This window comes from Dendrosporobacter sp. 1207_IL3150 (genome assembly GCF_036763085.1).
Taxonomy (GTDB): Bacteria; Bacillota; Negativicutes; order DSM-1736; family Dendrosporobacteraceae; genus JBAIYU01.
Map to the genome: position 1 here is coordinate 519,043 of NZ_JBAIYU010000010.1, position 57,671 is coordinate 576,713.

At 42.1% G+C, this 57,671-nt stretch carries 58 protein-coding genes and 4 riboswitches (2 of these 62 only partly in view); of the genes, 3 read left to right on the top strand and 55 right to left on the bottom strand.

Annotated elements, in window-relative coordinates; genetic code table 11:
* The 17 genes from V6C17_RS05925 to V6C17_RS06005 form a co-directional block, all read right to left on the bottom strand.
* Positions 1 to 290, bottom strand: partial view of a bifunctional diguanylate cyclase/phosphohydrolase gene (locus tag V6C17_RS05925; protein WP_333521627.1) — the 5' end (the start) only. It extends 1,324 nt beyond the left edge of the window; the window shows 290 of its 1,614 coding nt (coding positions 1-290); the start codon lies at positions 288 to 290; the stop codon falls past the left edge of the window.
* A 32-nt stretch (positions 291 to 322) separates the two neighbouring features.
* The gene (locus V6C17_RS05930; protein ID WP_333521628.1) at positions 323 to 2,158 is read right to left on the bottom strand and encodes a SpoIIE family protein phosphatase; all 1,836 of its coding nucleotides are present in this window, start codon (positions 2,156 to 2,158) and stop codon (positions 323 to 325) included.
* 25 nt (positions 2,159 to 2,183) lie between these two features.
* Positions 2,184 to 2,561, bottom strand: a complete 378-nt coding sequence (locus V6C17_RS05935; RefSeq protein WP_333521629.1) for a DUF1987 domain-containing protein — start codon at positions 2,559 to 2,561, stop codon at positions 2,184 to 2,186.
* A gap of 13 nt (positions 2,562 to 2,574) precedes the next feature.
* Positions 2,575 to 3,123, bottom strand: a complete 549-nt coding sequence (locus V6C17_RS05940) for a SiaB family protein kinase (protein WP_333521630.1) — start codon at positions 3,121 to 3,123, stop codon at positions 2,575 to 2,577.
* Positions 3,124 to 3,234: 111 nt separating this feature from the next.
* Positions 3,235 to 3,864 (bottom strand): HD-GYP domain-containing protein, encoded by a 630-nt coding sequence (locus V6C17_RS05945; RefSeq protein WP_333521631.1) that lies wholly within the window; start codon positions 3,862 to 3,864, stop codon positions 3,235 to 3,237.
* Entirely contained in the window at positions 3,840 to 4,943 is a 1,104-nt protein-coding gene (locus tag V6C17_RS05950) for a GGDEF domain-containing protein (RefSeq protein WP_333521632.1), read from the bottom strand. Before V6C17_RS05950 ends, V6C17_RS05945 begins: the two co-directional genes overlap by 25 nt.
* A gap of 33 nt (positions 4,944 to 4,976) precedes the next feature.
* On the bottom strand, positions 4,977 to 5,135 hold the full coding sequence (locus tag V6C17_RS05955; protein ID WP_333521633.1) for a hypothetical protein: 159 nt from the start codon (positions 5,133 to 5,135) through the stop codon (positions 4,977 to 4,979).
* Between the two features lie 17 nt (positions 5,136 to 5,152).
* Positions 5,153 to 7,507 carry a ferrous iron transport protein B gene (feoB, locus tag V6C17_RS05960; protein ID WP_333521634.1) on the bottom strand — a complete coding sequence of 785 codons (2,355 nt, stop codon included), beginning with the start codon at positions 7,505 to 7,507 and terminating at the stop codon, positions 5,153 to 5,155.
* A 41-nt stretch (positions 7,508 to 7,548) separates the two neighbouring features.
* Positions 7,549 to 7,779: a FeoA family protein gene (locus V6C17_RS05965; RefSeq protein ID WP_333521635.1), complete on the bottom strand. Its 231-nt coding sequence runs from the start codon at positions 7,777 to 7,779 to the stop codon at positions 7,549 to 7,551.
* A 386-nt stretch (positions 7,780 to 8,165) separates the two neighbouring features.
* A complete protein-coding gene (locus V6C17_RS05970) occupies positions 8,166 to 8,639 on the bottom strand; it encodes a deoxycytidylate deaminase (RefSeq protein WP_333521636.1) in 474 nt (157 codons plus the stop codon).
* A gap of 121 nt (positions 8,640 to 8,760) precedes the next feature.
* Positions 8,761 to 9,501, bottom strand: coding sequence for an ABC transporter permease (locus tag V6C17_RS05975; protein WP_333521637.1), 741 nt, complete (start codon positions 9,499 to 9,501; stop codon positions 8,761 to 8,763).
* Entirely contained in the window at positions 9,501 to 10,340 is an 840-nt protein-coding gene (locus tag V6C17_RS05980) for an ABC transporter ATP-binding protein (RefSeq protein ID WP_333521966.1), read from the bottom strand. The genes V6C17_RS05975 and V6C17_RS05980 overlap by 1 nt, the downstream gene beginning before the upstream one ends.
* Positions 10,341 to 10,359: 19 nt before the next feature.
* On the bottom strand, positions 10,360 to 11,151 hold the full coding sequence (locus V6C17_RS05985; protein ID WP_333521638.1) for an ABC transporter ATP-binding protein: 792 nt from the start codon (positions 11,149 to 11,151) through the stop codon (positions 10,360 to 10,362).
* Entirely contained in the window at positions 11,151 to 12,182 is a 1,032-nt protein-coding gene (locus V6C17_RS05990; protein WP_442891443.1) for a FecCD family ABC transporter permease, read from the bottom strand. Before V6C17_RS05990 ends, V6C17_RS05985 begins: the two co-directional genes overlap by 1 nt.
* Entirely contained in the window at positions 12,172 to 13,143 is a 972-nt protein-coding gene (locus V6C17_RS05995) for an ABC transporter substrate-binding protein (protein WP_333521639.1), read from the bottom strand. The genes V6C17_RS05990 and V6C17_RS05995 overlap by 11 nt, the downstream gene beginning before the upstream one ends.
* A 30-nt stretch (positions 13,144 to 13,173) precedes the next feature.
* Positions 13,174 to 13,872, bottom strand: a complete 699-nt coding sequence (gene cobI / locus V6C17_RS06000) for a precorrin-2 C(20)-methyltransferase (protein ID WP_333521640.1) — start codon at positions 13,870 to 13,872, stop codon at positions 13,174 to 13,176.
* 410 nt (positions 13,873 to 14,282) lie between these two features.
* Complete coding sequence (locus V6C17_RS06005; RefSeq protein WP_333521969.1) at positions 14,283 to 15,215, bottom strand: sirohydrochlorin cobaltochelatase; 933 nt, start codon at positions 15,213 to 15,215, stop codon at positions 14,283 to 14,285.
* A gap of 425 nt (positions 15,216 to 15,640) precedes the next feature.
* A riboswitch (cobalamin riboswitch) is annotated at positions 15,641 to 15,823 on the bottom strand.
* A 298-nt stretch (positions 15,824 to 16,121) separates the two neighbouring features.
* Here V6C17_RS06005 and V6C17_RS06010 point away from each other — a divergent pair.
* From V6C17_RS06010 to V6C17_RS06020, 3 genes are read left to right on the top strand one after another with little or no spacing between them, the layout of a single operon-like run.
* Entirely contained in the window at positions 16,122 to 16,373 is a 252-nt protein-coding gene (locus tag V6C17_RS06010; protein ID WP_333521641.1) for a FeoA family protein, read from the top strand.
* Between the two features lie 15 nt (positions 16,374 to 16,388).
* A complete protein-coding gene (locus V6C17_RS06015) occupies positions 16,389 to 17,162 on the top strand; it encodes a FeoB small GTPase domain-containing protein (protein WP_333521642.1) in 774 nt (257 codons plus the stop codon).
* Positions 17,159 to 18,562, top strand: coding sequence for a nucleoside recognition domain-containing protein (locus V6C17_RS06020; RefSeq protein WP_333521643.1), 1,404 nt, complete (start codon positions 17,159 to 17,161; stop codon positions 18,560 to 18,562). The genes V6C17_RS06015 and V6C17_RS06020 overlap by 4 nt, the downstream gene beginning before the upstream one ends.
* A 44-nt stretch (positions 18,563 to 18,606) precedes the next feature.
* Here the strand turns inward: V6C17_RS06020 and V6C17_RS06025 are convergent, their stop codons facing one another.
* The 38 genes from V6C17_RS06025 to V6C17_RS06210 form a co-directional block, all read right to left on the bottom strand.
* Complete coding sequence (locus V6C17_RS06025; RefSeq protein WP_333521644.1) at positions 18,607 to 19,044, bottom strand: metal-dependent transcriptional regulator; 438 nt, start codon at positions 19,042 to 19,044, stop codon at positions 18,607 to 18,609.
* 160 nt (positions 19,045 to 19,204) lie between these two features.
* A complete protein-coding gene (bchH, locus tag V6C17_RS06030) occupies positions 19,205 to 22,936 on the bottom strand; it encodes a magnesium chelatase subunit H (protein ID WP_333521645.1) in 3,732 nt (1,243 codons plus the stop codon).
* 196 nt (positions 22,937 to 23,132) lie between these two features.
* The gene (locus V6C17_RS06035) at positions 23,133 to 25,061 is read right to left on the bottom strand and encodes a TonB-dependent receptor plug domain-containing protein (protein ID WP_333521646.1); all 1,929 of its coding nucleotides are present in this window, start codon (positions 25,059 to 25,061) and stop codon (positions 23,133 to 23,135) included.
* Between the two features lie 372 nt (positions 25,062 to 25,433).
* Positions 25,434 to 25,612, bottom strand: a riboswitch (cobalamin riboswitch).
* Between the two features lie 84 nt (positions 25,613 to 25,696).
* On the bottom strand, positions 25,697 to 26,401 hold the full coding sequence (locus V6C17_RS06040; protein ID WP_333521647.1) for an energy transducer TonB: 705 nt from the start codon (positions 26,399 to 26,401) through the stop codon (positions 25,697 to 25,699).
* Positions 26,402 to 26,405: 4 nt separating this feature from the next.
* Positions 26,406 to 26,816 (bottom strand): ExbD/TolR family protein, encoded by a 411-nt coding sequence (locus tag V6C17_RS06045; RefSeq protein WP_333521648.1) that lies wholly within the window; start codon positions 26,814 to 26,816, stop codon positions 26,406 to 26,408.
* Entirely contained in the window at positions 26,803 to 27,450 is a 648-nt protein-coding gene (locus V6C17_RS06050; protein WP_333521649.1) for a MotA/TolQ/ExbB proton channel family protein, read from the bottom strand. Before V6C17_RS06050 ends, V6C17_RS06045 begins: the two co-directional genes overlap by 14 nt.
* A 17-nt stretch (positions 27,451 to 27,467) precedes the next feature.
* A complete protein-coding gene (locus V6C17_RS06055; RefSeq protein ID WP_333521970.1) occupies positions 27,468 to 29,339 on the bottom strand; it encodes a magnesium chelatase subunit D family protein in 1,872 nt (623 codons plus the stop codon).
* A gap of 21 nt (positions 29,340 to 29,360) precedes the next feature.
* On the bottom strand, positions 29,361 to 30,392 hold the full coding sequence (locus V6C17_RS06060) for an ATP-binding protein (RefSeq protein ID WP_333521650.1): 1,032 nt from the start codon (positions 30,390 to 30,392) through the stop codon (positions 29,361 to 29,363).
* Between the two features lie 95 nt (positions 30,393 to 30,487).
* The gene (locus V6C17_RS06065) at positions 30,488 to 31,726 is read right to left on the bottom strand and encodes an ABC transporter ATP-binding protein (protein WP_333521651.1); all 1,239 of its coding nucleotides are present in this window, start codon (positions 31,724 to 31,726) and stop codon (positions 30,488 to 30,490) included.
* A complete protein-coding gene (locus tag V6C17_RS06070; RefSeq protein ID WP_333521652.1) occupies positions 31,723 to 32,724 on the bottom strand; it encodes a FecCD family ABC transporter permease in 1,002 nt (333 codons plus the stop codon). Before V6C17_RS06070 ends, V6C17_RS06065 begins: the two co-directional genes overlap by 4 nt.
* Positions 32,725 to 32,781: 57 nt before the next feature.
* Positions 32,782 to 33,726 (bottom strand): ABC transporter substrate-binding protein, encoded by a 945-nt coding sequence (locus V6C17_RS06075; protein WP_333521653.1) that lies wholly within the window; start codon positions 33,724 to 33,726, stop codon positions 32,782 to 32,784.
* A gap of 1 nt (position 33,727) precedes the next feature.
* Entirely contained in the window at positions 33,728 to 34,696 is a 969-nt protein-coding gene (locus tag V6C17_RS06080) for a TIM barrel protein (RefSeq protein ID WP_333521654.1), read from the bottom strand.
* Positions 34,697 to 34,737: 41 nt separating this feature from the next.
* The gene (locus V6C17_RS06085; protein ID WP_333521655.1) at positions 34,738 to 36,633 is read right to left on the bottom strand and encodes a TonB-dependent receptor plug domain-containing protein; all 1,896 of its coding nucleotides are present in this window, start codon (positions 36,631 to 36,633) and stop codon (positions 34,738 to 34,740) included.
* A gap of 201 nt (positions 36,634 to 36,834) precedes the next feature.
* A riboswitch (cobalamin riboswitch) is annotated at positions 36,835 to 37,016 on the bottom strand.
* A gap of 16 nt (positions 37,017 to 37,032) precedes the next feature.
* A complete protein-coding gene (locus tag V6C17_RS06090; RefSeq protein ID WP_333521656.1) occupies positions 37,033 to 37,869 on the bottom strand; it encodes a sirohydrochlorin cobaltochelatase in 837 nt (278 codons plus the stop codon).
* 166 nt (positions 37,870 to 38,035) lie between these two features.
* Positions 38,036 to 38,220: riboswitch (cobalamin riboswitch) on the bottom strand.
* 69 nt (positions 38,221 to 38,289) lie between these two features.
* Positions 38,290 to 38,658 (bottom strand): DUF6262 family protein, encoded by a 369-nt coding sequence (locus V6C17_RS06095; RefSeq protein WP_333521657.1) that lies wholly within the window; start codon positions 38,656 to 38,658, stop codon positions 38,290 to 38,292.
* Positions 38,648 to 39,274 carry an ABC transporter ATP-binding protein gene (locus tag V6C17_RS06100; RefSeq protein ID WP_333521658.1) on the bottom strand — a complete coding sequence of 209 codons (627 nt, stop codon included), beginning with the start codon at positions 39,272 to 39,274 and terminating at the stop codon, positions 38,648 to 38,650. Before V6C17_RS06100 ends, V6C17_RS06095 begins: the two co-directional genes overlap by 11 nt.
* A 12-nt stretch (positions 39,275 to 39,286) precedes the next feature.
* Positions 39,287 to 40,213 carry an ABC transporter ATP-binding protein gene (locus V6C17_RS06105; protein WP_333521659.1) on the bottom strand — a complete coding sequence of 309 codons (927 nt, stop codon included), beginning with the start codon at positions 40,211 to 40,213 and terminating at the stop codon, positions 39,287 to 39,289.
* Between the two features lie 15 nt (positions 40,214 to 40,228).
* Positions 40,229 to 41,095 carry an ABC transporter permease gene (locus tag V6C17_RS06110; RefSeq protein WP_333521660.1) on the bottom strand — a complete coding sequence of 289 codons (867 nt, stop codon included), beginning with the start codon at positions 41,093 to 41,095 and terminating at the stop codon, positions 40,229 to 40,231.
* Complete coding sequence (locus V6C17_RS06115; protein WP_333521661.1) at positions 41,088 to 42,095, bottom strand: ABC transporter permease; 1,008 nt, start codon at positions 42,093 to 42,095, stop codon at positions 41,088 to 41,090. Before V6C17_RS06115 ends, V6C17_RS06110 begins: the two co-directional genes overlap by 8 nt.
* 79 nt (positions 42,096 to 42,174) lie before the next feature.
* On the bottom strand, positions 42,175 to 43,776 hold the full coding sequence (locus V6C17_RS06120; protein WP_333521662.1) for an ABC transporter substrate-binding protein: 1,602 nt from the start codon (positions 43,774 to 43,776) through the stop codon (positions 42,175 to 42,177).
* A 403-nt stretch (positions 43,777 to 44,179) separates the two neighbouring features.
* Positions 44,180 to 44,962, bottom strand: a complete 783-nt coding sequence (locus V6C17_RS06125; protein WP_333521663.1) for an SDR family NAD(P)-dependent oxidoreductase — start codon at positions 44,960 to 44,962, stop codon at positions 44,180 to 44,182.
* Between the two features lie 28 nt (positions 44,963 to 44,990).
* Positions 44,991 to 45,542, bottom strand: coding sequence for a cob(I)yrinic acid a,c-diamide adenosyltransferase (cobO, locus tag V6C17_RS06130; RefSeq protein ID WP_333521971.1), 552 nt, complete (start codon positions 45,540 to 45,542; stop codon positions 44,991 to 44,993).
* Between the two features lie 157 nt (positions 45,543 to 45,699).
* Positions 45,700 to 46,122, bottom strand: coding sequence for a flavodoxin (locus V6C17_RS06135; protein ID WP_333521664.1), 423 nt, complete (start codon positions 46,120 to 46,122; stop codon positions 45,700 to 45,702).
* A 214-nt stretch (positions 46,123 to 46,336) separates the two neighbouring features.
* Entirely contained in the window at positions 46,337 to 46,585 is a 249-nt protein-coding gene (locus V6C17_RS06140; RefSeq protein ID WP_333521665.1) for an STAS domain-containing protein, read from the bottom strand.
* A 15-nt stretch (positions 46,586 to 46,600) separates the two neighbouring features.
* On the bottom strand, positions 46,601 to 46,894 hold the full coding sequence (locus V6C17_RS06145) for a DUF2325 domain-containing protein (protein ID WP_333521666.1): 294 nt from the start codon (positions 46,892 to 46,894) through the stop codon (positions 46,601 to 46,603).
* Between the two features lie 204 nt (positions 46,895 to 47,098).
* Complete coding sequence (locus V6C17_RS06150) at positions 47,099 to 47,878, bottom strand: NAD-dependent deacylase (RefSeq protein WP_333521667.1); 780 nt, start codon at positions 47,876 to 47,878, stop codon at positions 47,099 to 47,101.
* Positions 47,879 to 48,404: 526 nt separating this feature from the next.
* Positions 48,405 to 49,040 (bottom strand): uracil phosphoribosyltransferase, encoded by a 636-nt coding sequence (upp, locus tag V6C17_RS06155; protein ID WP_333521668.1) that lies wholly within the window; start codon positions 49,038 to 49,040, stop codon positions 48,405 to 48,407.
* Between the two features lie 10 nt (positions 49,041 to 49,050).
* Entirely contained in the window at positions 49,051 to 50,286 is a 1,236-nt protein-coding gene (gene glyA / locus V6C17_RS06160) for a serine hydroxymethyltransferase (RefSeq protein ID WP_333521669.1), read from the bottom strand.
* Between the two features lie 36 nt (positions 50,287 to 50,322).
* Complete coding sequence (locus tag V6C17_RS06165) at positions 50,323 to 50,874, bottom strand: TIGR01440 family protein (protein ID WP_333521670.1); 552 nt, start codon at positions 50,872 to 50,874, stop codon at positions 50,323 to 50,325.
* 47 nt (positions 50,875 to 50,921) lie between these two features.
* Positions 50,922 to 51,359, bottom strand: a complete 438-nt coding sequence (rpiB, locus tag V6C17_RS06170; protein WP_333521671.1) for a ribose 5-phosphate isomerase B — start codon at positions 51,357 to 51,359, stop codon at positions 50,922 to 50,924.
* A gap of 210 nt (positions 51,360 to 51,569) precedes the next feature.
* Positions 51,570 to 52,040 carry a low molecular weight protein arginine phosphatase gene (locus V6C17_RS06175; protein ID WP_333521672.1) on the bottom strand — a complete coding sequence of 157 codons (471 nt, stop codon included), beginning with the start codon at positions 52,038 to 52,040 and terminating at the stop codon, positions 51,570 to 51,572.
* A gap of 180 nt (positions 52,041 to 52,220) precedes the next feature.
* A complete protein-coding gene (locus V6C17_RS06180) occupies positions 52,221 to 52,820 on the bottom strand; it encodes a manganese efflux pump MntP (RefSeq protein WP_333521673.1) in 600 nt (199 codons plus the stop codon).
* 56 nt (positions 52,821 to 52,876) lie between these two features.
* The gene (locus tag V6C17_RS06185) at positions 52,877 to 53,923 is read right to left on the bottom strand and encodes an L-threonylcarbamoyladenylate synthase (protein WP_333521674.1); all 1,047 of its coding nucleotides are present in this window, start codon (positions 53,921 to 53,923) and stop codon (positions 52,877 to 52,879) included.
* A 15-nt stretch (positions 53,924 to 53,938) separates the two neighbouring features.
* On the bottom strand, positions 53,939 to 54,805 hold the full coding sequence (prmC, locus tag V6C17_RS06190; protein WP_333521675.1) for a peptide chain release factor N(5)-glutamine methyltransferase: 867 nt from the start codon (positions 54,803 to 54,805) through the stop codon (positions 53,939 to 53,941).
* A gap of 1 nt (position 54,806) precedes the next feature.
* Positions 54,807 to 55,874 carry a peptide chain release factor 1 gene (gene prfA / locus V6C17_RS06195; protein WP_333521676.1) on the bottom strand — a complete coding sequence of 356 codons (1,068 nt, stop codon included), beginning with the start codon at positions 55,872 to 55,874 and terminating at the stop codon, positions 54,807 to 54,809.
* 44 nt (positions 55,875 to 55,918) lie between these two features.
* Positions 55,919 to 56,791, bottom strand: a complete 873-nt coding sequence (locus V6C17_RS06200) for a DUF1385 domain-containing protein (protein WP_333521677.1) — start codon at positions 56,789 to 56,791, stop codon at positions 55,919 to 55,921.
* 189 nt (positions 56,792 to 56,980) lie between these two features.
* On the bottom strand, positions 56,981 to 57,181 hold the full coding sequence (gene rpmE, locus V6C17_RS06205; protein ID WP_333521678.1) for a 50S ribosomal protein L31: 201 nt from the start codon (positions 57,179 to 57,181) through the stop codon (positions 56,981 to 56,983).
* Positions 57,182 to 57,308: 127 nt separating this feature from the next.
* On the bottom strand, positions 57,309 to 57,671 hold the end of the coding sequence (locus V6C17_RS06210) for a radical SAM protein (protein WP_333521679.1). 882 nt of this gene lie beyond the right edge of the window; only the last 363 of its 1,245 coding nucleotides appear in the window; the start codon falls outside the window, past its right edge — the gene reads right to left on this strand; the stop codon is at positions 57,309 to 57,311.

The following is a 57,671-nucleotide window of genomic DNA, read 5'->3' on the forward strand; positions in this document are numbered from 1 at the left end:
TCTTTATTGATAATTAAATCACTGCCAAAAGTTAAGAAACCTTGATTGGCATTGTTTAGTAGATTCTTCACCTCATATTCGCGCTGTTTTAGGCTTTTCCCCTGACTATCGCTAATCTTAAAGATTTTTCGAGTCAGCTTAAGCAGCTTATCGTATTCTTTTATAAGCTTGTTGTAGCTCGACAACAACTCGTTATCCTTGTACTTTGCATCTGCTACCTCAGCACGTGCGGATTCTAGAGTTTTTATTTCGCTTTCAAACAGCTCGCGTTCGAAATCTTTACTTATCATTTTATCTCTCCCGCAGCCCATAGAATTGGACTTCAGATTTTGAATCCAACAACCGTTATATCATCCCGCTGTGCTTCATCAGCCATATACTGCGTCAATGCCGTTTCAAACTCCGCTTTTTGCTTAGTAAGCGGCATATCCTTAATCTTAGCCATAACATCTCGTAATCTCTTTTTGCCGAGAGAGTAATCTTTTTCGCCGCCATTCTGATCTATATAGCCATCGGTCGTAAAGTATAGGGTTGTGTCGGGTGTAACTGTAATAGAATTGCTAGTAAACTCCCATTTTCCATCCGATCTTTGATAGCCGATGCTCCGACGGTCTCCTCTAAGTTCGTTTACTTCATTCTTAGTACTAATAAATAGTGATATTTTAGCACCAGAAAAAACTACACTACTGCCTTTAATATGGCAGATACCAATATCAAGGCCATCATCCGCACCATGTGAGTTGTCGCCCTGATACAGCGTTTGCTTTAGGCGAATATTTAGTTCTTTCAATATAAGCGCAGGATCATCATTACAGACTTCATCGTAAATTTGATTGAGTATTGATATCGACGTCATGGTCATAAGTGCTCCGGGAACTCCATGCCCAGTACAATCACCTACGGCAATAATAACTTCATCATTACGGCGACGCAACCAATAGAAATCGCCACCTACAATGTCGCGCGGCTTCCAGATAACAAAAGATTCTTTAAAGGCAGCTGTTAACTCTTGCGGTGCTGGCAACACTGACTCCTGAATCCGTTTTGCATAATTAATACTATCAATTATCTTAGTATTTTGTTCTGCAAGTTCACGCGTCCTGTCGGAAACCTTAGTCTCAAGTTCATTTGTTAATAATAGGGCGCGCTTATACGGATTAGCAATTTTATAAGATATTAAATAAAAAATTATGATTGCTAAAATTAACGCCACAGCTCCAGCAAATAGGGTGTTAGTCTTTATTGACTGCAGCACAGAAATACTTTCGCTGCGTGGTAGTTGAAAGACCAGTTTTAAATCAGTTGATCGCATCGACTTACAAGCGAGATCAAAAGTAAGCCCGCTTTCATCTTTATACTCAGTTACGTTAACCGGAGTACGCGAATTTTCAAGACTAAGAAGCATATTGTCCTTTACGGCTTCAGGGATAAAATCGGTAATATTCTTGCCATTATGATTAACATCTGCCGCCAGAAGAATTTTCCCGCTTCGGTCGATAAGCCATAAGTTGCTTTTCTCAATCCTTTTATATGATTGAAATTCATTAGCAACATCGTTTAAATCCAAACCTACCCCAGCAACTCCTACAGGGTTTGCAATTTCTCCCATAAGAACATCAACAAACACAAAGGTTTTTTTACGCTCATCGCTGTAGTCAAGGTTCACAAATACTTGCTTTTTGGATTCTAAGGCTTCAAAAAACCAGGCGTTTAAGGGATTATCTTCAGTCATGACGCCCATAGCCTTGCCGCTCTCACCCCAGTATTGATGTGTGACTGCACTTACGACGAAGGTATTGCTATAATCATATAGTTTAGCAATCTCTTGAAGTTTACTTCGAATGGGTTCACCTAAGGTATCGTCCTTTTCCCCACCCTTAACCCATGAAAGTATAAACGGATCTCTAGCCATTATTAATGAAGTTTCTTTGGCGCGCTCAATCCGGCTGTCAATCTTATCAGCAATTGAGTCAACTATATATACAAGATCACGGGACTTTAATTTTGCAACAATTGCATCCTGAGCAATAAAGTAGCTTATTCCGCCCATGAAAAATATTGTTAGGACAAACATTACGCAGGCAATGGCTATTACCTTAAACGTACTCTTATCATAGAGAACAGAATTTTTTTCATTGTCATTTTCAGGCCTAGGCATAAATTATCTCCTTTGCCTATCTTTCTTATTTTATTGGAATTATTTCAAATGGCAGAGAAACATCTTCTTGGAATTCTTCTGCACACTCTAGTTCGCTTTCGTTTTCCTCGTCGTAATACCAGTCGATTCTAATACGCTTGCCGTCACTATATGCCTCATCTAACTTGTCAAGAAGCATCATAATGCACTTTGAACTGCTAGTATTTATGTATGGCAGATTTAGTTTTACCAGTACTTCGGCATCAGTTTGGGCAAAGTATTCATCGATCCAGGCAAATATTGGCTCGTAGAACTTATAAGCATTCTCTGGATAACTTTGACCATTTAATTCTAGAATATTTCTCTCAGGATCTAAATTAACTTCTGGTGTTCCCTTGGTTTGCTCAATATATAATTTATTCATAGTACCTCCTGAATTAAACGACAACTTTTAGAGTGAAATAAGAATAAGAATCGTCGAGCTTAATAACGCTGTATTCTAGAGGCTGAGTAGCTTTGCGAGCCATATCAATCAAGCCTATTCCTGCACCTACAGCATCTGGTGCTACTTCTTGCCGGATCTTTTCTTTGTAAAGCTTTTTAAGGGCATCTTTATCTAGACCGCTGATACCAGCTATTCTTTCGGCTAGAAGGGCTACATCACCATTTTCAATAACATTACCGGAACAAATAAAATAGTATTCATCATTTTTGCCGATTGTAACTATGCCGGAGTTTGCGATAATTTCAGAGGATGGATAATTTTGTTTACTAACACAATAATTTTTTATATTCTGAGTCTGTTCAATAAAAATAGCAAAAACATTATGAATAGCATTTTTAGGCTTTTGGTCATTTTCCATGTAAATTCTTACTGCATTGCCAAGTTCTTCAATAATACCTTGAGAAAACCGCCCAGAAAAACTGATTAATACGCCATGCTCTCTCATTCCGCGTTGTAAATCTAACAGTTTATTCTTTAGCATTGTCTTACCTCCGATAATTGTCATATTTGATAATAATTCGGCGAATTACATAAATATCCTTTTACACTAGCTGTAAAACATATGTAAAAACCTCGGCATAAGCCGAGGCAGTTAGCCAAACATATATTCAAATTTATTATAATTCATTCTGTCTAAATACTTCTCTTTTTGCATTGCATCAATAAAGCAATCAACCACTTCTGGATCAAATTGACTGCCTCTGCAGCGCTTAATTTCATCAAGAGCTTCTTCTTGGGTAAAGCAAGGACGATAAATTCTTGGAGCGGTCATAGCATCGTATGAATCAGCAACAGCTACGATTCTTGCCCCAAATGGAATATCAAAACCTTTCAGCCCATCAGGATAACCCTTGCCATCATATCTTTCGTGATGATAACGAACAATATCAGAAATTACTTCAAAGGTCTTAACCTTATTTACGATATTAAATCCTATCACTGGATGCTGTTTAATGACGGCGAATTGTTCATCTGTGAGCCGACCAGGTTTATTTAGCACCTCATCAGGAATACCAATTTTTCCGATATCATGCAAATGAGCCCCTATATGGATAAGCTGCTTTTTTTCTTCAGTAAGCCCCAAGTTCTGTGCAATTAAAAGTGACAAATCAGCTACACGCTCAGAATGACCGCAAGTATATGAGCTTTTCGCATCTAAGGCTGCGGCTAATGCGTCTACTAACTGGTGTAAATCATCTAACAATAACGGGTGCGATAACAAAGCTCATTCCCTCCTCTTTCCTTGCAGCAATTTAATTTACAAATAGCCGCTGACTGCATGTCGTAGATGCTAATGGCATCACGTCCGCTATCTTTAGATTGATAAAGAGCCTGATCAGCAAAGTTGTAGAACGAATCCAGCGTAGGAAAAGGCGGACGAGCTAGACTGCACATTCCAATTGAAACTGTAAGCTTAATTAAATCTTGATTAGCGGAATAAAATAACGTAGCTGCAACTGAAGCTTGAATTTTTCCAGCTACACTTTTTGCGCCATTAGCGTCAGTGCCAGGCAAGAGTACGGCAAATTCTTCGCCACCAATGCGGGCTACCAAGTCTGTATTGCGAACAGTCTTGCGTATTATTGATGCCAGTTCCACAAGGACTTTATCGCCAGCTTGATGACCATAATGGTCATTTATTTTTTTGAAATGATCAATATCTAATATGAGCAATGAAAGTGGCTGGCTGTTGTGCGTTAGCCCACAAAACTCACGTTCCAACTCGTGAAAAAACCATCGTCTATTAGCAATTTGAGTAAGCGGATCTGTCATAGCCATAACTTGCATCCTTTGGCAAGCTTTTTCGAGCTCATCTGTCCTCTGCTGCAACGACATCTGGGTTTCGGTCAATTCATAATTTGCCTGCTCCAAAACTGCTTTTTGCTGTGATATCTCGTGACGCGAATGATTCAGCTCTGAAATGGTTTGCTGCAGCACTCTTTCCCTCATATATATCTGACGAGCCATCCAATTCATATCACGCATTAAAGAAACCATTTCATTTTCGCTGTCTTTATGATTTTGTTCATTAGGTACAGTCAGCTCAATTAGATATTCCCCATTTTTAACTTTAGTACAAAATAGTTTTATATTAGCCAACTGAGAGCCAATAAGCCAACGGGCTGTCAGCCACGGCGAAAGCAAACCTAGTAAAAGGGCGGCAGCTAGTGCTGCCGCCAAAACTTGATTAAAATATTTATCAGAGTGCATAAAGGTATCCATTGTCATTCCCAAAATCACAGTCAACGGAGCTAAAGCAATCCCTAAGTAAACTATCCTCAACTTTGTTTCTAATTTCATAAAGGCTTCCTCCCTGTGAACTAAAAACAATGTCTACTCTTTACGCTCCGGGAAGCACTCTTTCTTATCTTTCTGGCAGCATTCTCCAGAGGAGCAATTACAACCTTTATTGCCCCAAGCCTGTCGCCAAACTATCCAAGCTACATATCCTAAAGCCGTTAGTCCGACTGCGGCTAAAACAAACTTTTCCATGCTAGCCTCCTAATATTTTAGTACCCCAAAAAGGTACCGATTTGGTATATTGCAAACGCTACTACCCAAGCAAGTGTTGTGGTATACACTGTGCTAAACGCAGCCCATTTCCAGGAGTTAGTTTCACGTTTAATTACGGCAATTGCTGCTAGGCAAGGAGAATAGATAAGCACGAAGGCCATTAACGCATAAGCAACAAGCGGAGTAAAATGAGGATCTGCTAGTAAAGCTGATTTTAAATCACTGGAAGTTTCGTCAGCATCACCAATACTATAGATAGTACCAATGGTACTTACCAGCACTTCTTTGGCTGTAAAGCCGGCAAATAAACCAACGCCTATTTTCCAGTCAAAGCCTAGTGGTCTAATAGCTGGCTCAATGAAATGTCCGAACTGTCCAGCATAGCTGCCAGCAAGTTTCTCACTAGCTTGGTCTTGCTCAAGTGCTCCAATTTCATCCTCTTTTGCTGTTTCGAATCCAATATATTGTTGAGCAAAAGTATACAATTCTGGATTAGACGCTTCTATCTCTTGTAATTTAACTTCTTTTTCAGTATCTAAAGCAGCCAACATAGCTGTATCTTCGCCAGCTTCTTCAGAAGCAGTATTATATTCTTCTTCCACAGCCTGAATACTAGCAACCATAGAGGCTAAGATTTCATTGTCCTCAAGTTTTTCAAGGCTAAGCGGAGCCAAAATACTATTTTTAACATTCTCATCAAAAGTAGTTTCAACTTGTGCAGTCAACTGACCGAAGTCTTTGCTGTATTCAACTTCTGCCGGATAGTTAGTTAAAAACCATACTAGAATTGATACCGCAAGAATTATAGTACCTGCCTTACGCAGATATAACATACTGCGTTCCCACATATGCATCATAATACCGCGTGCCGTTGGCATGTGGTAAGGAGGCAGCTCCATAACAAAAGGCTCAGCCGCACCAGGGAAAAGTGTTTTGCGGAAAACAAAAGCCATTAGAATTGCTAAAGCTATACCGAGAACATAGATTGAAAATAGCACCGAACCAGCAGACTCAGCTGAGAAGAAAGCAGCAATAAGCAGTGTATATACAGGCAAACGAGCACTGCAGCTCATTAGCGGCGAAACAAGTATTGTTACCATTCGATCGTTTCGATTTTCTAACGTTCTTGCGCCCATTATTGCTGGAACGCTGCAGCCAAAACCAATCAAAAGCGGGATAAACGACTTGCCGTGCAGACCTACTGTTCTCATAATGCGGTCCATAACAAAAGCTGCTCTAGCCATATAACCAGAATCTTCAAGTATCGAAATACCTAAGAATAATAGCAAAATATTTGGTAAGAAGACAATTACACCGCCAACACCGCCGATAATACCATCTACAACTAGAGACCGCAGGTCGCCTTCAGCCATATGCTGACCGACCCACTCACCTAAGAGGGTTACGCCCTCTTCAAGCCACCCCTGTGGGTACGCGCCGACAGTAAACACCATATTGAACAATAGCCACATTAAACCAAAAAATATTGGTAGACCTAGCAAACGATTAGTAAGTATAGAATCAATCTTATCTGATGTGCTTTCACTGCCAAGTCCGGCATTTACAGCTTCACCATATACGTCAGCAACAAATCCATAACGAATGCTTGCAATCGCCAATTCAGGTTCTTCACCAAGCACTCCAGCTAGATTTCGACGCAGTCCTTCTACATGTGCCACTAAACTTTGGCACTCAGTGTTATCACTAAATGCATTAAGCACTTCTTTATCATTTTCTAAAAGTTTTACTGCAAGCCAACGTTTAGGATACTTCAGACTCTGCACTGACGATAGCGCGCTGACAAGCTCAGAAATAGCTGTTTCAATTTGCTCACCATAGTTAATATTGAATGTTTTCTTATCCTGAGCCTCACCCTGAGCTACTGCTGTTTGGAGTAAATCCTCCATGCCTTGTTTTTTGCTGCCTACTGTTCTAACTACTGGGCAGCCAAGTTTTTCACCTAGTAACTTGTCATTAATTTGAATGCCAGCTTTTTCAGCCATATCAGCCATATTGAGTGCCAATACTACTGGACGTTCTAATTCTAATAACTGAACCGCCAAGTATAAGTTGCGCTCTAAGTTAGCGGCATCAAGAATATTTACGATAATATCAGGCTTCTCATCAACAATAAAGTTTCTCGCTACCACTTCATCAAGTGAATACGCCGTCAAACTATATGTTCCCGGTAAATCCACCACCATCAAATTTTTACCTTGATAACGGCAAGATCCTTCGCGGCGTTCAACCGTAACCCCAGCATAGTTACCAACATGCTGCCTCGATCCAGTAATATTATTAAAGATTGTAGTTTTGCCTGAGTTTGGATTGCCCGCTAAAGCAACCGTCAAACTTGCTCCTCCCACATCAATCACCCTCTCATCTATTTATCTTAAGCCGGTTCGACTTCTATTAAATCAGCTTCTGATTTTCTTAGTGACATATTGAAACCTTTTAGCTTTACTTCAATTGGATCACCTAGTGGCGCATACTTCTTGACTTCGATACGCGTTCCCGCAATGACACCCATATCAACAATTCGTCTTGTAACAGCACCACCGCCGTTAACCTTCTTTACAATGCCAAATTCACCAGGCAGTAGTTGACTCAACGTTTTAGACACTATGTATCGCCTCCGCGTAATTGATAATTGTTTTCATTGATTGTATTATAAATGAGAATGCTTGTCAGTGTCAATATAAATATTGACATTTTTTACATCATTTTTTTAAAGAATCAGGGTTAATCACCCCTTGTAGTGACTGATAATTCTCATAATTCAACATAATGTATCGAAAACACTAGGCAATGACTGGCAATTGAGAATAAGCATAATTATTCTCAATATCAAAGTTAACAATAAACATTCTTTATCAAGATTTTTACAATGTTAAAACCGCCCTATCCGTCAGTCAAGTCTTACGCAATCAGCCAGATACCTCTCACAGTTCGTCTTGGAACAAGCAAATAAAAAACCGCGATAAAAAATCGCGGCAACATCTTTTCATATTATCTTTGGCAGGCTCCTCCAGCTAAAAGCTGGCTCGGATTACATGATATTAGTTTTCCATCCTTATCATAATATACTACTCGCTCAACCATTGCATTCCTTATCATCCTGCGGCATAAAAGGCACGGTTCACCAGAGGCTGCCGTTCCATCATCATTAAAGCCTGCAACATAGATTGTCGCACCCTTCATTTCAATCGGGTCGGCATTTATCATTGCGTTCTGCTCAGCGTGAACGGCGACGCAAAGTTCGTATCTTTCGCCCTTAGGTACGTGCAGTTCTTCGCGGCGGCAAGTTCCTTTATCACAACAGTTACTTTCACCTCGCGGGGCGCCATTATAGCCTGTGCTCAAAATAATATTATCTTTTGTAATGACAGCGCCATAACGACGCCTCAAGCAAGTTGATCTTTTTGATACTATCTCAGCAATCTCGAGAAAATATTCATCCCATGCTGGCCTTTTATCACTCAAAACAACATTCCCCTTTCCATGCTAGCGCTGCCAGAATGCCATCTCTTTGTATTTTGGTAGTGATTTAGTATATGTTATTTCGCTAAAATTGCTACAAAGAAATCACCTGTAAAATAATGCATTATTCGCGTATTTTTTTGACTTGCCAAATACCAATACTAAGGAAAACAAGCAAATAGCCAATCATGACGAATAGCGAAGTAATTGCTACACCGCTGTCCGCAGCGCTGCTCCTAAGTGCTTGACTAGCATGAGTTAACGGCAGCAGCTCGATAACAAAGCGAGCTGCGTCAGGCAGTTGTTTGGGAGTGAAAAAAGTAGCACACAGAAAGGACATCGGCAATAGTACATATGTATTAAAATTCCCCATATCCTCATGCGTATCAAGGCTCATAGCCGCAACTAGCGCTAAGGCAGCAAATATTCCGCAGTTTAAGATAAGGATGAGAATAAACCAGGCATTAACACTAAAATTAGCGCCAAAAATATAAGCCATTATAATAAGTACCGCTGAGGAAATAAGGCCTCGTAAAATCCCGGACAATACTTTGCCAATAACAAAGGAAGCCGCCCCGATAGGAGCAATCAAATATTCCTCTAAGGTTTTATGATAAATACGACTCATATTAAGAGGTGTGCCTACCGCATTAAAGCTGATCGTCATAGAGTTCAAAGCAACAATACCCGGTACAATAAAGTCTAGATAACTGCCCTGGCCTACCTGAATACTTTTCCCGAGACCCCAGCCGAATGCAACCAGATATAGCATTGGGGAAATCATTCTTGATAGAATGTAGCGGCTCAGTCGTCGTTTAAGTACTATCCAATCACGCCAAAATACCGTCCATATATCTACAACCACTAGCCTACCACCTTTCGTCCTGTCAACTCGACAAACACATCCTCTAAGTTTGAAAGACGAATAGTCGCGGTCGAGGTGAGTGTTGCTGCAAACTGGGCGGCCTCATTGCGATTAGCAAAAAACCGCGATTCGGTATTCTCACCATCAGACCATTCTACCACATATTCACCAAGTCCTTGGCAAAGTGCGGCAGGCGAATCTAAAGCAATCAGTTTACCCTTCTCCAAAATTGCTACTCGCTTGCAAAGATGCTGAGCTTCTTCAATATAATGAGTTGTTAATAATACAGTCAAACCTTCTTCGTTCATTCTGCGGATCAAATCCCAAAGCCGCCTTCTAACTTGTGGATCAAGACCAACTGTTGGTTCATCTAGGAATAACACCTGAGGACGATGAAGCAAAGCCCGGGCGATCATCAATCGACGCTTCATGCCACCGGAAAAAGTGTTTACTCGGTCGTTTTCTCTATCTGACAACTCTACATATTTTAAAAGCTCCGTAATTCTCCTGTTACGCTCGTCTTTAGGTATATGATGCAGCCGCCCGTGCAAATCTAAATTTTCCCGCGCAGTTAAATCACTGTCTAAATTAAAAAACTGCGGCACTACGCCGATAATAGCCTTAATCTTCTGCTCATCGACTGGAAGATTAAGTCCGGCAATTTTTATCTGCCCGGCTGTAGCCTTTGTAAGCATTGTAAGAATCCGGATAGTAGTTGTCTTTCCGGCACCATTCGGTCCGAGCAGGCCAAAAGTCTCACCTTTATTTATTTGTAAGTTAAGATGGTCTATAACCGTACGGTCATCAAATCTTTTTACTAAGCCATCAATAACAATCATTCTACTTCCCTCAGCCTTTTCATGTTTCATAATTTGCCAAGCCCTTTACCAAGAAGGTTGGACGACCATTCTCGGCTGGCAGAAATTCCGCTTCTACTCGAAAAACTTCTCGAAGCAGTTCTTTTGTAATTACCTGTGGCGGGCAGCCGGCTGCAAAAATCTCCCCTTCACGGACAACGGCTATATAATCAGCATATTGAGCCGCTTGGTTTATGTCATGCAGAACCATAACTACTGTAATGCCATTTTCACCATTTAATTTAGCAACAAGCTGCATAACTTCCAGCTGATGACATATATCCAAATAGGTTGTTGGCTCGTCCAGCATCAGCACTTGTGGCTGCTGAGCCAGTGACATGGCGATCCAAGCCCGCTGACGCTCACCTCCAGACAAGGTGCTTACCAGCCTGTCTGACATATCAAATACACCGGTCTGATGCAGCGCCCAATCTACAACTGCTTTATCCTCGTTTGACAAGCTTTTCCACCAACTCCGGTGGGGAAACCGACCGTGTTCAACCAGATCCCTTACTGTTAAGTCAGGCGGTGATTGCGGAGTTTGAGGAAGTACAGCAAGCCGGCTTGCTAATTCCTTCGCTGGTATCGAACTTAGATTATTACCGTCAAAATAACTTTCACCAGACTGCGGCTTTAAAACCCTAGACAATACTTTTAAAAGTGTGCTTTTACCCGAACCGTTAGGCCCGATAATAGCCGTTACTTTTCCAGCCGGAACGGCTATGCTTAAGTCTTTGATGATATGTTTATCGCCGATTGCTACATTTAATTTTTTGGCTTCTAAAATTGCCATCACAATTCCCTCCTTAGCAAAAAGAGGAAAAATGGAGCGCCGAAGAAGGCCATGATTATTCCTACTGGAAGTTCTACAGGCGCAAGCATGGTACGAGCTAGTGTATCACTGAAAGTTACTACACTAATCCCTAATAGCGCTGACGCCGGAAGTAAATAACGGTAATCTGAACCTATTAAGAGCCGCGCCGCATGGGGTACAACTAAACCGACAAACCCCAAAAGACCTGCTACACTAACTGCGCTTGCCGCCAACAAGGCAGCAACAGCGGTCATTAACAGACGGGTAACCTCAACATTGAGTCCCAGTCCGCGGGCCATATCATCACCAAGCTGCAGAACATTAAGCCTGGTTGATCCAAGGACTGCTAATAGACCGCCTAATACAGCATAGGGAAGAATAACATCTACATGAGGCCAGCTGCGGGCGGATAAACCTCCAACCATCCACATTAGTGCCCCATGCACGCGGTCGCTGTAAAAAATCATTAAAGCTGAAATTCCTGATCCTAAAAAGGCTGATACAGCTACACCAGCTAATATAATCCGGATAGGCCTGATCCCGCCTTTCCAGGCCAAAATATAGATAGCCACAGCTGCTGCCATAGCTCCTACGAAAGCTATAGGGGTTATTAGATATTCCATCTTTGGAAAAAGAATCATAACTGCAACCCCGGCTAAACCAGCTCCGGATGATATACCGATAATATGGGGATCGGCTAAGGGGTTACGCATAACGGCCTGCAGAATTGCTCCCGAAAGTGCCAAATTCATTCCAACCAAGGCCCCTACCAGAGTCCGCGGCAGACGAATATTCCATATGACCTGACTTTTAGCGTCACTTGGCTCAGCTAGTATGATACTTAATATTTGTTCTGGAGCAATATAAATTGCCCCTTTAACTAAACTGATAATTATCCCGCTTATTGCAAGTATCGCAAATAAAACTAAGATACTTAACCGCCAAACTATTCTTGAAACAGGAAAGTTAAAAAATTTAAATACTGAGTGCTCTGTCCTATTATCGGCCATTGGCAAATACCTCAGGGTAAGCAAGCTTGGCCATGTATTCTACAGCATCAGGATACTTTAAGCCCGGGTTAAGCAAGAAAAATTCCTGTGGGAGAAAATACACCTGCTGATTTTTAACTGCATCTAATGCTGACCAAGCTGGATTGCTTTCTACATCAGCCTTCATCCGCTTCTCAACCTCAGCACTTTGCCCCATAGTTACGATAAAAATTTTATCAGGATTGCTTTCCACCAATTTTTCCAGGCTGTAAGGGGTAGCATCCTGGTCACTCTCGAGCGCCTTGCTTCCAGCAGCAACGTTTTTAAGTTTAAGCATTTTTGCAACACTGCCGGCAATACTGTTTTCTAATTCTACCGTCACACTTTTGGCAGTCGCATGTAATATTACGACACTTTTTTCTTTCGCAGGTACCTTTGCCAGAATGGTGTTTATCTTAGCGTCAATCTCTTGCGAAGCTAGATTTCCTTTGCTTTCAGTACCAGCGATAACGCCAAAAAGTTTAACTTTATCGTTAATATCTTGATAGGTTTTCATCCGAACTAATATCACCGGTACTTTATTGCTTTCTAGAACAGGCAGCAGCTTATCGTGTATTCCCTGAAAAGCAATTACTAAGTCAGGCTGCAATGCAACTACCTTTTCAATGTTAATATTATACACATAACCTACTTCGGCTGCGTCTAGGGCAGCTGCCGGAAGCTCGCTAGTTTTAGAGCTAGGACGGCCAACGGCCTTTCCGTCGACAGCATATAAAAGTTCAAGAAAGGACGTTGATAAAACAACTATCCTTTCAGGTTTTTTTTCTAGTGATACTGTACGCCCGGCATCATCGGTTACTGTGAGAAATGACTTTTGGTCATTCTTTGCTGCCGGAGCTTCTGTCCGCCCACAGCCGGTCAGAATTACAACTATGAGTGTCAGACATACTGCAAGCAGCTGTTTTATCTTTTTAACTTGCATCCCACCGCCACCTCACTTCTTCCCGCAATGTTAACTCCGGCGTGATAAAATTGTTGATAAATAGTTGATTTTTTTATCATCAGTGCAGCTTAACTCACGAACCACTTCCTCGTCTGGCAGACCGCAGCGGCTGATCATTACAGCCTTATCTGCAAGATTATGACGGTTAAGCTTTTCGACTATTTCATTGTAGTTTTTATAAACTTTCATTAATACTACGTTATCAGACATATTTAAAGCCTGCTCTAATTTTTCCTCTTCGATTGTAGCAGGAATAATGCTCAAAATATTATTACCTTCCACAAGCGGATAGCCAAGCTTACTGCCAATTGCACAGAATGCAGTAACTCCAGGAATTGTTTCAATTGGGTATCCTGAGTGTTCCAGCAGCCTAAATACATAGATATAGGTACTATAAAACATTGGGTCGCCTAGTGTTAAAAAAACTACTTTTTTGCCTTCTTCTAATAATTCAAGGATGCTGCTTTTATTGCTTTCCCAAGCTTCTGTTAAAATCTCGGTATCTGAAACCATCGGGAAAACCTGGGTCATAATCTCGACATCTGGCTTCAAATAAGGGCTGGCAATAGACAGGGCTACACTTCCCTCTTTCTTTTCAGTCTTTGGCGCTATAATGACATCTGCTTGTTTGATAATTTGAATCGCTTTTAATGTTAGAAGCTCTGGATCTCCTGGCCCTACACCTACACCGTAAAAAATACCTGACATAATTACCTCCCATAATAAACAACGCTAATGCGAATTTTGTTTAATCACAACAGTTTTAGCTGAGATTAAGTCTTATTGAAATTGGAAAAACCGCAAGCGGTATTTATCCACCGCGGCTAGGAATATGCCTTATAGTAAATTTCTGCAAGGCATATTCCTAGTCGTTCAATTTATAAAAGCTGCAAGGATAAAGTAAGACTTAATTCAGAAGGAGTCTTATTCTGAATTTTAGCCGAACTTATCCAGGAACCTAGCCGCTATTTACTCCCACTTGCAAGTCAAGGGAGCGTATTAGAGCGGATTAGTTATCGGATAAAAAACCCAAAATTAAGTATACCATTAAAAACACAAAAAACCCTAGGCAGTCTCGAAAAAAATTTCGAGACTGCTGTAGGTATTTGTCTAAGGATTTATTTATCAGATGAGTGCTTTGCTTTATATAAGCCCCAAATAGCATCTCTTACGTGCTGTACGTAGATATCCTGTATCGCACTGTTCTCACCTAAGCCATGAAGATATGTGCTGACTTGGTAACCCTCAGCAATCAGCTGACTTTTCCATGAATCTTCCTCATCACCAGCCATATCATTGTTTGCATGATCTCCTGCAACAAGCATAAGCGGCATTAAAAGCACTCTTTTGACACCCTGTTCTTTTAGTCGAGTTTTTACATCATCAAAGCTCGGGGTATCACTTTCTTCAACTACTCCAACTGTTGCACTAAAACCTGCACAATCTAGCTGCTCTTGCAATTTAGCGTATGCAACATTATGTTTATGAGGTGAACCGTGCCCCATAAACACTACTGTGCGATCATTCAACTGGAGCATAGGCATTTGTTTTTTTAATGCGGCAGCCGCAATTGCGAAATCATTTGGTGTTCCATTCTGGCCATCAAACGTTAAAAGAGGACGTCCGATAGCTATCTTATTGAAAGCTTTGCCATATTTATGAACTACCGCAACAACCTTGTTTTCATATTCTTCACCAGGAGTCAAATGAGTTGTTTGAACAATAACTTCTTTATATCCTTCTTTTTGCAGTTTTGCTAAAACTTGATCTAAACTATCCACTTGAATTTTTCGTTCAGCTAATCTCTGCATTACTATTTTGGAAGTAAATGCACGGTGCACGTCATATTCCGGGAAATTTTCCTTGATTTTATTCTCCACACTTTCGATACATAACTCACGAGAATCATCGAAAGTTGTACCAAAGCTAACTACTACAATAGCTTTTTTATAATCTGCTGCCTCTACTTTTTGTGCACCAAATACTCCTATTCCTAACAACACAGTGCAGATCAATAAAATACTTAAACTTAATTTCATTGAATTTTTCATCACTTGTTCAACATCCTTCCATTTACTTATATTTTAATTTTAAAAACTTAGCCAACGACTGAAACCAAAACCTCCTCGAAATTAATTATCTAAATGAATAGTGTTGTAAAAAGGATGTCCCTTAACAGGACAGCGTCGCGTTCCCAGGCGCAACCACATCATATTATTTGAGCAATGAAAACTCAGTACGATCAATCGTATAGAGTATAAGAAAGGCATGATTTATAGCCAATCTTTTAAATCTGCCATAAACCTTAGCGATTCTTACATAATCAGGAAATCATTCATCTCCTGATTATGTAAAAAACCTCCCTTATGGGAGGTTTTTGTCCATCGAATATCAATAGAAATCCCAGCTATTGTAAATAGCTGGGAAGATGATACACATGTGTGCAAAATCCCCTTCCCCATCGCTCGTGAGTATAACGGTGATTGACATATAGGCAGTTCTCCTGGCTCTGGATCATCGCTCGCTCAAGCCTTCCCAAGACTTTTGTCTCAGTGGCATATTTTGAGTTTGCTCTCCCATTACAGTGGCGGGACCGCGCCGGCATTTAACCGAACTTCCCTATTAAGCCCTTTCGGGCACCTATACCGAAATTATTTAATTATCAAAATGACGGTTGTCATTAAGTTAATGTTAGCACTTAACCACCCTCTAGTCAATATCTGCTAGAAAATAGTTGCCCTTGTGTAACATTTATATTTAGTACTTCATAGCATACAGCATAAAAGCAAAATGTTAGCCTCAGTTAATGAAGTTGTATAGAGTTAACTTAGATAGGCGAAGCTAATTTTTTTTAGCCTAAATTGTTACCTTAAGCTAACCATGTTGTACTGAGCTAACTTAGATGTTGTTTTTCAAAAATAATTTTTACATTAGGTAATGTATAGGAGGATTATAACATGAACAGCAAGTCAGAGGTTATTGCTTTGTCATCACTAGCCGCAGGAGAATGCTGCTGGGTTGCAGCTATAGAGATACACGGACTGCTCAGGAGAAGAATTCTTGATATGGGTATGGTTCCTGGCACAACTGTAGAGTGCATCCGCCGCAGCCCTTCAGGCGATCCTATTGCTTATAAGGTTAGAGATTCGATTATTGCGCTGCGGCACGATGACGCAAGCAATATTAAAGTATTTACATCTAATAATTAGTGGGAGGGTTTAGTTGTGGTCTTTAGCACAGAAACACAGCAGCGGGTTCTCCGCGAACATTTCGGTATCGCTTCTGCAGCAAATCAGCTGATCATTGCTCTTGCCGGCAATCCAAATGTAGGGAAAAGCACAGTATTTAACGCTTTAACAGGCTTACGTCAGCATACTGGTAACTGGCCTGGTAAAACTGTTGACAACGCCCAGGGTACTTTTACCTATCAGGAGCAATCGTTCTTACTAGTTGATCTGCCTGGCACTTATTCTATCTTGGCTCATACTGTTGAAGAACAAGTAGCTCGCGACTTCATTTGCTTTGGCCGGCCGGACGTTACTCTGGTTGTGCTTGACGCTACCTGCCTGGAACGTAACCTAAATCTAGCATTGCAAATTATGGAGATTACACCGAATGTAGTTGTCTGTGTTAATTTAATGGATGAAGCCCGTAAGAAAAACATTAGAGTTAATATCAAAGCACTGGAGAAAGAGCTAGGTGTGCCTGTTGTGGCAACCGCTGCCCGAAATAGCGAAGGACTAGATGAACTCCTATCAGTACTGTACCAGTTTGCTAATGGTAAACTTAAGCCCTGTCCAAAACGAATCGACTATTCACCTGAGGTCGAAGCCGCAGTTGAAACAATTTTACCAAAAATCCAGCGGCTTATTGATCATAAATTAGATCCGCGGTGGGTTACCCTAAGATTATTAGACGGCGATCAAGGCTTTATTGAAAGCATTTCACTGCACTTGGAACTAAATCCCCTCCAGACGCATAAGGAGGCTGCCGTATGAAAAACGTTGTTAGACCCATGACAACTTTAGCTGAAGTCTGCATGGAGGCGGATTCTATCCGTCTTCAGAATAATAATACTATAGGCGATAAAATTGTTACTGATATTTATGCCAATGCTGAAGCTATTGCGCAAAAAGTTGTAACAAAGCCGCCGGCAGCAAAATCTCTGGATGCTCGAGTCGACGATATTCTTACTTCGCGAATTTTTGGCTATCCAATTATGCTGGCTCTATTAGGAGCAATACTTTGGATTACTATTGAGGGAGCTAACGTACTTTCACAAATGCTTGCAACTGCGCTGTTCGGTTTCCAAGATGTTCTCACTGGTTGGTTTGAAGCTCTTCATGCCCCCGCTTGGGTGCATGGCGTATTGGTACTAGGACTATATCGCGGATTGGCTTGGGTCATATCAGTAATGCTGCCGCCAATGGCAATTTTCTTCCCCATGTTTACCTTATTAGAGGATTTAGGCTATCTACCCCGAGTAGCCTTTAATCTTGATCATGTCTTTAAAAAATGCAAGGCGTGCGGTAAGCAGATACTTACTATGTGCATGGGTTTTGGCTGCAATGCTGCTGGCATTGTATCATGCCGAATTATTGATTCACCACGCGAACGGTTAATTGCCATCCTGACCAATAATTTCGTCCCTTGTAACGGCCGTTTTCCCACGCTCATTGCTGTAGCGGCTATCCTCGTTGGCGGAACCTTCGCACAAGAATACTCAACACCAATTGTTGCCCTAATGATTACAGGGTTAGTAGTACTTGGAGTTTTAATAACTTTTGCAGTTTCCTGGCTGTTATCGCATACCCTTCTAAAAGGTGAAGCCTCATCAATGGTTCTAGAACTGCCGCCTTACCGCAAACCACAGTTTGGTGCTGTGCTGTATCGTTCCCTAATTGACCGGACTATATTTGTCCTCAAACGAGCCATCATTATGGCAGCTCCCGCTGGGGCACTAACTTGGATTTTGGCTAATATCTACATAGGCGAAGCAAGCGTTATCGTTCATCTTGCCAATTTCCTACAGCCTGTTGCATACGCTATCGGTTTGGATGGGTTTATCCTGCTGGCCTTCATATTAGGCCTGCCAGCTAATGAAATAGTTGTTCCAATTCTGCTGATGAGTTATCTGTCAACAGGTTATATGATTGAGGTAGATTCTTTAGAAGAACTACACCAAATTTTTATCAACCACGGCTGGACCTGGCTTACAGCACTATGCACTATGCTGTTTTGCCTGTTGCACTGGCCTTGTACCACTGCGTTGTTATCGGCCTACAAGGAATCTGGCAGCGCTAAGTGGACCTTCCTAACTTTTCTCATCCCAACTGCAGCCGGCTTTGCTGTATGCTACCTTGTCGCCCAAAGTGCGCGACTGCTAGGTCTTGCTTGAAATTTGTAATGCATAAAATAGAGGAGCTATATCAGCCCCTCTATTCATTCATCAATATCAGATTGCTCAACTTCTGGTAATTCAATAAACTCTAGGTAACGTTTATAGATATCAGGATTATTCTGCATAAACATCCCCAAATATTTAAACTGATCAATTGTAGTATTAGAAAGATAATGTTCAATTGATTCAGCTTCGGCAGAAATGTCACAATTAGCTCTAATCAGCATTAGGAATTCTTGCACAGTCTGATTACGCTCAATAAGAAAGCTTCCCTTTTGCTTCCCTTTATCAGTTACACTGATCAAGCCATATTTCTGATGAGTGATATAACCGTATGTGATTAATTTACGAAGGGCCTTAGTAACAGAGGGTGAAGACACGCGAAGTTTGCGGCTTATATCAGTTACCCTTACCGTTCCTGCAGTAAGCGATAAACGATAAATCTCTTCTAGATAGTCTTCTAAACTTGGTGAAAGCATAAGGCACCTCCTACTCAAAACTAATATATTTTATGACTTGTAAGGCTAAAAAAGACTACTTATTATAAAAATATAAACCAGAAGAACACTCTCTTTGGCTGAGTGTTTCTTCTGGTTTATATAGTCATTTTTTGCTCGAACCCGTCGAAATGCGTTACCGCTATTCTTCCATTTCCCCTTCAAGATCTAAATAAAGGCGGCGCAATTCAGCAAGTTCTTTTTCACTTGCTTGCCAGTAGCCACGCTTGCTGCATTCCAACAGTCGTTCTACCATGCTGTAATACGCCCAGCGGTTATTTTCCGTAAGCCTTTGAGACATCTGAGGATCAGTTACATAGGTTTGATGTAATTCGGAAAAAATCCAATTATCGACTTGATTTGTAGTTGCGGCCAAACCAAGAATGTTCTCAAACCTATCATTTATATTCTGGCCCCCATGATAGGAATGCTCCAGCATGGCGTCAATCCATTTGGGATTTAGCAAACGGGTCCGCACTCCTCGATCAATTGAACGATCAACCGTTTCAGTTTGGATTTTTTCGCCGGTCGTATCAGTTATATAAACCTGAGCTTTTGTTCCTTTGGCCCTTTCGACTGATTTAGACAAACCACCAAAATATTCATAATAGTGGTCGAGGTCTGTAACCTCATATTCATGATTGCTGCGAACCTGAGAAACAAGATCTACCCCTGCCAGATGAGTATTTAGCAGCCCTTGAACAGCTTTACCACGAAAGGATTTGCTGTATACATGCTGCAAACTATTAACATAGGTTTCTGCCAGCAGGTTTTCATCAGTCCAGTTTTTCAGCTCAATCAATTTGGAGACTTTGGTTCCGTACTCAGCTTCCGCTGGTCCAAAAAGACGCGCTGCCGATAATTCTTTTGCAGTTTCTTCATCATAACCTTCTGCTAACAACTTATTAAAAACCTTAGCGGCGTTTGCTTTTAAATAATTATCCTCATCAGCTTCATTTAAGTCCGCGATTTGACAGAAAAGCTCGTGCAGGTCGTCTATCAGCATGGGAAACATGTCCCTAAAGAAGCCGCACATATTGACTACAACATCTATACGGGGACGTCCCAGTTCAGACTGAGGAATAATTTCATAGCGTGCAGCAAACTGATTTTTCTTGTTTATTGTTCTAACTCCAAGATAGTGGAGAATTTGTCCTAACGTTTCACCTTGGGTGCGTGATGTCTCCAGTCCCCACAAAACTACAGCCGCGCTTTTCGGATAGCCCCCGTTTGATTTTCTATACTGCTCTAAGGTATTCTTGGCAATTAGAGAGCCCCGCGCCATGGCTGCTGCACTTGGCACCTGACGCGGATCAAATTGGTACAGGTTGTAACCAGTTGGAAGTACAGCTGGATTTCGTACCATATCGCCAGCTAATCGCGCCGGCAGATAGCGTCCGGCGAGAATTCGCGTAAGTCCAGACTCTTCCTGACAATTCAAGCTCGCTTTATAGGCATTATAGCCGTACTTTAATACCTCTAGATAGCTTTCCTCATTCTTACCAGTGCTGTGATCTTGCCTAGGCACTTTGCCTGTGCGGACATATTCATCTACAATTTGAGCAGCAGTTTGATCCAGCTTACTGAGTACTCCCACCTGATTTGCTGCCAGCAGCATGTCATAATCTATGCCTTTGTTTTCAGCAATAAGTCTTTGCAAAGACGGAAGTTCGCCCCGGTCATATCGCAGCACAAATTTCATAAAATTGACCGCAGCATCAGAGTCCATACCTTGTCCAAAAATATGCAGCCCTTGCGGAATAAGTGACCGGCGCATGCGAAACAACTCTTGTTCAAGACCATCTAAGTCACAAGGAAGATGTTGTAGTCTGGCCTTTCTCTGAATTAATTCATCTAAGACAACTATTCTTCCCGGATCAAGTATTTTTGCCTCTTCTCTCTGTTGCAGCAGCCCCTCCAATTCCGCAAGTTCGCCATAAAGCTCACTTTCAGTAAAACCGGGAGATTGATAACTAACAAGTGACGCATGGGAACGCCGTTTGGCAATCATAGCTTCCGCTGGATTGCCAGCATAATATAAGTATATGTGCGGGATATCCGAGATCAAATAGTCCGGCAGGCATGCACCGGACATGCCACACTCTTTTCCGGGCAAGAATTCCAGCGTACCGTGCGTACCTACATGCACAATTACATCAGCCTTGAACTCCTCTTTCAGCCACTGGTAAAAAGCAATATATTGATGGTGTGGCAGTAAGCCTTTGTCATGATAAAGTTTATCCGGCTGCTCATGAATACCGCGTGTTGGCTGAAGGCCGACGAAGATATTTTGCCAAACACATCCTGGAATTAACAAATCATTATCTTCAGTCATGATTTCACCTGGTGCTGAGCCCCACTGCTGCTCGAGCTTTTCTCGCCATACAGTACTGCCTAGACGGTCACTATACGTCTTACTTTTATATCGAATAAAAGGTACATTAGCTGTATCACCCATCCAGCGGCCGGAATTAACCAACTTACCCGCTGTAAAAGTTTGTTGCAGTGTTTCAGCTGAGACTTCATCTACCATATACCCCTCTCGTTTAAAAAGCGCAAGGATTCTTTCCACAGATAAAAAAGTATCCAAAAAAGCGCCACCAAAGAGATTATCTTCACCAGGAGGATAATTGTAGCAAATAACCGCTATTTTCTTTTCACAAATTGGCTTGCGACGCAGCTTAATCCAATTTTCAATTCGGGCGGCAACCTTATCGGCACGCTCTTCAATAAGCTTAAGTTCATGCAGCTCAATATTAAGCTCTGCATTATGGGTGGCTGTACCAAGGGCACCAATCGGTACCGTTTCGATACACCCGTCCAATTCGGGCAGCATAACCTGAATAAGAAACTCGGCACTATTAATACCCTGAGCCGATTGTTCCCACTCACTAACTTCTCGCCGCGACATAAAATACGGATGCATTACCGGAACATCTAATTCTTCTAGAAGTCGAATGGCTTCTTGGGCATCACCACCCATAGGTCCGGCCCCCAAACGGAAAGCAAGAAAATTCACCACTAAATCGACTCGCTTACCGGTTTGATTTATCAGTATATCCTTAAGTGTTGCTAAATCTCGATTAGTTGTACGGGCAAAAGCAACCGGCAACACATTGGCAAAGGGCTTCAACTTCTCAATAAAAGCCGCTACACACCCCCGGGTCCGGTTTGGATAGCTGTGACCATAAAATAATATTGCGATTGTCGGCTTATCTTCATCATAACCCTCATGGCGGCGATAGGCTGCTACATTGGCATAATAGCGAGAGATACGCGGCTCTAAAATGCCGGTATCGTCGATAATAATCGGTTCACGAGGTTTTGGGAATGACCGGATACCGCCATAGTCTCTTCCAATAAGATAGAGCATATTACGGATATTTTCTTCTTCAGCATTCTTCCAGTACTTGATAATTTGGATATAGTTTTTCATGTCTTTAAGCTTGCCAACAGGAAGTACTTTTCCCAAAGTTTCGGCTAAGTTCATCATCTTGGTCATAGCCTCGGGCGAAACACGCCCGCCAGAAGTCATGCCTGCTCGCATATCCTTACCGGTAAAACTGCCAAGCCGCAATAGCGAACGGATTTCTTCATTATCGCCCCCAAAGGGAACAATATATCCTTTACAAGTTTGGCAAGCCAAAAATACCAGCTGCTCATATTCTCGCGAAGCTCCCATCAAGTCTAGAATAATACAGTCTGCCTCAATAATCGCATCTTGAATTCGCTCTGCCTCCTCTGAATCGATATGTTTTGCTGCATAAAACAACTTTATTTCCAGACTGCCAGGAAATGATTTCGCTATGTCTCCATTCACATAAGCTAAATCGGCTAATCCGGCATTAGAGACAGATATTACTACTAATTTCATTTACTTTACTCCTTTACCTAACTCATCGATATATTTCCGGCACACCATTTTTGCCAAATATAAAACAACCTCAAAGTAATGAACACGGGATTAAGCAAATAGATGCTAATTGATAGGAAATGGACATTCTTGTTTTGTATATCACGCAGACTAGACCATGCCGGACTACATAGCTATCCGACATGGTCTTCTGTTGTTAAAACGAATGCTTCACGCCAATCTCAATGGTACGAGGCGCTCCGTAAAAATATCCGGACATTGACGACGGCGTACTTTCTGTAGTTACATCATGACGATTCAATACATTCCTCACAGTAGCAAAAACCGTGGTCTCAGGCTGGGCTTTATAGTTTACCGTCAGGCTGACCGGGAAAGCAGGAGGAGCGTCATTGGCTCTGTCCGTTATATAATTAGCTGACAAGTTAGCCGATACCTTATCCAGCGTATAATGAAGTCCTAGTGTTCCTTGAACTCGACTGTACAGACGGCTCCAATTTCTATTATAGTAGGCTTGCGGATTACTGACGACGCCGCCAACCGTATAGCTAAATTTGTCGGATAACTTATCTTCCCAGCTGACCTCCAGCCCTTGATTTCTATATTGATCAAAGTTTTGATACATCTTAGCAGCCGTACTATCTGTTTCGATATAGTCATTCATATCAAGCACAAAATAAGTAGCTTTTACTGCACCTGTTGCAATTTGTTTTTTCCACCCGGTCTCATATGACCATCCACTTTGCGGCTTGAGATTAGGATTGCCGGTAAATCTGTCGCTTGTCACATACATTTCGGTCAGTGTCGGCAGGCGGAAGGCTTTTCCGATATTAACAAACCAGGAGCTGCTTTCACCGATTTTTTCATTGTACTGCAGTTGTGGCAGCAATTGAGTATACTCTTTTCCCTGTTCGGCCTCCGTCTTTTGCCCGCGCACACCGAGAATAATTTTTCGTTCATCGTCAATCTGATGGGTCGCTTGTGTGTATAAAGCAATTACATTCCGCTCAAAAGGACCGGTCTGTTGATTGGTGATAACCGGACTAGCAGGAGCTGAAGCTTTTGTCATTATTACTTTGTTTTGCTCATATTTTTCGGTCTCCAGCGTTATTCCAGCCAGATACTTATTATTTCTGACCTCCCATTGCTTATTAGTATCCAGTCCGTATTTTGCTGTCTTTAAGTTTGTATGAACATCAGCCTTCCTAGGATAACCACCCATGGTGGGTAAAGGAACGCTGCCATCATTATTGCGGGTATAATAGTCTATTTCCCTAAAAGCACCATATACGTTAGCCAGGAGTGTATCATCCTGATACTGAAACGAGAAGCGATCCACACTCTCCTGGTCATTGGAGTACTGCTGGCGATTATTGGTGGATAAGCTTATATCTTCTTTATTAATATCGTCCTTGCTATGCGTATAATTCATCACTAGTTTATCGGTAAAACGATAGGCTCCGTTGAGGCTAATTTTTTCCGAGCCAGTATAGTTGGTGTATTTAGTCGAAGTTGAAGTAACATTCCCAGTCTCCCCACCCTCGACCAGACTTCCGCTGAAGGCCAGCTTACCCGCCTGAAGGTTGAGGCTATGGCTATGGCGGCCAAAGCTGCCGATAGAAGAGGATATGGAGTTATCTACCTGTTTCTTCGTAATGATGTTAATTACACCGCCAAACGCTTCGCTGCCGTACATAACCGAACCTGCACCACGAATTACCTCAACCTTCTCAACGTTTTCCAAGAGAATGTTATCAAGCTGAAATAAACCGTTCATATTAACAGGTGCTCCATTAACCATGACAAGCGTTCCTTTTTTCGCGCCCCGAATAACAATTTCGCTGCTCATTCGTCCGGCAGATTGTCCATAAGGTCCTTGCGAATACATATTAATGCCTTCAATGAACTGCAATGCATCCGCGACGGTTAATGCACCCGTTGCTTTTAACTCTTCGCCTGTTCTAACGGTTACGCTTGCAGGTGTATCTAAATCCTTCATTTCCGCTCGTAAAGCAGTAATCACTAATCTATCCAGACTAAATTCCGACTCTGCCGCCTGTGCACTCGGTAGCGCTAAAAACCCAAAAGCTAACGTAGTACAGATAATTCTTGTTAATTTGTTTTTCATAAGTCACTCTCCAATTAATTTAAGTTTTTTTATTTACATTTTTCGTAGAAGCAATGTGCAATTTGCAACCGCCGCCAGGGTTAAGCGTCTACTGGAATTTAAGAAAGCAAAAACCTCCCGACCTTTGTCGGGAGGTAAATAATCATGCTGAACTAAACCAGGTTATGGTCTGCCCTGCATAATCCCCTCCCCATCGCTCGTGGGTCTAATGGTGATTGTTATATAGGCAGTTCTCCTGACTCTGGATCATTGCTCGCCCAAACCTTCCCAAGACTATCGTCTCAGTGGCAGAGTATAGTATTCGACCCTAATCCTGTATAATATGGCGGTATATTTTCTGCAAGACAGCGTTGTCGTCAATCGGCATACTATTCAAGTATGCCTCATTCCGCCGCCTTGCCTTGCAGAAAATCTCCTCACCATTTTTCTTACAGTCTTAGAGTCGACACTGTACTTTGGGTTTACTCCCCATTACAGTGGCGGGACCGCGCCGGCTTTAAACCGGACTTCCCTATTAAGCCCTTATGGGCACCTATACCAACATATGTACTTATATACATTTGAGTATTATCATGACAGGCAGTGTTTTAACTGCAACTTCTTCTGTAACCTGACCTGGTTTATCATTTAATTATTTAATTCAGCTGAAATACTATTGGCAAGGTTGTAACACAACCAATATTTCTGCCGGTTTCCCTGTCTTTTGCAGGGATAAATCGCCATTTTTTTACTGCCACAATCGCAGCATCATCTAAAGCATCATAGCCAGATGAACTATAAACGACAACATCACCTGGACGACCATTATCATGAACTTGAATCTTTAGGATAACTGTTCCCTGCTGTCCGGCGTTTCGTGCACTGGATGGGTACTGTGGTTCAACTTTACTTAAAATACCTGGCGGCGATATACCCCGTTTCCCGCTACCTGTATCGGCAGAAGGACCGCTTCCTCCACCGCTGTTGCTGGTTGCACTACTGCCACTGCCATTTTCCACAGAATAATAATTGCTTAGCCCACCAGAGGGTTTCACCGCTGTTACCTGGACTTCGGCAGCAAGTATCGACATGGCTTCTGCCACAACCTGGGGGTTTTGGGTCTCAGTTGTTGGCAATGCAACCGGTATAGACTGTGCTGCAGCTGTCGCTGCAGCAGCCGACTGACTATGGACAGCCAAATCTTTGCTACCAGGCGCAGCCAGCTCCAATTCAATTAGTTGTTCAGTAACCACTGGGGGTTCAAACATCGGCCAAGCGAACCAGCCCAAGCCTAGCAAGAAGAATATATGAAATAAACAAGATAATCCTACGGCACGGCGCCATCTAGTACTTGTTGTCATTTACCTACCTCGCCTTCAGCTCTGCCGCAACCGCTATCCGGCGTGCACCGGCCTGTTTCAACTGATCAAGCACCTCAATTACATTTCCATATTCCACTTTTTTATCGCCCCGCAAAACAAACACATTATCTGGCTGTTTTTGAAGTTCTAGGCTTATCCGTTTTTGCAGCAAATTCAAAGGAATTTCTTCCTGCTCAAATATTACCTTTCCATCGGGAAGCACGGTTATATTGATACTGCGGTTAGTATCATTTTGGGTGGAGGCGGCCTGCGGCAGATTTACCGGTATGGTACGCTGTTCCACCATATACAAGGTACTCATCATAAAAAATACCAGCAGAAAAAATATAATATCAATCATGGGAATTATCATTAATTGCGGCTGACTATCGATGCGTAAACTACGCAATTTCATGAGCTTCCCTCCGCACCTGCTTTTTTTTGGCCAGCCGGATAACCAAGAGTGCAGTAATTTGCTCCATGTCAGTAATCAATTTATCCAACCGGTGCGAAAAGTACACATGAGTAGATAGTGCCATGACTGCTACAACCAGCCCGGCAGCAGTTGCAATAAGAGCTTCACCAACGCCGCCGGTGATTGCCATCGGCTGACCTGATTGCACGTTAAACACACTAAATGAATTAATCATACCAATAACAGTTCCCAAAAGCCCCAAAAGCGGCGCCATAGTTACGATAGCACTAAGAAAACTCATGTTTTCACGTAAACGCGCCGCTGCCAGCATTGACCCGGCTGTCATAGTATTTTCCACCTGTTCGTCTCGCTGGTAGGCGTGCAAACCTTGAGCAGCCAAATTGCTAACAATACCTGGAGTTTGCTCACAAAACTGCAGTGCTTCAGTCAGCCGCTGACGCTCTAATAGCTGCTGCAGTTTTTCTATAAAAGCCATCATATTTACATTGCCATTGCGATAGTATAAATACCTTTCGACCGCAATGGTCACCACAATTAGTGAGCATAATGCCAGCAGATACATAACTGGCCCACCCTTGTTAAACAAACTTACGCATTGTAATAATAAGTCCATTTTAAATCTCCTTTAACTCAACGCAAATTATTGACAATCCTTATGATACTTTGCGTTGATAGTTCTTCTATCTTACAGTAAGCTCCGCCAAGCTTTTGCGCGATTTTTTCCGCAATACCTAGTTTTATAAATTCATGTTCGGTATCAATGATCAAGCTGTGAACTCCAGCTGTCCCAAGCTTACTCGCCACTTCGAAAGCTGCATTAACCGCATCTGATTGATTTCTGCTACTATTTGCCCGCCCATCTGTGACTAGTACCACAACTGGTTGCCCATCTTTATCCCGTCGTTTAAGAGCCTGTATAACCTCTAGCGTCATGGTCAAACCAGCGGCAAGCGGAGTTTTCCCACCTGTAGGCATATGCTTTAAACACTTTTGAGCCAAATCCACACTGCGGGTCACTGGCAGCAGCAGTTCGGCCTGATCACGTCGGAAGGCAATCAACCCCACCTTGTCCCTTTTTTGATAAGCATCTTGCAGCAGGGCTAAAACTGTCCCCTTAACGGCTTTCATCCTTTGTCGTGCCCCCATTGAGCCACTGGCATCAACAACAAACAAGAATGTGGTCCCAATATGTTTTTCGCGAATTTTTTTCCGCCAATCTTGTCGATATATGGTCAGAGCGCAATTCCCTCTCGGTCTTGAACGCTGGTAAGGTGCAGCGGCCCGTAAAGTCGCATCAAGGGCAAGATCAGTAAAACTATCCGGTCTATTCTCAACCCTTACATAGCGGCCTAGTTTCATATCAGTTCTAGTAAGACTACGTTTGCCCGTTCCTTGACGGGCAATTCTATCTCTAGTATTAAAATCCAATTTACCGATTGTCAAAGGCATACCAATATCGGCAGTATGTTCAGCCGCGGAGCTATTATGATTACCGTCTTGCTGATTTTGTTCGTTTTCATGAAATTGAGTCTGTTCCAGTTCAGAATAACCATGGTGTTCGGTGTGACACTGCCGTTGGTTTTGGTTTCCATCATCTTGTTCTCCAGCCGGCTCGTTCTCTTTCGGCTCAGATGGCTGGACTGAAGGCGAATCGGCCATTCTTTGCTGCTCTATACGATGTGGCAGCACTAATTTAGCGGCTGCTGCAACATCATCTGGTGAAACAAAAAGCCGCTCAGCTAGCGCAGCAATGGCTTTGGCAGCTTCTACCAGGAATAATTCTGCCCGATGACCAGCAGACTGAGCTTTGCAGCATTGTTGTACAGTCAGTTCTACCATAGCTTCTGATAATTCTACATAGGGGAGCCGTTGCTTTGCAGCAGCAAGTTGCTGCTGCAAACACAAAGTTTCTGCTTGAAATTGGCGATTAAAACCAGCCGGATCGATTTCATAAGCCAAAAACCGGCGAATAATCTGAGCACGCAACGCAATATCCTGCTCTCCCACAACATTTACAACCATTCCAAAGCGATCAAGCAGCTGCGGCGGCAGGCTTCCTTCCTCAGGATTCATACTTCCTATCATGATGAACCGTGAATTTTGGCAGCATGAAATACCTTCTCGTTCAACAATATTTGTGCCGGTTGAAGCTGCATTTAAGATTCCGCTTACAATTTCACGCCGAAGTAGATTGATTTCATCAATATATAAAATGTTATTATCAGCTTTTGCTAAAATACCAGGTGCCACTGATTTAACGCCCTGTTTGATGGCTTTTTGAATATCTATACTGCCAAAAACCATGTCCTCAGTGGCATTAAGGGGTAATTCAACAATGCTAATACCTTCGAGCAGATTAGCAAGACCGCGAACTAATGTCGATTTTGCGGCGCCTTTTACACCATTGAGCAGCAAACCACCGGCTTTTGGATTCACTGCTGCAATAAGCAGAGCCTGTTTAACTTGCTCTTGTCCTACAACTGCCGCGAACGGAAATACCATTCTCCGCACTATAGTTGCCTCCTATAACTGATGTTCATCGAAGACTGTCTCGATTTTATTCCAATCTAATACCCCATCTTCAAATGGACGCCTGCGCATTCGGTGAGGCAATGCCATCCGGGCAGCCTGCTTTATATCGTCAGTATTTACAAAAGCACGCCCTTGAAAAGCAGCCATGGTCATGGCTGTCTTAATTACCGTGATATCAGCCCGATGACCATCTACTTCTAGGGCTATAGAAAGCTTTGCCGTTAGCAGCAATAAATCATCGGGTAACTCAATCTGAGGCAATAGCTTTCGGGCTTTATTAATTTGCTCAGCTAGTTGCTGCTGTTTCTCAGCATAGTTAGAAGCAAATTCCGCCTGATTTTGTTCATAAGCCAATCGGCGTTTTATAACTTCAACCCGTTGTTCAGGTGCATGTTCGCCTTTAACCGTTACCGATAAAGCAAACCTATCTACTAATTGGGGGCGAATATCACCTTCTTCGGGATTCATTGTACCCACCAGGACAAATTTAGCCGGATGTGAGTAGGAAACTCCTTCCCGCTCAACCGTGCTAACTCCCATTGCCGCAGCATCTAACAGCACATCAACAACATGATCATCCAGCAAGTTTATTTCATCCACATATAAAATATTGCGATTTGCATCTGCCAATATCCCAGGTTCAAAGCGCTTTTCGCCCTCTTTTATTGCGTGTTCAATATCAAGAGTACCTACAACCCGGTCTTCCGTAGCGCTTATCGGCAGTTCAACGACACGCATTTTTGCAAATTTGCTGTCTGCTTTTTGATTGGAATTTTTTCGGTCTATACAGTCCGCACACAAGTTTACCATACTGTTGGGATCACAATGAAAACGGCAGCTGCTAAACACCTCCATTGGTGGCAGCAAGTCTGCCAAGGCTCGCACAGCTGTCGACTTAGCTGTACCTTTTTCCCCTTTAATCAGTACTCCACCTAGTGAAGGATTGATTATATTCAAAATTAAAGCTAGTTTCATATCATCTTGGCCAACAATGGCCGTAAATGGATAAATGGTAGTATTCATTTCTTCCTCCCAATGTCTTTTAACAGACTTTCAAATAACTACGGCATCTCTAAATCGACTTAAGTTGCTCATTATCCAGCATCTCAAATATGGTATTACCTAAGAGGCAGCTGAGCTGCTAACTGCTCAGATGTTATAACAGTTGTATTTGCTTTCTTCACTAGCTCTCTATACAGATTAGTTGCCTTTCCTCCACTATAGTCACGCTGTTCGATAGGCGTATCTTCAAGTATTATTAACTTCTTAGCCTTAAAGGCTGCTCTAAGATTATCGAGATTAAGATCGCCAAAACAAACATTGGTCAATATGGTGAGGTCAGCTTGAGCAATTTGCTCTCGATGCTGCTCGGCAGACTCTTCAGCAATAACACTAAAGGGCGGAATAAATATACCGGGTATTTTAAAGGCTTTGGCCGCTTCGGCATCGGCATCGCCTTCAGCTAACACTCCGCATGTTATATTGCAGCCACGCTCATATAATAGCCGCAATACAGCACCAGCAGTACCACCGCCGCCAATAACATGAACCTTCCTTTGCGAACATACGCTGTCATGCGCAGCATAAGTATGCAAGTCTAGCGCACCAGTTACCTTGTTGGTAAAAACAGCAGCCTGCATACCATAGGCAGTCTTCAAGTTTTCTTCCGTAATAACCTTAGACGGCACTCCATCAGCAACAATACTGCCTCCGGCTATAAGAATCAGACGAGAGCAGAATTTAGCGGCTAGCTTTAAATCATGGGCGACTATCAGCATAGTTTTTCCCTGACTGCACATATTCTGGCAATAGCGAAACATTTCTTCCTGATACACCAAATCCAAACTGGCTGTCGGTTCATCCAAAAAAACCAGCTGAGTTTGCTGCGCCAGCACCTTCGCCAAAAGTATCCGCTGCCTTTGACCTCCAGAGACACATTCAACTGGTGTATCAGCCAAATCAGATACACCGGTAAACTTCATAAACTCGAGGGCAATTTCAATATCCTGCTGACGCTCATTCTGCCACCATTTCAAATGTGGATACCGCCCTGCGAGTACTAGCTCTAAGCCAGTATACCCAAAGCCGATGTTAAGCTCCTGCTGCATGTAAGCAACCTGCAGTGCCAATTGTTTGTCCTTTAAACCGGCGATATTTTGACCATATAGACGTATCATTCCGTCAGCCGGCGGTAAAAGGCCGCGCAGACACCTTAGCAGCGTACTTTTGCCAGCAGCGTTAGGACCGATTATGCCAATAAACTCCCCAACATTAGCTGAAAAACTAACGTCCTGCAGAATTGTTTTCGAGCCCAGTACCACTTTGAGGTTGTTAACATCTAATAGCTGCTGATTCATGCCGCACCCCTTTCTTGCTTCAATTTATGAAGCAAATAAAGGAAGTATGGTGCGCCAACAAGGGCCGTCATAATACCGACTCTTATTTCTGTCGGCTGAATTAATACCCGCCCTACAGTATCACAAGCTACAAGAAATATGCTTCCCGCCAAAGCACTTGCTGGAAGCAATATCCGATGATCCGGTCCCAGTAAAAGCCGCATAATATGCGGTACAACAAGACCAATAAAGCTGATTGTCCCACTTACACATACTGCCGAAGCGGTGGTAACTGCCGTGATAAAGAGCAGCAGCAGCCGGAAAAAGAACACCGGGACGCCTACCGACCGTGCTTCTTGGTCACCTAAAACCAATATATTTATATGTCTTGCTAATAAACAAAGCACGAAAATTCCAATGATAATCGGACCAACAGTAAGGTAAACGTGTTCCCAGCGCCGATAATCCAAGCCTCCAACCATCCAAAATAAAAACTCGCGCAACCGTTGTTCATTCAGCAGCGTCAAAATTCCTGAGGTAATTGCTCCCATGAACATACTGACAGCAATGCCTGCCAGCAGTAAAATCATTACAGGAATTTTGCCATCTCGCATTGCCAGCAGAATAATCAACGCAATAGCCAGTAAAGACCCCGCTAGTGCTAATAACGGCATGTAAAAAAAACTCTGCGAAGTAAGCCCGAGGGCTATGGCAATAACAGCTCCCAGCGATGCCCCGCTAGATACGCCGATAATTCCCGGATCAGCTAAAGGATTACTGAATATTCCCTGCATTACTGCCCCCGAGATACCTAGTGCCGCGCCCACTAAAATTCCCACTAGTACACGCGGCAAGCGAATGTACCAAAAGACTGAGTGCTGCTCTGGTGTCAAAAACACCTCGGCAGCTCCGGGAGCATTGAGTTTAGCAGCAATTGTTCCTACTATCTTTATAAAAGGCACAGTAACCTGTCCAATAGATAAAGAAACAAGCGCTACAATGCCCAGTAGAACACTCATTGTTATAAGGAATACTCCTTTATCATGAATTTTTCTCATACTCCAGCCTTTCTTATGCTATTTATCCTGCGGATATGCGGCATTGGCAATATCTCGTATTCCGTATACGATATATTGGGATGAGCTGTCCTGATACTTGCCATCAGCCGCAACTAAGCGGTCATTTTGTATAGCTTTTACAGCCTGCAGACCAGGATCATTTCTTATATCGTCATAATATTTTTTCATATCTGTTTTGCCGCTGTAATCCCATGTTGGCATAATAAATACATCGGGATTAATCTGCACAATTTGTTCCTTAGATAGAATGTCATGGCTATTTAAACATGCCAGCGATGCACCATTATTAACCCCGGCTAGTTTGCACATATCCTCAAACAAGCTGCCTTTGCCATCAGTTCCGCCCATTAAGGTAAAACGAATTACAGTTTTGCGCTCGTTATGAGGAATACTATGAACTCTTTCAGTAACAGCGGCTAGCTCTCTGTCCATTTTAGTAATAACCGTGGTGCCCCTTGCCTCTGCGCCCAACACCCGTGCTAACTCGGTAATTGACTGTTTAACTTCCTCGATATTAGTTGGAGTATGATATACATATACATTAACCCCAGCATCTCGTAGTATTTGGATAAGTTCGCCGGAATGCCAATCTGGGATAAGGACTAAATCAGGCTGCAGTGCTATTATTTGCTCAGGATTGGCCCTGACTTTATTAGCGACAAGCTTGGCTTGCTCGGTTATGCAGGATATGTTCGTATCTTCAGAGATAGCACTCAAAGCGGCAATGCGTTCTATTGGTACTAAATCAACCAGTATCTCATCAGTACCAATTGACAGCGAAACAATTCGCTGGGGCTGACCGGGAAGCTTTACTATATATCCTTGATAATCTTTAAACTCATAACCCCACTGCCCTGGCGTTAGTCCTGATTGACCTCTATTGCAGCCGCTTAGCAGTATGACCAGCAGCATAATTATTAAGAACCAAAATAACCGCCGCACTTTAGCCCTCCTTGTTACATCCCAGCGCTTGCTGTTGGGTGAAAATTTTCTGCGACCAGCCAGTTAAATCTTCGTTAATAAACTCATGTACTAGATACTTTGGTTTTATATAGTCTACAAGTCTCTTAACAGCACTTGTTCTAAAAGGTAAATGCTGATCAATTTTCATTACGTGCTCCATCACATCAGCAACTGTAATTTCTCCAGTCACTTGCTGTGCTTGACTGTTTTTTAAATATTCACCGGAAAGCGAACAATGCAGATGTATTCCCTTTATAGACTCACAGTAAACTCCTAAGTTTTCCACCGTCTTGATAATATAATCGACACCGTCTGCTTCGGTTTTAAGGGCAGGGTTAGTATTCATCAGATGTCCAGTGTCCAGCATAATGCCAACGTTACGATGCTTAACACTATCGAGCAGTTTAGCTGTCACCGCCTTATCCAACAATGTAAGCCCCGGCCACCATAAATTCTCAAACAGCAATTCCATACCTGGTGGAATATCCTCCGCAAGAGCATTGACAACCTCTATAACTGCGTTGATAACTTCATTGTCATCTGCACTAAAAGACCATTTAAATAATTCAGCTGTTTTGGCATGGCTAACATGAAAAACTATATATTTTGCTTCGGCCGCCTTAGCTCGGCGAATATTCTCGCGAAATGTCTCCAGCCATTCCAAAGGGTCTAGAGTACCATAATAAGCTTTTATGTCAGCTTCATTGGTAAACTGGCGCAGCAGTGCTTGCTTATCGCCCCGCCAAAAATCCAACCAGCATGGCCAAAACATAAGATGCACGCCATGTATCCATTCTTTTTTATGAACTCGTGCATCCCATGGCGCACATATCATCATTTCGACTCCGTCTAGGTGATGATAGTTCAGAAAAGCCCGTAAAAGCTGCGAACTATCTCTTATAAGTTCTCTATCGGAACTATAATTGGATAAATTCACAAGTTGAAGCATGTGTATTTCCTTTTCATATATTTAATCAACTCTGGCCGAACCTATATCACGGCCCTGACGCCTAACAGGAAGCTGCGCCCGCCGTTAGGATATCCTGCAACGCCGTCATAGTAAGCATCAAAGATATTATTGACAGTTAAAAATACGGTACGACTATTGTCTAATTTATAATTGATGTTTGAATCCCACAGCCAATAACTTTTCGCAATAAATTGGTTATAATCGTAATTTTCCCGCCTCATTAACGCCGTCCCCTTAATGTCGGCACTAATTTTATCCTGTGAATATAGAACGCCAACATTCCAGGTCTTATCCGGTACTTTTGCATCTTTTTTATAATCGCTGTCCCCGCTCTTATTTTGGATATTTAGATAACTGAAACCGACGTAGCCTTGCAGTGCCTGGTTAAAGTTTTTACTTAGCTGCAGTTCAATACCTTCAGCTTTCCGCTTATCTACGTTGGATGGCACCCAATGCTGATTATTGGGAACTGTACTAATATCTTTCCAGGCAATAGCATCATCTAATTTACGATAAAAGTATGTAAATTTGCCGCTAGTAGTGCTATCAAACTTATGCTTAATCCCAAAATCACTGCTCCAGCCTGTTTCTGGTTTAAGATTTGGATTTCCATCATAGGTATAGGTTGTAGAACCCCAGGTTTCAACTGAGTGCGGCCAGTATAAATCATCGAAACGCGGGGCATTGAATACCTCCCCCCAAGATACATAATAGGAGGTCTTATCGCTCACCTTATAGTTTAATGAAGCCTGAGGGGTAGTTTGATTACCATAAACGTCATGGTTGTCATAACGGACGCCTAGAACGACCCCGACTTTATTATTCAAGTCCCATTTGTCCTGAACGTAAAGTCCTGTCAAGTCTGTCTGCTTATTACCATACTCGGTGCTTTTTATTTTATCTTGACGCCAATCTAATCCGGCAGTAAACAAATGCTTATCAGTAACTTTATTATCTGTCTGATAGTTAAAACCTGACACTGTAACATCATGGCCAGCACCATCATAACGACGGTTATTAGTATTCTGATAATATCTAGCTTGATAGCCATTGTCGTCATCATTACGATTTTTATATGCTAAATCCCAATTATTTTGCTGGGTTTTATCAAATTTTTGGGCAATCGCATTGCCTTGGCTTTCATCCCTAAAGTATTCATACGAAAAAGTCAAATCACCATCATTTATTTTTTGATCTAAACGTAAGGTATAGGCATCCTGATCAGAACCTGTATGGTTTACGGTTTTACTATTCCCATCACTATAGTTGCCGATGTTTCTAATATCCGTGCTAAAATACCAGCCGGAATCACCATGCCGCCCCTCATTAGTCAAGCTGATACTGCTGCTATCCCAATTGCCGCCTGCTACTTTCAGTGTAGTCTCATTCTTTTCTCCCTGTTTGGTAATGATGTTAATTATACCGCCAACTGCATCGGCGCCGTATAAAGCTGATTTACCGCCTTTTACTATTTCAATCCGCTCAATATTTTCTATTCCCACAAAGCTGGATAATTTGGCGGTTGACATCCCAAAGCCGCCAATCCCATTAGGTAAATTCATGCGCCTTCCATCAATCATCACGATAATCTGTTCACTGCCATTGATAAACGCGGCACTATTGCTGCCAGGTGTTCCATAGCTTCTTACATGTATACCTGGTAAGTGCTGCAGCACCTCGCCTAGATTACGATAGTTTCCTTTTTCTAGCTGCTCACGGCTGATAATTTCTACGTTGGCGGCTGTCTCGGAAACTTTTGTTGATATCCGATTGGCTGTTACCACCACTTGATCCAGATAGAACTGCTCTCCCCCCTCTTGGTTAGCATAAGTAGTTGGCATGCTTTGCAACAGTATTGTACTGCCTAAAATACAGGTATAAATAATATTTTTAGTCAAACTTATCTTTATAGTCACTTTTCTTCCTCCTGATTTTAAATTTGTATAATTATTAACATCCTCACCCCAGCAGCAGTACTCAAACAAAAAATCTCCCTCCAATAGAGAGGGAGATATACAAATAAGTTTACCTATAAAAATCCCGGCGTATAAATACGCCGGGACGAAATAAGCACACCAAATAGTGTACAAATCCCCTCCCCATCGCTCGCGGGTCAAACGGTGATTGATATATAGGCAGTTCTCCTGGCTCTGGATCATCGCTTGCTCAAGCCTTCCCAAGACATTTGTCTCAGTGGCATCATTTGAGTTCGCTTCCCATTACAGTGGCGGGACCGCGCCGGCATTGCACCGGACTTCCCTATTAAGCCCTTGCGGGCACCTATACCAACATTTATTTAATTGTAAATAACTTACTTAGTGCTTATGACAGCAATGTCCTGCCGGTTTTTCCATGGCTTCCTTTAAATGCTGTACATAAATATCCCCAATAGCTGCATTTTCACCTAACCCATGTAAATATACATCTACTTCGATGCCTGCCATATTCAACTGGGCTTTTGCCGAATCGTCCTCATCCCCAGCCATATCATTATATGCATGATCTCCTGCAACCAGCATAAAGGGCATTAACGTTACTTTTCGTACTTTGTTCTTTTTGAGTTTTTCAATGACTGTATCAAGTTCCGGAAACCCTTCAACAGTATAAAGAAAAACATTATTCAGACCGGCTTGTGCGAATTTCATCTGTAGAGCAGCATATGCCGCATTAGCCGGATGAACTCCTCCATGCCCCATAAAGATAACTGCTTCCTTCTCATTTAATGCCGGAAGCTGATTTTTAATGGCATTGATAGCAATTAAATAGTCGTCAGCGTGATCTTCCTGCCCCATGTAGTAAAGCAACGGACGTCCAAGAGCTATTCTGTCAAATGGCTTGTCCTTGACATGAGCGTACTGTACAACCATTCTTTTAATCTTCTCATATTCTTCCCCTGCGACAACGTGAAGGGGCTGGATGAATACCTCTTTATAACCCTCAGATTGAAGCCTCGCCAACGCTTGTTGTTCAGTATCAATCTGAATACCATCACGCTCACTCAATCTTCTGATAACCATTCGGGACGTAAATGCTCTGCGCACTTCATATTCTGGGAAGGCCTCCCTGATTTTATCTTCCACACTTTCAATATTTAGCTTCAATGCATCTGTATAGGTAGTACCAAAACTAACAACTAAAATGGCCTTTTTCATTTTCCCAACTCCTTTATTAAACAAAGAAATCTCCCTACCTTAAGAAGGGAGACATGCATAGCAGTATATCCTTATAAAAATCCCGGAGTATAAAAATACACCGGGACGAAATAAGCACAATAGCAGAAACGCTGCGCAAATCCCCTCCCCATCGCTCGTGGGTAAAACGGTGACTTATATATAGGCAGTTCTCCTGGCTCTGGATCATCGCTTGGCCAAACCTTCCCAAGATTATTTATCTCAGTGGCATATTCTTGGCTTTACTCTCCCATTACAGTGGCGGGACCGCGCCGGTATTACACCGGTCTTCCCTATTAAGCCCCTTAGGGCACCTATACAAATATATGAAATTTTTCACTTATGTGTAGTATTACATGCGATTATCCGTTTGTCAATCAAAAAAGGGATATTTTAATTCAATCATATGTTCCTAGACGCTGTACCTGTTAACTTTAACTGTTCGCGTAAATGCTTATTGTCAGCTTCCAGTTTTGTAATCTTTTTAATTAGCACACTAATAATTTTGTCTTTATTCTCGTTATTTAAGTCTTCAGCAATACAAAATTGCTTCGAAAATTCCTGTTCACGCAATTCCTCAATTCTAGCACGTAAATCGGGATGATTATAAAGTGTCTTCTTGGCAACACAAGCAGTCAAGGCTACACTGTTAAAATTTACTGGCTGGCCAGAGCAAATCAAATATTGGATTGCATCGTTAACAAGTTGATACGTTCTCTCGCGTCTAGTTTGATGGAGACGCTTCAGCTTTTCAGTTCTATCACTCAGCATTATCTTTAACGCTCTGGGAGTTTAATATAACTTGCCGCGTAGCCAGTCGCTCCATCAAAGGAGTACTATGGGTTATAACAATCAGGCCGATTTTTCTTTCTGCTACTTCTTGAAGCAAGAAATTCCATATTTGGCTTTGGGTAATAAGATCGAGCATTGTACTTATTTCATCAGCAATAAGAAACTTTGTCCGCTTGCCTAGCGCTCTAGCAATACAAAAACGTTGCAGCTCACCACCGGATAATTCACTGGGAAAACGATTAAACCAATCACGCTCTATACCCAATCCCTCGATAATCCGGTCTTCGATTCCATCACCTTCGGCAATTACATCTTGCATGCGCAGCCTTGGATTAACCGATTTTTTTGGATGCTGATATATCATTTGAACAGGGCAATATCCTTTTATACTGTAAATGTCTTCTCCATCTAACAATACCTGCCCACTTGCAGGTTTTATATAACCTGATAAAATTTGGCACAGCGTTGTCTTGCCAAAGCCACTGGGTGCTGCAATACCGACTCGTTCATGACTGTGCATTTTTATGTCGAAGTTTTCAAATATATTTAAACCTTTTTTATAACCAAAAGAAATTCCTTTTGCCTCTAAGATCACTTCAATCGCTCCTCACACTGCATGAATACAGCGAACCGTTCCAAAACGTATCGTCTTCTCTTTGATATCCCCTTTACATTCTGGCGTTAGCTGGGGGCAACGGGGCCCAAATGCACAGCCACTTGGCATATCTTTAACGTATGTCTGATTGCCTGGGAAGGGATGAAAGCCATTTTGCGGTAAAGCTCGCCAAAGTGCTTTGGTGTAAGGATGCCTAAGTGTATTGACTGATTGAAAGTCTGCTACTGGAGCTTCCTCTACCGTGGTTCCCGCATAAAAAACAGCAATACGATCAGCTACTTCTAGTGCTAATTCAATATCATGCGTGATGAGTAGCACACCATTACCTTGGTCGGCAAACTCACGAAAATGACGCATGGCCTTTTTAGCTGCATCTAAATGAAGCCCAGGCGTAGGTTCATCAGCAATAATTAAGCGCGGACTCTCCATCATTGCGGTGGTAAGAAGAACCCTGCGCGCCATTCCCCCAGATAGCTCAAAGGGATAAAGGTCGGCAGTATTTTGTGGTAGTTTGTAATAATCAAAAAGTTCTTCTTGTTTTATTCGAACACTTGCATCGCTACGTTCTCTTCGCACTTGCTTGCCGACCTTTTCTAAAGGGTCGAGGTAAGTAACACTTTGCGGAACCAAAACAATCTTCTTACCTCTAAGCTTTTTTATACGCTCTGGACATAATAGCTCATCTTCGAACAAAATATTGCCTTTAGCACTGCAGTTATGCGGCAATATCCCCAACATTGCATGGGCTAAAAGACTTTTGCCTGAACCGCTGGAGCCTACCACAGCCACAAGCTCTCCCTCACGCACTGAAACATTTAAATTACGAATGACATCTAACTCAGTCTGCCTCAAGCCTTGCTCATACTTAGTAAAAGAAACGGACAGATTTTTTATCTTCAAAATATATTTTTTATCCATGCAGGTTAACACTCCTTAGTCATGGGCACTACGGGGATCGATAATTTTACGCAAACTTTGCCCTACCAAATCAAAAAGCATAACAGTGGCAAGCAAAACTACTCCCGGGAAAAGCGCCAGCCACCACATCCCCAGAGCTAAATACTTCATGCTTTCAGATAAAATAATGCCAATGCCGGGCTGCTCCGGCGGCAAGCCGAAACCTAAAAAAGTAAGGGCCGCTTCATGCAAAATGGCATGGGGAAAAAGCAGCACTAACCCAACCAGAAACTGTGGAAATATATGCGGAATCATATGTTTTGCGACGATTTTCATCTTGCTCTGGCCTAGTTTTCCGGCAATTTTTATATAGTTTGCTTCTTTTAACTGAAGGATTTCGCCCCGGATTATCCTGGTCAAAAGCGGCCAATGGCTTATCGCAACGGCAACAACCACGCCAAATGTACCTCTTCCTAAAGCATACGATATTAATATAAGCAGCAATAAATGAGGGATGCCCATAACCAAGTCGATAAACCAGGTTATAATAGCATCTACCTTTTTTCCTAAAGTTGCAGCCGCCGCCCCTAAAATTGCTGCTATAAGCGCACTAATAACTGAGGCAAAAAGTCCAATATAAATACTTATCGACATTCCCTTCAAAGTACGGGAAAGCATATCTCGGCCCAGGTAGTCAGTACCAAACGGATGTGCCATCTGCGGCACAAGATTTTTCTGAGTAAAGTTCGTTGTTATGGCTACATCTCCAAGCAAGGTACCAATTAGTGTAATAGCAAATAAAAAGATACCACCAAAAGCTAAATAAATAATTGTCTGACTGCGTTGATTCAATTTTCTCCTTTGGTATTTCTGCAAAACAGTGACCGAAGAAGTATTATTCATATGCGCTTCCCCGCCTTATTCTAGGGTCAATAATCCCATATAAAATATTAGCAATTAAATTGCCGACAAATACTAACGCTGCGCTGATCACTGCAACACCTAGCAAAAGAGGCGCATCACCGCTTAAACCGGCCGAAACTGCAGCTTTCCCTAATCCAGGATAAGAAAAGACTTGTTCTACCAGAACAGAACCTCCAAAAATCTCACTGATAGAAGCAAATTGCAAGGTTATAGCTGGAAGGATGATATTGCGGAGAGCATGATTGCGGATAATTGAGACCGTGCTTTTACCTCGTGCTTTGGCAAACAGGATATAATCTTCCCCCATGATATCGATCATTTTTTCCCTGGTATGTAAAGTAATATTGGCAATTCCAATTACACTAAGTGTCAAAGCTGGCAGAAGCAAATGCTTTAGATTGTCAAACACCGTGACTTCGGCGGCATTTACTCCAATCGGCACACTCAAGCCAATTGGCAAGATCTGCAGCCATACTGAGAAAACCATCAATAAAACCAGTGCCAGCCAAAAAGTTGGCGTACTGGCAACAAGCAGTGAGTATCCTTTAATTAATTTATCAATCCAGTGACCGCGATATAATCCGGCGACAATCCCTAATACAAATCCTAGAATGCCCGAGAACATCCAGGCAGTTGTCATTAGGACCATAGAGTTCATAAATTTCACTTGGATAACATCTGCAACAGGCTGACGATAGAGAAGCGATGATCCCATATTCCCTTGAACAAAATCGCTAAACCAATTCCAATACCTTTGTACTGGAGGTATGTTTAAGCCAAAATACGCTTCTAGTTTGGCTAAATTCTCGGCACTCATATTAGCCATGCCAACTTCCCCAATATAGGCGCGAATTGGATCAACCGGCGATGCTGAAACCAGGATAAATGAAAGAATACTGACTGCAATTAACAATGAAACGATTTTTACTATACTTTTTCCGATATATCTTATAATACCGGAATACTTTTCAACATCCATAGAAATACCTCATTTAAAAGAATAAAGCCTATGGAACAGAGAAAGTAGGCATTCTCTGTTCCATAGAATATTTGCAATCTTATTTCCAAGACCATTTGTGAACATTATTAACAATTGTCCAGCCATAGCCATGTGGATGAATTTTTTTATCAACCACATTCAGGTTCTCCTTGGCAAAATAAATGTGTTTAATTTCCACCAGCCACACCCAAGGGGAATCTGCTTGCGGAGTAACCCCGGTAGTTCCGTCCCATTGAGCTTTTTTCCAATATTGATAAGATGCTTCTAAAGAAGTAGCCGCTAGCGCTTCGTCGATATATTTATCAACAGTTGGATTGGAGTAGGAGGCAAAGTTTTTACCAGTATAATAGTGACTTCTTATACTGGTAGGCGAATGTAATCCGGCGCCAAAAACATGCGGTGTCTCATAACACAAGGTTGAAATCTTATCCCAGCTTGAGCCTATTGGATTTACTTTTATTCCCACTTGTTTTAGCATTTCTTTTACAGCCATCGCAATGCCAGTTCGAACAGAGTTTGAGGCAATATAAAGAAGATCAAATTCGGCTTTTTGCCCTTGCTTTTCGTAGATACCTTCGGCATTTAATTTCCAGCCGTCTGCTTCTAGTATACTTTTTGCTTTTGCAGGATCATACGAAGTTTTCATAGCCTCGTTTTCCCAAGGTTCATTAATGCTATCACTATAGGCTACTGAGCCATAGCCATACAGAACATTCTTTACAATGGCCTCGCGGTCAATCGCACAGGCAATTGCCTGCCGAATGGCTAAATTTGAAGTCACGTTATTACCTGCTGGATAGGTCTCACCACTTTTCTTGGCAGGTGTCTTATGCCCTGCAGGAACCGCTGGAAGATTAAGACCGCGAACATCTACACTATTAAAAGCAAGAATATTATAGCCCTTGACAGGATTAACTGTATAAGACGGGGCAGTATATGCTACATCTACCTGTCCGCCTTTAGCTGCCGCATATGAAGCATCTTCCGACATAAAAACAATGGTAACTTTCTTAATGTTTGGTTTTTCGCCATAGTAATTAGGGTTTGCTTCCAAAATTACTTGCTGACCTTTATCCCACTGTTTTAAAACATAGCGACCTGAACCAATTGGATTTTTGCCATAGGTTTCAGCCTTATAAGCATGCTCAGGAACAATACCCACGACGGCAGCCGTATAAGCAAACGCTGAGTGAGGTGTTTTGAAATGGAATTTGACAGTGGTATCATCAACTGCTTCGACAGATTTTAACATTGACAAATCTGTCTCGGTTGCCTGCTTCATTGCATTATTGTAGGTAAAAGCCACATCTTTAGCAGTAAGTGGTACACCGTCTGTAAATTTGACATCAGAGCGAATTTTAAAAGTCCAGGTAAGTCCATCCGACGAAATAGTATACTCTTTCGCCAAATCATAGCCAATTGTAATATCATCTTTTGTAATCAGCAATGTACTTTGAAACAAGGGATCATGGGTATGCTCACCCGCAGCCCATCCCATAATTGGATCAAATCCCGCAGCAGGTTCTGACTCGGCATCCATAGCAATAACTACACTATCTTTAGCTGAATTTGTGTTCTTATCAGTATTTTTACTGCAGCCAACTAATGTAATTAAGAAAGTTATTATCAGACACAATACTATAATTTTTTTATTCTTCATACTATCCTCCAAACAATTTTCCTTTTTACGTACACTTTGCATCAATACACGTAATGGATAAAAATTAACCGGGTAGTTCACCACGCTTCATATGGTTTTTAAACGCCATATGTAATAAAGAACAAGTGAAATTTAAATAAAAAAAGACTACGCAAGATAGCCCCAAACTATTTGGAGCATGACCTTCGTAGTCATTTAGCGACCTTCATAGCCACATGATGATTATTAACTTTAAGTAAATTTATTCTCTGTTTACCACGATTATCCTGCTAGTTCCGAAAATAAATGTAGGATTTTCACCTACGTTTATGTAGGGTGGAAATTAGTCTATCTTATTCCCTATTCTGCAGTTAGACTGCAATCCGGCTGATCGAACAAACTTTTTATCACTCAAAAAATTATACTAGTTATTACTCTTTTTATATACAACGCCTGCTGTGGCCTGATTAACTGGAGTCACTGTTACTTCACATATTTGAACATGCGGCGGTACACTCGCAGTATACAGAACGATATCAGCAATATCCTCAGCAACCAATGGCTGTATACCAGAATAAACATTATCAGCCTTTTCCTGGCTGCCACGGAAACGAGTTACGCTAAAATTAGTTTCAACCATACCAGGCTGAATGTTAGTTACTCGGATTGGCTTGTCGACAACATCCATTCTTAATCCGTCACTTATGAATTTTACTGCAGCCTTAGTCGCACAATAAACCGCACCGCCTTGGTAGGAATGAATACCTGCTGTCGATCCAAGATTGATGATCTGCCCGTTTAACCCATGTTCCAACATTAGCGGCACAATCGCTCTAGTCAGATATAAAAGCCCCTTGACGTTGGTATCTAGCATAACATCCCACTCATCTGGATTTCCTTCCTGCAGTTTTTCCAAACCTAAGGCTAAACCGGCGTTATTCACCAGAATGTCAATACGCCGCCATTGTCCTGTCAGCCCATCAATCAATTGGGTTACCTCAGCCTTATCCCGTACGTCCAAATGCCGAACTAAAATATCGACCTCATACTGCTTACTTAGACTATCAGCCAACTTTTCAAGTTTTTCGGTATTGCGAGCACATAAGATTAAATTCGCGCCCGCTCTGGCAAATGCCAGAGCACAGGCCTCGCCGATGCCGCTGCTGGCTCCACTGATAAAAACCGTTTTGTCTGTTAAAGCTGCCATTTTTATCCCCCCATAATCTTTTTCGCTGCTAAAACTCTATCCCTTTTTGGGCTTTGATACCTTTTTTATAGGGATGTTTGATTTCTCTCATCTCTGTTACTAAATCAGCTTTCTCAATAATCTCATCACGTGCATCACGACCAGTAAGAACAACATGCATCTGCTCAGGCTTTTGGTCTAACAATGCTATTACGTCTTCGACTGACACTAGACCAAATTTCACAGCATAGTTTATTTCATCTAGGATTATAAGATTCCAATTCCCAGAAATAATTTCTGCTTTAGCCATTTCAAAAGCTTCGTTAGCAGCACTCTGGTGGTCCGCAGCAGCTTCACCCTTAGCGTCTTTAACAAAACCTTCTCCCATTTGACGTATAACAAAATTGGGACCTAATGCTTCAGCTGCCTTAAGTTCGCCATACTTCCAATTACCTTTGATAAATTGTACGATTAGTACCCGAAGCCCCTGCCCCCATGCCCGAAGAGCCATGCCAAGAGCCGCAGTAGTCTTCCCTTTACCATTGCCGGTATGTACAATAATTAGACCTTTAGTATCTGACACAATAGCACCCTCTCTAATTCTGTTTTGGCTTTTCCGCCTTCGTAATAGACAGTTTTATTTCTGTGAAAAGAATACCTAGTAATTTTTGGATTGTCAAGTCACCCTCTGTTTATTTGACCTTATAATAGTAAAGGCTTGGTGAGTATCGTACTCACCAAGCCTTGTATCTTTATTATTAGATTAATTTCATGCCCAAAGCCTTGCAGTCTGCAAGTCCTTGTTCACCCGGCATATCCTGAATGATCAACCCCTCGCTAAGCAGGTTTGCACCACAATTAGTCATTCTATCGACCCAATCTTGCATCCACTCACCATTGCCCCAACCGTATGATCCGAATAAAACCAATGGCTTGCCGGTTAATATTCCTTCAATTGATGCTACAAATGGCTCCATTTCAGACTCCTCTAATACTTCTGCTCCCATGGATGGGCATCCTAGGGCAATTGCATCAGAGTTTTTAACTATATCTAAAGTCGCCTCACTAACCGAAAGCAGGCTTACCTCAGTATTATCAGATTTAGCACCTTCAGCAACCGCTTTTGCCATTGCTTCAGTATTGCCTGTACCACTCCAGTAAATAACAGCCACTTTTTTCACTTTGAATTCCCCCTACGTATTTTATATCTAATTTCTTACTTTACCCACGACCAAATTCAAATACTACTACTTGTATAATGTGGTAGTATTTGAATTTGGTCCCTGGATAAACTCAGATGGAATTAAAAAATCCATCTGAATTAAGTCTCACTATATCTACAGCGGTAATAACCGCAGCGGATGCGTCATCACTTATTCCCAATGAAATATTATTTTAGAAATTACAGCCTTCAATAATCAGTTCTCCACCTTTGCGGGAAACTTGATCACGAACATAGCTGAGCATCTTAGCACCCTCACTATCAAGCATACTGACATTTTGCATGTTTATAATTATGCGGCGGTAGCCATAATGCAGACGGTTAAGCAAATTGTACTCTAAAAAATCAATATGTTCGGAACAGACAGCTCCACTAATATGCATATATACTTGGCAAGAATCAGCTTTTACCCAGATTGACATATAATCACGTCCTTCTTAAGCGTTAATTACGCCCGCATCAAGTAATTGCTTTTCTACAGCTCCCCATGAACGCTTTGCAAATACTAATGGCACTTCTTGAGTCTTGGCCGCTGTTTTAATCATTTTAGCTGTATTGTGATTGACAAAATCAGTTAATACCAAGACAAATGAAGTATGCTTAGGTATATTGATCTTATTTCTGTTGGCCGCTTTTCGCCCAGTAATATGTATTAGTTCTTTGACGCCCTTTGCATAAAGATTCTTTTCTATACCCCCGAGATAGTCAGCGCCAACAATTACAATAGACATAAGCATCCTCCCTTTGATAGTTTTACAAGTCATTTGATAATCATTATCATTGTGTTTGTAAAAAAAATACATGTAGTTGCATGCATGTATTTATTTTTAATATTTATTTGATAATGATTATCATTTCTATTAATAGAATAGCCCTCTTTACTATTTTTGTCAAGCAATTTTAAAACTATATTGGTAATTTTTAATTACATATTACTACAAATTTAAAATGTTATCCTTAACGCGATCTAAAACTTCTCCTGCCTTTTCTCTAATAACCCACTTGGCGTAATTATCAAACGGCGTCGGCTCATTATTAATTATCAGCAGATTGGCCCCATTGCTTAAAGCCATTTGCGGACAATAATTTGCCGGTGATACTGCCAGCGAAGAGCCGATAACAACAAAGAAGTCTGCCTCGCTGCAGGCATTTTGGGCTTTTTGCCAAGCCTTCTGAGGAAGCGCCTCGCCAAACAAAACGACATCCGGCCTCATAGAGCTATTGCATTCTGGGCAATGACACTCCATTCCATAATTATAAGTACCCTTGCGATAAGCAGCCTCCCACCCTGTATAGTCAGGCAGCAGCGTACGACTATCCGCAGTATAGCTGCACTCTATACAGCTAACTGTTCTTAGTGTGCCATGCAATTCTATCGCATCTACCGAACCAGCCCTCTGGTGCAAACCATCAACATTTTGGGTTATTAGTTTATGAACATACCCTTCCTGTTGCAAGGCCGCAAGCGCTGTATGTCCATTATTAGGGGCGACCTCCCATAGCTTGGCTATTCGCCACTGATAAAAAAAGTAAAATTCACCCGGCTGACTATATAGAGCCTCCAGTGTAGCTAACGCTTCGGGGCGCTGCTTCCATAATCCCTGCGCCGAACGGAAATCCGGCAGCCCTGACTCAGTACTCATACCTGCTCCGGTAAAAACCACTACCTTCTTAGCTTTCCGCCAGGCATCAGCAATTTCATATGTATTTTGCACATTCAACCCTCACCTTAGAAAACTTCTTAGAGCTATTATAACCTAAAAAGACTGAACTTGGACATTGTCCAAGTTCAGTCTTTTTAGGGTGTGGATTTGTGTGGGGATTAAATTTTATGATGAGTTCAGAAAATAAAAGCCGAAACTAGTCATGCCAAGCATAACGGGTTTCGGGCTTCTCATATCTCAGCCTCAATATTAAGTTAACTTATAACTTATACTCATATAATACCAACATATTCGAAAAAAGGCAATACCTTTACTTAAATATTCTAACATTTTAAAAGATTCCGTTATTAACCACAGAGTACGCAGAGGACACAGAGGGCTACGGCCGCGATGATATCGCAGTGTTTTTTATCATATTCTCTAAGGGATCGTTTTAGCTCAACATACTTTTCACTTCAGGATAGGTAGCTACACCTATCCGTCCAACTATTATAATAAAGCAAATCATAAGAGCCTACTTATCTCTATCTATTCCAACAGCAAAAAAAGGAGAGACTAAAGTCTCCCCCAAAAAGTTCTATTTTGTTCCGAAAATACGATCTCCTGCGTCACCTAGACCAGGTACGATATAGCCATGGTCATTTAAACATTCGTCAACAGCCGCAGTATAAATTTCAACATCTGGATGGGCATCATTAACTACTTTTACTCCCTCAGGTGCAGCAACTAAGCACATAAGCTTAATATTTCTAGCCCCTTTGGTTTTCAATAGTTCAATAGCAGCAGCTGCTGAACCACCAGTTGCGAGCATGGGATCGATTACTACCAATTCCCGTTCAGACACATCGGTAGGAAGCTTGCAATAGTATTCCACAGGTTTTAAAGTTTCTGGATCGCGGTATAGTCCAACATGACCAACCTTTGCGGCTGGAATTAACTTAACAACACCGCTAACCATTCCTAAGCCAGCGCGAAGGATTGGAATTACGCCAATTTTCTTTCCGCTTAAAACCTTGCACTTGCAAGGGCCTACAGGAGTTTGCACTTCAGTTTCTTCAAGCGGCATTTCACGGGTTATTTCATAAGCCATCAGCATAGCTATTTCTTCTAACAGCTCGCGGAATTCTTTTGTGCCTGTTTTCTCATCGCGAATAAAGGTTAGCTTGTGCTGGATGAGCGGGTGATTAATTATATTTATTTTTATATTATTCATATCTATTCTCCTATGCATATAACGGGTATTTTTGGCAGAGCTCACTTACCATGCTGACTGCCTTAGCCTTGGCAGTTTCATCGTTAGGATTATTCAGCGTTAAGGCAATTATCTCGCCTACCCGCTCCATATCTTCTTCTTTCATTCCGCGTGAAGTAAGTGCTGGCGTTCCAACACGGATACCACTAGTTACAAATGGACTTGTCGGATCGAAAGGTATAGCATTCTTATTAACAGTAACGCCGATTTCATCAAGAAGCTTCTCAGCCTCTTTACCAGTCAAGTTTTGCCCTCGTACGTCAACAAGCATTAGGTGATTATCAGTTCCGCCAGAGATTAAGCTGAATCCTGATTCAACAAGTTTGCCAGCCAAAGCGCGAGCATTTTTCACAATTTGCTGCTGATATTGACGGAACTCATCAGTCATAGCCTCTTTTAAAGCTACCGCTTTAGCGGCAATAACATGCATTAACGGACCGCCTTGAATACCAGGGAATACTGCTTTGTTAATAGCTGCAGCAAATTCCTGGCGACAAAGGATTATACCGCCGCGAGGACCACGCAGTGTTTTATGAGTTGTAGTTGTGACGATATCTGCATGAGGTACTGGGCTTGGATGTACACCAGCTGCAACAAGTCCGGCGATATGAGCCATATCAACCATGAAAAGTGCGCCGACTTCCTTCGCTATGTTCCCCATAACCTCGAAATCTATTGTCCGAGAGTAAGCACTTGCGCCAGCTACAATCATTTTAGGTTTATGCTCTATAGCTAGTTTGCGAACTTCGTCATAATTAATACGATGGGTATCTTCACTAACTCCGTATGGAACTATCTTGAAATACTTTCCTGATATATTTACAGGACTACCGTGAGTTAAGTGACCGCCGTGCGCCAGGTTCATCCCAAGGATTGTATCACCTGGTTCTAGGCAAGCAAAGTAAACAGCAGTATTAGCCTGAGCACCAGAGTGCGGCTGAACATTTGCATGTTCTGCACCGAAAAGTTCTTTGGCACGATCGATAGCTAACTGCTCAACAATATCAACATACTCGCAGCCACCATAATAGCGTTTACCTGGATAGCCTTCAGCATACTTGTTAGTCAGAACAGATCCTTGGGCTTCCATAACAGCTTGGCTAACAAAGTTTTCTGAAGCAATTAGTTCTAACTTATTTTGCTGACGCTTGAGTTCAAGTTCAATAGCATTTGCTATTTCTGGATCGAGTTTAGCAAGTAAAGTCACTTTCATTCCCCCAACTCAATATTTACTTATATATTATTATGGCAGCTCATAAATTGCTCTAATACCGCCAATTAATTTAGGACGAGTACGTGCAGCCGTAACAATAGCCTGACCAACTGTCTTTTGTGCAAGCCTTATAGGTACAGCCACTCGTTTTAAATGCATTCCGATAAGTGTACAACCAATATCGAGTCCCGCGTGAGCCGCAATTTCTTCAACTACAACGGCATCTGTAAAATCTTGCATAGCTCTTGCGGCTAACGCACCACCAGCTTTAGGAACCGGTATAACGGTTACTTGCTCAAGACGATACTGCTCCATAACTTGTCTCTCGACAACTAATGCGCGGTTAAGGTGCTCACAGCATTGCACAGCCAAAAATACGTTATACTTACTGCACACATTATGTAGAGTATTAAATATTATTTGCGCGGCTTCGTCTGAGCCGCCAGTGCCAATTTTGGCACCAATAACTTCACTAGTACTGCAACCAACAACCAAGATCTGTCCAGGCGTTAATTTAGCTTCAGATAAAAGCTCTTCAACCGCCCTTTGTACCTGTAAGCCCAAATCAGAAAGTCCACCCATTACTAAGTGCCCTCCTTAGACAATTCTGGAGATTACGCTAATACTTATTATGCTTCTAAGTCAGCAATTTGACATACCCTGCGAGAATGACGTCCACCCGCAAATTCGGTAGTCAGCCACTTTTCTACAATTGCTCGCGCCAGTCCACAGCCAATTACCCGCTCACCCATAGTTAAAATGTTAGCATCATTATGCTCGCGAGACATTTGAGCTGAAAAGATATCATGACAAAGCGCTGCTCTGATGCCTTTTATTTTGTTTGCCGCAATAGAAACGCCAATGCCTGTCCCACATATAATAATGCCGCGGGTACATTCGCAATTAGCAACGGCCTGAGCCACATTACGGGAAATCTCCGGGTAGTCCACAGAATCAGTAGAATATGTACCGAAATCACGAAATTGAATATTCATTTCGCACATTAACTGTTTTATTTCTTCCTTAAGGCGAAATCCGCCATGATCACTACCAATCGCTATTAACAAATCAATACCTCCACGCTATTTATTAGTCAACGACCTCATTCAAGCTTAAATATTAGACAGATATAAAAACTGCTATTTTTGCTAAAGCAGGCTAGCGAGCATACTTATTATAAGCGTAAGTCAGCGCCAGCGTTGGAGCGTTAATATGTATGCTCACTAGCCGTCCTATTAAAAACGGTTACGCGCATATCCCACTTACTTTTCGTTATTTTAAACCTTTTCTCCTGCTAAATCAACAATTTTTCCCCAAGCCTTATCAATGAGCTGTTCAATTTGCTCCGCACAAGCCTGATAAACGGCATTACTTCCGCCGTAAGGATCAGCTACCTGACTTGACCCGCCTGCAAATTCAGCTAATGTGTAAACCTTGTTTCGAGCGGCAGGAAGATAATTAAGAATTGCTCTTTTATGGTTTTCAGTCATAGTAAGAACCAGATCAGCTGCCTCGACATACTCTGGCTGTAATTGTCTAGAATAATGCTTAGTAACATCAATACTTTTGATTCTCATTGCCATAACAGCTCCCGCTGATGCCGGAAATTCTCCGCCTGCGGCAACTCCCGCAGATAGAACTAGTATTTTGTCAAGCAATCCATTCTGCCTGATTTTTTCTCTAAGTAAAGCCTCAGCCATTGGACTGCGGCAGGTATTTCCTGTACATACAAACAAAACTCGCAGCATACACTTTCCTCCAACAACAGTAGTATGTCAATACTAAATCAATTCTATCACAGCATCATCATATCTAAAAGTACGCAAAAAGCAGCAAAGCCGCTTTATACTCCTAACTTGCGAGCTTAAGCGGCTAATTCTTTTAATTTATTCAAGGCATCTGAAATGAATGGTTTTAAAGCTGGCACCTCATGCTAACGTATGCCACAAAATGTGCAGACCTAAAAATATCAGTACAGCTCCACCCACCAATTCGGACTTTTCACCTAAGTAGCGGCCAGCTTTTCGACCAAGACCAAGTCCTGCAATTGCAATACAAAAAATTACTACACCAAGAATAACACTCAGTTTAAGTAAATCTACATCCATCATGCCTAAACTAAATCCCGCCGCCAACGCATCGATGCTTACACTTGTTGCTAAAACCAATAGAGCCAAACCCTTGAGGGGATGACTGCTGCCAGCTTCTTTTGAGTCTCCAGACAGGTTTTCTTTAATCATATGTATACCAAGTCCGGTCAGAACAAGCGCTCCTAGAATACTAGCCCAGTTTTCCATAACCAAAGTTGGACAATCACTATGATGACTACCTAAATTTTCAACTACATTGCCCAGCCAATGTCCAAAATGATAGCCGGCTAAAATCATTATGATATGAAAAACGGCAAATACTATCGCGGCCCGTAAAATTATCATTCGACGAACTCTGTTCATCCCAATAGGAATTGCTACTGAAAACAAATCAGTACCTAAAGCTAGGCTTAATACAAATAATTCAATTCCGCCCAATCCCCTCACCTCCGCTCCTAATGTATATGAACATTGTTGAAGGGATATACACCGATCTAAACCTTTATAATTCGATAAGCACTCGCTTTACGCAGACGGTTCATTACTGCCAGTCCCAAACCAGTTTCAGCAACGCCTTCGGCAAAAATTATATCAACCGGATCTGTATCAAATTTACGCAGGGCAGAATAAAGGTTTGCGGCCACTTGTTCTAACGAGGTACGCGAACCATAGTCAGCAGCCAGTACGTTATCAGGCAGCAGCCTTGCCGTTTCACTGCTTACAATAGCGCCTATCTTTTTGCCTTGCACAGCATGATGCTTTATTTCTCTTTGCAGTCTATCAATCTGACTTGAGTTTTCTCCCTCCAGCAAATACATTGGCGCATTTGGAGCATAATGGGCATACTTCATACCAGGCGATTTAGGAACAGTATTTTCACAGCCTAGCGCCGGGTCAATTTCAATATCTCCCAGCACTTCAATAAGCATTTCTAATGTAACGCCGCCTGGACGCAAAAGTGTCGGAACAGGTGTAGTACAATCTACAACTGTTGATTCAACGCCAATATTAGAAGGCCCAGCGTCAATTACAGCTCCTATTTTACCAGCTAAATCAGCTAGAACGGCTTCAGCCGTTGTTGGGCTTGGACGACCAGAGGTGTTAGCGCTAGGAGCAGCCAAAGGTACTCCCGATAAGCGTATTAACTCACGGGCAACTGTCGAATCAGGCATACGTATTGCAACTGTATCTAATCCGCCTGTCACAATATTAGGAATAGCCTGGGTTCTTTTTAAGACAATAGTCAGCGGACCCGGCCAAAATTTCTCTATTAGAACTTTAGCATTTAGCGGAATACTGCTTGCAAGCTTCGCTAATTCGCAATAATCAGCTATATGCAAGATCAGCGGATTATCAGAGGGCCGACCTTTGGCTTGATATATTCCCGAAACCGCTCTCTCATCAAGACCGTTAGCAGCAAGACCATAAACTGTCTCAGTCGGAAATGCTACTAGACCGCCCTGCTTAATTATTACGGCCGCCTGTGCTAGGATGCTAGTATCAGGCTTATCTTTGTTGACATGAAAGTACTGGGTTTGCACTGCGCACCTCCTGATCTATTTCCTCTTAAGTATTACAACTCTTTCAATACCGCCATAGTCTGAAATAATGCTGTCAAAGCTTAACTCCGAAATACTTTCAGCTAATGAAGCTACTGGTCTCGCTTGATGAATACCTACCTCTAAAGCTATAAAACCGCCTGGCTTTAAGTACTTTGAGGCATCATTTATAATTCGGCGATAAAAATCAAGCCCATCTTGACCTCCTGCCAAAGCTAACGCTGGCTCCTGTCTAACTTCAGGTGCTAGTGTGCTGATATCCTCATTTGGAATATAGGGAGGGTTAGACAAAATGGCGTCGTATATGCGGCCCTGAACTGGCTGATAAATATCCCCTTGATAAAACTGTAATCTTTCGGCAACATTATTTTTCTCAGCATTTACTTTAGCAATTGCTAGAGCCTTTTCGGATATATCCACTGCTGTTCCCCGTGCCGTGATAATATTGGCCAATACAGACACAACAATGGCACCGCTGCCTGTCCCGATGTCTAAGATCTCTGGCTGATCAGTATCTTTCAATCTTTTCAGCGCTGCTTCGACTAACACTTCGGTATCAGGCCGAGGGATAAGTACTGCCGGAGTTACGCAAAAATCCAGACCCATAAATTCTTTATGACCTGTTATATAAGCAACAGGCAGCCGTGCCGCTCTTTTCTTAACAGCTTCTCTAAAAGCCATAAGCTCATGCTGCTGCAGCGGCTGATCAAAATGGACATACAATTGAATTCGTTCCTTATGCAAAATATGGGAAAGCAGTACCTCCGCATCAAGGCGTGGATTTTCCACGCCTTTTTCGCCAAAGTACTGCCCAGTCCATTTTAAAATACTGCCAATAGTCCAAACTTCATTCTCTTTGCTCATTTTATTCAACCTGTTTAAGTTTTTCACTTTGATCAGCGGTAACTAGTGCTGTTATTAGTTCTTCGATATCGCCATTTAAAACAAAGTCAAGTTTGTGCAGCGTTAGTCCTACTCTATGGTCGGTAACTCGGCCTTGAGGAAAGTTATATGTTCTAATACGCTCACTGCGGTCACCTGTCCCAACCTGACTTTTGCGGTTTTCAGCAACTTCTGCCCGCTGCTGTTCTTCAGCAAGTTCAAGCAATTTAGCTCTTAAAACCCGCATTGCTTTATCACGATTTTTGAGCTGGGATTTTTCATCCTGACACTGAACCACAACTCCTGTTGGTAAGTGCGTAATTCTAACAGCTGATTCAGTCTTATTAACGTGCTGACCGCCAGCACCGCTCGCACAGTACGTATCAATCCTTAGATCGTTTTGATTAACATCAATATCAACATCTTCAGCTTCAGGAAGAACAGCTACCGTAACGGTAGAAGTATGAATACGTCCGCTGGATTCAGTTGCTGGTACGCGCTGAACACGATGTACACCGCTCTCATATTTAAGTTTGCTGTAAGCACCGTAACCGTCAATTACAAATACTACTTCTTTAAAGCCGCCTAATCCGGTAGGGTTTGAATCTAGCATTTCAGTACGCCAGCCTTGAGCTTCAGCAAAACGCATATACATCCTAAATAAGTCACCGGCAAATAATGCAGCTTCATCGCCTCCGGCTCCGCCGCGAATCTCAACGATAACACTTTTATCATCATTCGGATCTTTTGGCAGAAGAAGAATTGGAAGTTCCTCTTCTAACTTGGCATTTTTCTCTTTCATTTCGGAAAATTCTGCTTCAACCATTTCCCGAAAATCTGCATCAAGCTTTTCTTTAAGCATCTCCCGCGCTTCTTTTAAAGCCTGTTGAACTTGTTTGTACTCGCGATACTTGGCGACAATTTCGGAAAGTTTCGCGTGTTCTCTAGTATATTTTTGCCACTCTTTCATGTCCGCCATAACCGCCGGATCGCTTATAAGTGACTCTAGTTCCATATATTTATCTTCAACTGCCTGCAGTTTGTTAAGCACACTTTCACCTCATTACAAAATAAAGCTGGAATCTATTATTATTATTAAGTCGTTACTGGCTCTTCTGGTCTAACTTCTTCCAAAGCCCTAATAGCTACTTCGATCTGGTCATCGCTGGGTTCACGGGTAGTAAGATGCTGCAGCCATAAGCCGGGAGCCATTGCCCACGCTACTACGCTATTGTCACTGCGGCCGGCAAATCTGATTATTTCATAAGAAAGTCCAGCTACTACAGGCATTAATACAATCCGGGATAAAATTCTGAGCCATAAATCCGGCCAGCCTAAGAAGGCAAACATTATAATGCTAACTATCATAACTATTAACAAAAATGCGGTACCGCACCTTGGATGCAGTGTACTAAAACCGCGAACGTTTTCAACAGTTAAAGGTAATCCTGCTTCATATGCATGGATAGTTTTATGTTCCGCTCCATGGTATTGAAAGACTCTCTGAATGTCTTTCATTCGGGATATAGCAAATATATAGGCAAAGAAAATCACCATTCTGAGTACACCCTCAGCAAGATTCAATAGGCGCGGATCAGTAATTGTACTGTGTATATATTTTGCCGCATAGGTCGGAATTATAACAAATAAAAGAACAGCTAACCCTAATGAAAAGCACATAGTCATTGCTATTTCTTTATCTGACAATTCTTCTCCCTCTTCACCGGCCGCCTGCGCCGAAAAAGACAAAGCCTTAAGACCATGAATAAGCGATTCACCTAGCGCGACAACCCCTCGCAGCATTGGCTTTTTTAGGATAGGATACCGTTCAGTAATCGAGGTTAGTACTTCTTTTTTTACAGTAATGCTGCCGGATGGTTCACGCACCGCTGTCGCAATATGTCCAGGTCCGCGCATCATTACTCCTTCGATGACAGCCTGACCACCAATAGTAACCTTTGGTTTCACGGTATTCCCCCCTTTTTAAATTAAAAAATAACCGCAAATGCGCAAAAACGCAAAGGGTACGCGCAAAATACTGGCGCGATTATTATCGCGCTAGGTTTCCGTTCCCCTTTGCGGCCTTTGCGCATTTGCGGTTCAAAAATCCCTAAATATAAATGAAGCAGAGCATGTCTGCTCTGCTGACCATTTAACTTATTTTGCGTAACGTTTATTGAATTTCTCAATACGTCCGCCGGCTGCAATATTACGTTGCTGGCCAGTAAAGAACGGATGGCACTTGGAGCATACATCTACACGTAGTTCTTTTTTAATTGAACCAGTAGTAAAAGTGTTACCGCAACCGCAGATTACTTTCGCTTCACCATTATAAGCTGGATGAATTTTTTCTTTCATTTCTTGCACCTCACTTTGTACCCCGAGCGGCAGGGTTTTAATATTTTTAAATGCCTCGGGCATTAGATAAAGCCACTTAGGTTTACTACCAGACAATTATAGCATACCGTAATATGTTTCGCAACAATTATTCCCCACTTTTAGCGACATAATGGCTGAAACTGCCAATGGTAATACTAGGAAATTTATCTTGCAGCACACTTACAAACTTTCTTACTCCTACTGGCTTATTATGCTGATCTGGCATAATGGCCAGAAATGCATCAGGATCAACATTGAGATTACGCAATTGAATCATATCAACGCCAGTCTCAGACAGAAAATCTACCCAGGCTGCGACTTCCTCTGGTCGATCATTCAGGCCCGGAAAAGACAGCATATTAAGGGATACATAAATACCTTTTTCCTTAGCATATCTGATTGAAGCCTTTACATCATCCAGCGTATAATCTGAACGATAGTAGGCCTGATAAACCTCAGGTCTTGCACT

What these genes read in the sequence shown, in the direction of transcription:
- V6C17_RS05930 (WP_333521628.1), bottom strand. Translation starts at nt 2,158, where the DNA reads ATGCCTAGGCCTGAAAATGACAATGAAAAAAATTCTGTTCTCTATGAT.
- V6C17_RS05935 (WP_333521629.1), bottom strand. Translation starts at nt 2,561, where the DNA reads ATGAATAAATTATATATTGAGCAAACCAAGGGAACACCAGAAGTTAAT.
- V6C17_RS05940 (WP_333521630.1), bottom strand. Translation starts at nt 3,123, where the DNA reads ATGCTAAAGAATAAACTGTTAGATTTACAACGCGGAATGAGAGAGCAT.
- V6C17_RS05950 (WP_333521632.1), bottom strand. Translation starts at nt 4,943, where the DNA reads ATGAAATTAGAAACAAAGTTGAGGATAGTTTACTTAGGGATTGCTTTA.
- V6C17_RS05955 (WP_333521633.1), bottom strand. Translation starts at nt 5,135, where the DNA reads ATGGAAAAGTTTGTTTTAGCCGCAGTCGGACTAACGGCTTTAGGATAT.
- V6C17_RS05980 (WP_333521966.1), bottom strand. Translation starts at nt 10,340, where the DNA reads ATGATTGTTATTGATGGCTTAGTAAAAAGATTTGATGACCGTACGGTT.
- V6C17_RS05985 (WP_333521638.1), bottom strand. Translation starts at nt 11,151, where the DNA reads ATGGCAATTTTAGAAGCCAAAAAATTAAATGTAGCAATCGGCGATAAA.
- V6C17_RS05990 (WP_442891443.1), bottom strand. Translation starts at nt 12,182, where the DNA reads ATGGCCGATAATAGGACAGAGCACTCAGTATTTAAATTTTTTAACTTT.
- V6C17_RS05995 (WP_333521639.1), bottom strand. Translation starts at nt 13,143, where the DNA reads ATGCAAGTTAAAAAGATAAAACAGCTGCTTGCAGTATGTCTGACACTC.
- cobI (WP_333521640.1), bottom strand. Translation starts at nt 13,872, where the DNA reads ATGTCAGGTATTTTTTACGGTGTAGGTGTAGGGCCAGGAGATCCAGAG.
- V6C17_RS06005 (WP_333521969.1), bottom strand. Translation starts at nt 15,215, where the DNA reads ATGAAAAATTCAATGAAATTAAGTTTAAGTATTTTATTGATCTGCACT.
- V6C17_RS06010 (WP_333521641.1), top strand. Translation starts at nt 16,122, where the DNA reads ATGAACAGCAAGTCAGAGGTTATTGCTTTGTCATCACTAGCCGCAGGA.
- V6C17_RS06020 (WP_333521643.1), top strand. Translation starts at nt 17,159, where the DNA reads ATGAAAAACGTTGTTAGACCCATGACAACTTTAGCTGAAGTCTGCATG.
- V6C17_RS06025 (WP_333521644.1), bottom strand. Translation starts at nt 19,044, where the DNA reads ATGCTTTCACCAAGTTTAGAAGACTATCTAGAAGAGATTTATCGTTTA.
- bchH (WP_333521645.1), bottom strand. Translation starts at nt 22,936, where the DNA reads ATGAAATTAGTAGTAATATCTGTCTCTAATGCCGGATTAGCCGATTTA.
- V6C17_RS06035 (WP_333521646.1), bottom strand. Translation starts at nt 25,061, where the DNA reads ATGAAAAACAAATTAACAAGAATTATCTGTACTACGTTAGCTTTTGGG.
- V6C17_RS06040 (WP_333521647.1), bottom strand. Translation starts at nt 26,401, where the DNA reads ATGACAACAAGTACTAGATGGCGCCGTGCCGTAGGATTATCTTGTTTA.
- V6C17_RS06045 (WP_333521648.1), bottom strand. Translation starts at nt 26,816, where the DNA reads ATGAAATTGCGTAGTTTACGCATCGATAGTCAGCCGCAATTAATGATA.
- V6C17_RS06050 (WP_333521649.1), bottom strand. Translation starts at nt 27,450, where the DNA reads ATGGACTTATTATTACAATGCGTAAGTTTGTTTAACAAGGGTGGGCCA.
- V6C17_RS06055 (WP_333521970.1), bottom strand. Translation starts at nt 29,339, where the DNA reads ATGGTATTTCCGTTCGCGGCAGTTGTAGGACAAGAGCAAGTTAAACAG.
- V6C17_RS06060 (WP_333521650.1), bottom strand. Translation starts at nt 30,392, where the DNA reads ATGAATACTACCATTTATCCATTTACGGCCATTGTTGGCCAAGATGAT.
- V6C17_RS06065 (WP_333521651.1), bottom strand. Translation starts at nt 31,726, where the DNA reads ATGAATCAGCAGCTATTAGATGTTAACAACCTCAAAGTGGTACTGGGC.
- V6C17_RS06070 (WP_333521652.1), bottom strand. Translation starts at nt 32,724, where the DNA reads ATGAGTGTTCTACTGGGCATTGTAGCGCTTGTTTCTTTATCTATTGGA.
- V6C17_RS06080 (WP_333521654.1), bottom strand. Translation starts at nt 34,696, where the DNA reads ATGCTTCAACTTGTGAATTTATCCAATTATAGTTCCGATAGAGAACTT.
- V6C17_RS06090 (WP_333521656.1), bottom strand. Translation starts at nt 37,869, where the DNA reads ATGAAAAAGGCCATTTTAGTTGTTAGTTTTGGTACTACCTATACAGAT.
- V6C17_RS06095 (WP_333521657.1), bottom strand. Translation starts at nt 38,658, where the DNA reads ATGCTGAGTGATAGAACTGAAAAGCTGAAGCGTCTCCATCAAACTAGA.
- V6C17_RS06105 (WP_333521659.1), bottom strand. Translation starts at nt 40,213, where the DNA reads ATGGATAAAAAATATATTTTGAAGATAAAAAATCTGTCCGTTTCTTTT.
- V6C17_RS06110 (WP_333521660.1), bottom strand. Translation starts at nt 41,095, where the DNA reads ATGAATAATACTTCTTCGGTCACTGTTTTGCAGAAATACCAAAGGAGA.
- V6C17_RS06115 (WP_333521661.1), bottom strand. Translation starts at nt 42,095, where the DNA reads ATGGATGTTGAAAAGTATTCCGGTATTATAAGATATATCGGAAAAAGT.
- V6C17_RS06120 (WP_333521662.1), bottom strand. Translation starts at nt 43,776, where the DNA reads ATGAAGAATAAAAAAATTATAGTATTGTGTCTGATAATAACTTTCTTA.
- V6C17_RS06125 (WP_333521663.1), bottom strand. Translation starts at nt 44,962, where the DNA reads ATGGCAGCTTTAACAGACAAAACGGTTTTTATCAGTGGAGCCAGCAGC.
- V6C17_RS06140 (WP_333521665.1), bottom strand. Translation starts at nt 46,585, where the DNA reads ATGTCAATCTGGGTAAAAGCTGATTCTTGCCAAGTATATATGCATATT.
- V6C17_RS06145 (WP_333521666.1), bottom strand. Translation starts at nt 46,894, where the DNA reads ATGTCTATTGTAATTGTTGGCGCTGACTATCTCGGGGGTATAGAAAAG.
- upp (WP_333521668.1), bottom strand. Translation starts at nt 49,040, where the DNA reads ATGAATAATATAAAAATAAATATAATTAATCACCCGCTCATCCAGCAC.
- V6C17_RS06165 (WP_333521670.1), bottom strand. Translation starts at nt 50,874, where the DNA reads ATGGGTGGACTTTCTGATTTGGGCTTACAGGTACAAAGGGCGGTTGAA.
- V6C17_RS06175 (WP_333521672.1), bottom strand. Translation starts at nt 52,040, where the DNA reads ATGCTGCGAGTTTTGTTTGTATGTACAGGAAATACCTGCCGCAGTCCA.
- prmC (WP_333521675.1), bottom strand. Translation starts at nt 54,805, where the DNA reads ATGAGCAAAGAGAATGAAGTTTGGACTATTGGCAGTATTTTAAAATGG.
- rpmE (WP_333521678.1), bottom strand. Translation starts at nt 57,181, where the DNA reads ATGAAAGAAAAAATTCATCCAGCTTATAATGGTGAAGCGAAAGTAATC.